The organism is Pseudomonas sp. PDM25, assembly GCF_019219045.1.
In the GTDB taxonomy this organism is placed as follows: Bacteria; Pseudomonadota; Gammaproteobacteria; order Pseudomonadales; family Pseudomonadaceae; genus Aquipseudomonas.
In genome coordinates this window covers 115343-172614 of the sequence record NZ_JAHUWL010000002.1, presented here as the reverse complement: position 1 = coordinate 172614, position 57272 = coordinate 115343, and the positions used below count along the sequence as shown (strand labels likewise).

General features: G+C 58.0%; 52 protein-coding genes, 3 tRNA genes and 1 pseudogene (2 of these 56 running past the window's edge). 22 read left to right on the top strand and 34 right to left on the bottom strand.

Features of this window, described 5'->3' with window-relative positions; genetic code table 11:
* Positions 1 to 746: the 3' portion of a carbon-nitrogen hydrolase family protein gene (locus KW848_RS03260; RefSeq protein ID WP_218535689.1), read on the top strand. It extends 385 nt beyond the left edge of the window; the window shows 746 of its 1131 coding nt (coding positions 386-1131); its start codon lies beyond the left edge, outside the window; the stop codon is at positions 744 to 746.
* Positions 747 to 749: 3 nt separating this feature from the next.
* Positions 750 to 1790 (top strand): AraC family transcriptional regulator, encoded by a 1041-nt coding sequence (locus KW848_RS03255; RefSeq protein ID WP_218535687.1) that lies wholly within the window; start codon positions 750 to 752, stop codon positions 1788 to 1790.
* Positions 1791 to 2142: 352 nt separating this feature from the next.
* Here the strand turns inward: KW848_RS03255 and KW848_RS03250 are convergent, their stop codons facing one another.
* From KW848_RS03250 to KW848_RS03205, 10 genes are all read right to left on the bottom strand, one after another.
* Entirely contained in the window at positions 2143 to 2961 is an 819-nt protein-coding gene (locus tag KW848_RS03250) for a DUF2242 domain-containing protein (RefSeq protein ID WP_218535683.1), read from the bottom strand.
* A gap of 229 nt (positions 2962 to 3190) precedes the next feature.
* Entirely contained in the window at positions 3191 to 5062 is a 1872-nt protein-coding gene (locus KW848_RS03245) for a SurA N-terminal domain-containing protein (RefSeq protein ID WP_218535681.1), read from the bottom strand.
* Positions 5063 to 5295: 233 nt separating this feature from the next.
* Positions 5296 to 5568, bottom strand: a complete 273-nt coding sequence (locus KW848_RS03240; RefSeq protein WP_002552737.1) for an HU family DNA-binding protein — start codon at positions 5566 to 5568, stop codon at positions 5296 to 5298.
* Between the two features lie 147 nt (positions 5569 to 5715).
* The gene (lon, locus tag KW848_RS03235) at positions 5716 to 8112 is read right to left on the bottom strand and encodes an endopeptidase La (protein WP_008148424.1); all 2397 of its coding nucleotides are present in this window, start codon (positions 8110 to 8112) and stop codon (positions 5716 to 5718) included.
* A 161-nt stretch (positions 8113 to 8273) separates the two neighbouring features.
* The gene (gene clpX / locus KW848_RS03230) at positions 8274 to 9557 is read right to left on the bottom strand and encodes an ATP-dependent Clp protease ATP-binding subunit ClpX (protein ID WP_007946893.1); all 1284 of its coding nucleotides are present in this window, start codon (positions 9555 to 9557) and stop codon (positions 8274 to 8276) included.
* A 111-nt stretch (positions 9558 to 9668) separates the two neighbouring features.
* On the bottom strand, positions 9669 to 10304 hold the full coding sequence (clpP, locus tag KW848_RS03225; protein ID WP_033057292.1) for an ATP-dependent Clp endopeptidase proteolytic subunit ClpP: 636 nt from the start codon (positions 10302 to 10304) through the stop codon (positions 9669 to 9671).
* A gap of 93 nt (positions 10305 to 10397) precedes the next feature.
* Positions 10398 to 11708 (bottom strand): trigger factor, encoded by a 1311-nt coding sequence (gene tig / locus KW848_RS03220; RefSeq protein WP_218535679.1) that lies wholly within the window; start codon positions 11706 to 11708, stop codon positions 10398 to 10400.
* A gap of 422 nt (positions 11709 to 12130) precedes the next feature.
* Positions 12131 to 12215 (bottom strand) — tRNA-Leu (locus tag KW848_RS03215).
* Positions 12216 to 12269: 54 nt separating this feature from the next.
* Positions 12270 to 12345: transfer RNA gene (locus KW848_RS03210), tRNA-His, on the bottom strand.
* Positions 12346 to 12385: 40 nt separating this feature from the next.
* Positions 12386 to 12462 (bottom strand) — tRNA-Arg (locus KW848_RS03205).
* Between the two features lie 279 nt (positions 12463 to 12741).
* On the opposite strand from KW848_RS03205, the gene folD reads away from it, so the two are divergent.
* The 3 genes from folD (at position 12742) to pbpG (ending at position 15739) form a co-directional block, all read left to right on the top strand.
* Positions 12742 to 13596 carry a bifunctional methylenetetrahydrofolate dehydrogenase/methenyltetrahydrofolate cyclohydrolase FolD gene (gene folD, locus KW848_RS03200; protein WP_008148421.1) on the top strand — a complete coding sequence of 285 codons (855 nt, stop codon included), beginning with the start codon at positions 12742 to 12744 and terminating at the stop codon, positions 13594 to 13596.
* A gap of 204 nt (positions 13597 to 13800) precedes the next feature.
* Positions 13801 to 14583, top strand: coding sequence for a methanethiol S-methyltransferase (gene mddA / locus KW848_RS03195; protein WP_192410466.1), 783 nt, complete (start codon positions 13801 to 13803; stop codon positions 14581 to 14583).
* A gap of 217 nt (positions 14584 to 14800) precedes the next feature.
* Positions 14801 to 15739: a D-alanyl-D-alanine endopeptidase gene (gene pbpG / locus KW848_RS03190; protein ID WP_192410465.1), complete on the top strand. Its 939-nt coding sequence runs from the start codon at positions 14801 to 14803 to the stop codon at positions 15737 to 15739.
* 54 nt (positions 15740 to 15793) lie between these two features.
* On the opposite strand, the gene KW848_RS03185 is transcribed toward pbpG, so the two are convergent.
* The 3 genes and pseudogenes from KW848_RS03185 to KW848_RS03175 all read right to left on the bottom strand — a co-directional run bounded on the left by KW848_RS03185 (position 15794) and on the right by KW848_RS03175 (position 17056).
* Complete coding sequence (locus tag KW848_RS03185; protein WP_111449085.1) at positions 15794 to 16009, bottom strand: hypothetical protein; 216 nt, start codon at positions 16007 to 16009, stop codon at positions 15794 to 15796.
* Between the two features lie 17 nt (positions 16010 to 16026).
* Complete coding sequence (locus KW848_RS03180) at positions 16027 to 16233, bottom strand: DUF6021 family protein (protein WP_008148414.1); 207 nt, start codon at positions 16231 to 16233, stop codon at positions 16027 to 16029.
* 93 nt (positions 16234 to 16326) lie between these two features.
* A pseudogene (locus tag KW848_RS03175) lies at positions 16327 to 17056 on the bottom strand (peptidase C39 family protein).
* A 167-nt stretch (positions 17057 to 17223) separates the two neighbouring features.
* Between KW848_RS03175 and KW848_RS03170 the strand changes: the two are divergent.
* Complete coding sequence (locus tag KW848_RS03170; RefSeq protein WP_218535674.1) at positions 17224 to 17391, top strand: hypothetical protein; 168 nt, start codon at positions 17224 to 17226, stop codon at positions 17389 to 17391.
* A 79-nt stretch (positions 17392 to 17470) separates the two neighbouring features.
* Here KW848_RS03170 and KW848_RS03165 read toward each other — a convergent pair whose 3' ends face one another.
* Positions 17471 to 18220, bottom strand: coding sequence for a TerC family protein (locus KW848_RS03165; RefSeq protein WP_218535672.1), 750 nt, complete (start codon positions 18218 to 18220; stop codon positions 17471 to 17473).
* A gap of 28 nt (positions 18221 to 18248) precedes the next feature.
* On the bottom strand, positions 18249 to 18491 hold the full coding sequence (locus KW848_RS03160) for a hypothetical protein (protein ID WP_218535669.1): 243 nt from the start codon (positions 18489 to 18491) through the stop codon (positions 18249 to 18251).
* A 134-nt stretch (positions 18492 to 18625) separates the two neighbouring features.
* Between KW848_RS03160 and nhaR the strand changes: the two genes are divergently transcribed.
* Entirely contained in the window at positions 18626 to 19525 is a 900-nt protein-coding gene (gene nhaR / locus KW848_RS03155; RefSeq protein ID WP_192410462.1) for a transcriptional activator NhaR, read from the top strand.
* A gap of 4 nt (positions 19526 to 19529) precedes the next feature.
* On the opposite strand, the gene KW848_RS03150 is transcribed toward nhaR, so the two are convergent.
* Positions 19530 to 20684 carry an MFS transporter gene (locus tag KW848_RS03150; RefSeq protein ID WP_218535667.1) on the bottom strand — a complete coding sequence of 385 codons (1155 nt, stop codon included), beginning with the start codon at positions 20682 to 20684 and terminating at the stop codon, positions 19530 to 19532.
* Between the two features lie 281 nt (positions 20685 to 20965).
* On the opposite strand from KW848_RS03150, the gene sstT reads away from it, so the two are divergent.
* A complete protein-coding gene (gene sstT / locus KW848_RS03145; protein WP_218535664.1) occupies positions 20966 to 22198 on the top strand; it encodes a serine/threonine transporter SstT in 1233 nt (410 codons plus the stop codon).
* Positions 22199 to 22349: 151 nt separating this feature from the next.
* On the opposite strand, the gene KW848_RS03140 is transcribed toward sstT, so the two are convergent.
* From KW848_RS03140 to KW848_RS03115, 6 genes are all read right to left on the bottom strand, one after another.
* On the bottom strand, positions 22350 to 22859 hold the full coding sequence (locus KW848_RS03140) for a DUF1993 family protein (protein ID WP_008148402.1): 510 nt from the start codon (positions 22857 to 22859) through the stop codon (positions 22350 to 22352).
* A gap of 155 nt (positions 22860 to 23014) precedes the next feature.
* Positions 23015 to 23953 carry an SdiA-regulated domain-containing protein gene (locus tag KW848_RS03135; RefSeq protein WP_111449091.1) on the bottom strand — a complete coding sequence of 313 codons (939 nt, stop codon included), beginning with the start codon at positions 23951 to 23953 and terminating at the stop codon, positions 23015 to 23017.
* Complete coding sequence (locus KW848_RS03130) at positions 23950 to 25470, bottom strand: glycosyltransferase family 39 protein (protein WP_218535661.1); 1521 nt, start codon at positions 25468 to 25470, stop codon at positions 23950 to 23952. The genes KW848_RS03135 and KW848_RS03130 overlap by 4 nt, the downstream gene beginning before the upstream one ends.
* 3 nt (positions 25471 to 25473) lie before the next feature.
* Positions 25474 to 25752 (bottom strand): lipid-A-disaccharide synthase N-terminal domain-containing protein, encoded by a 279-nt coding sequence (locus KW848_RS03125; protein WP_008148397.1) that lies wholly within the window; start codon positions 25750 to 25752, stop codon positions 25474 to 25476.
* Entirely contained in the window at positions 25749 to 26489 is a 741-nt protein-coding gene (locus KW848_RS03120; RefSeq protein WP_218535659.1) for a glycosyltransferase family 2 protein, read from the bottom strand. The genes KW848_RS03125 and KW848_RS03120 overlap by 4 nt, the downstream gene beginning before the upstream one ends.
* A 48-nt stretch (positions 26490 to 26537) precedes the next feature.
* Positions 26538 to 27515 (bottom strand): NAD-dependent epimerase, encoded by a 978-nt coding sequence (locus KW848_RS03115; protein WP_111449094.1) that lies wholly within the window; start codon positions 27513 to 27515, stop codon positions 26538 to 26540.
* A 304-nt stretch (positions 27516 to 27819) separates the two neighbouring features.
* Between KW848_RS03115 and KW848_RS03110 the strand changes: the two genes are divergently transcribed.
* Entirely contained in the window at positions 27820 to 28467 is a 648-nt protein-coding gene (locus KW848_RS03110; RefSeq protein ID WP_218535656.1) for a YceH family protein, read from the top strand.
* 44 nt (positions 28468 to 28511) lie between these two features.
* Here the strand turns inward: KW848_RS03110 and KW848_RS03105 are convergent, their stop codons facing one another.
* Complete coding sequence (locus KW848_RS03105) at positions 28512 to 29030, bottom strand: cupin domain-containing protein (RefSeq protein WP_111449096.1); 519 nt, start codon at positions 29028 to 29030, stop codon at positions 28512 to 28514.
* 24 nt (positions 29031 to 29054) lie between these two features.
* A complete protein-coding gene (locus KW848_RS03100; RefSeq protein ID WP_218535654.1) occupies positions 29055 to 29894 on the bottom strand; it encodes a shikimate 5-dehydrogenase in 840 nt (279 codons plus the stop codon).
* 245 nt (positions 29895 to 30139) lie between these two features.
* Between KW848_RS03100 and KW848_RS03095 the strand changes: the two genes are divergently transcribed.
* The 3 genes from KW848_RS03095 to KW848_RS03085 all read left to right on the top strand — a co-directional run bounded on the left by KW848_RS03095 (position 30140) and on the right by KW848_RS03085 (position 31223).
* Entirely contained in the window at positions 30140 to 30511 is a 372-nt protein-coding gene (locus KW848_RS03095; RefSeq protein ID WP_111449098.1) for a hypothetical protein, read from the top strand.
* A 234-nt stretch (positions 30512 to 30745) separates the two neighbouring features.
* Complete coding sequence (locus KW848_RS03090; protein ID WP_111449099.1) at positions 30746 to 30940, top strand: hypothetical protein; 195 nt, start codon at positions 30746 to 30748, stop codon at positions 30938 to 30940.
* Between the two features lie 100 nt (positions 30941 to 31040).
* A complete protein-coding gene (locus KW848_RS03085; RefSeq protein ID WP_111449100.1) occupies positions 31041 to 31223 on the top strand; it encodes a hypothetical protein in 183 nt (60 codons plus the stop codon).
* Here KW848_RS03085 and KW848_RS03080 read toward each other — a convergent pair.
* Positions 31220 to 32281, bottom strand: a complete 1062-nt coding sequence (locus KW848_RS03080; protein WP_218535652.1) for an AI-2E family transporter — start codon at positions 32279 to 32281, stop codon at positions 31220 to 31222. The genes KW848_RS03085 and KW848_RS03080 overlap by 4 nt on opposite strands.
* Positions 32282 to 32444: 163 nt before the next feature.
* Between KW848_RS03080 and yegQ the strand changes: the two genes are divergently transcribed.
* Positions 32445 to 33770 carry a tRNA 5-hydroxyuridine modification protein YegQ gene (gene yegQ / locus KW848_RS03075; RefSeq protein WP_218535650.1) on the top strand — a complete coding sequence of 442 codons (1326 nt, stop codon included), beginning with the start codon at positions 32445 to 32447 and terminating at the stop codon, positions 33768 to 33770.
* A 119-nt stretch (positions 33771 to 33889) separates the two neighbouring features.
* Here the strand turns inward: yegQ and KW848_RS03070 are convergent, their stop codons facing one another.
* Complete coding sequence (locus KW848_RS03070) at positions 33890 to 34753, bottom strand: LysR substrate-binding domain-containing protein (RefSeq protein ID WP_218535648.1); 864 nt, start codon at positions 34751 to 34753, stop codon at positions 33890 to 33892.
* 96 nt (positions 34754 to 34849) lie between these two features.
* On the opposite strand from KW848_RS03070, the gene KW848_RS03065 reads away from it, so the two are divergent.
* Positions 34850 to 35761, top strand: coding sequence for a DMT family transporter (locus KW848_RS03065; protein WP_218535646.1), 912 nt, complete (start codon positions 34850 to 34852; stop codon positions 35759 to 35761).
* Between the two features lie 168 nt (positions 35762 to 35929).
* Here the strand turns inward: KW848_RS03065 and KW848_RS03060 are convergent, their stop codons facing one another.
* Positions 35930 to 36643 carry a FadR/GntR family transcriptional regulator gene (locus tag KW848_RS03060; protein WP_111452408.1) on the bottom strand — a complete coding sequence of 238 codons (714 nt, stop codon included), beginning with the start codon at positions 36641 to 36643 and terminating at the stop codon, positions 35930 to 35932.
* Between the two features lie 282 nt (positions 36644 to 36925).
* On the opposite strand from KW848_RS03060, the gene KW848_RS03055 reads away from it, so the two are divergent.
* The gene (locus KW848_RS03055) at positions 36926 to 38272 is read left to right on the top strand and encodes an MFS transporter (protein WP_192410450.1); all 1347 of its coding nucleotides are present in this window, start codon (positions 36926 to 36928) and stop codon (positions 38270 to 38272) included.
* Between the two features lie 37 nt (positions 38273 to 38309).
* Positions 38310 to 39653, top strand: a complete 1344-nt coding sequence (gudD, locus tag KW848_RS03050; protein WP_111452410.1) for a glucarate dehydratase — start codon at positions 38310 to 38312, stop codon at positions 39651 to 39653.
* A gap of 66 nt (positions 39654 to 39719) precedes the next feature.
* Here the strand turns inward: gudD and KW848_RS03045 are convergent, their stop codons facing one another.
* The gene (locus KW848_RS03045) at positions 39720 to 40640 is read right to left on the bottom strand and encodes a LysR family transcriptional regulator (RefSeq protein WP_218535645.1); all 921 of its coding nucleotides are present in this window, start codon (positions 40638 to 40640) and stop codon (positions 39720 to 39722) included.
* 158 nt (positions 40641 to 40798) lie between these two features.
* Here KW848_RS03045 and ampC point away from each other — a divergent pair, with 158 nt between their 5' ends.
* Positions 40799 to 41941, top strand: coding sequence for a class C beta-lactamase (ampC, locus tag KW848_RS03040; RefSeq protein ID WP_305729588.1), 1143 nt, complete (start codon positions 40799 to 40801; stop codon positions 41939 to 41941).
* A 257-nt stretch (positions 41942 to 42198) separates the two neighbouring features.
* Here the strand turns inward: ampC and KW848_RS03035 are convergent, their stop codons facing one another.
* Together KW848_RS03035 and KW848_RS03030 are read right to left on the bottom strand one after the other, a co-directional pair.
* Positions 42199 to 42567, bottom strand: coding sequence for a DUF6124 family protein (locus KW848_RS03035; RefSeq protein ID WP_218535641.1), 369 nt, complete (start codon positions 42565 to 42567; stop codon positions 42199 to 42201).
* A gap of 255 nt (positions 42568 to 42822) precedes the next feature.
* Complete coding sequence (locus KW848_RS03030) at positions 42823 to 43389, bottom strand: DUF4174 domain-containing protein (protein WP_218535637.1); 567 nt, start codon at positions 43387 to 43389, stop codon at positions 42823 to 42825.
* Positions 43390 to 43568: 179 nt separating this feature from the next.
* On the opposite strand from KW848_RS03030, the gene KW848_RS03025 reads away from it, so the two are divergent.
* Entirely contained in the window at positions 43569 to 43937 is a 369-nt protein-coding gene (locus KW848_RS03025) for a VOC family protein (RefSeq protein ID WP_218535635.1), read from the top strand.
* A gap of 41 nt (positions 43938 to 43978) precedes the next feature.
* Here the strand turns inward: KW848_RS03025 and KW848_RS03020 are convergent, their stop codons facing one another.
* Complete coding sequence (locus tag KW848_RS03020) at positions 43979 to 44764, bottom strand: sulfite exporter TauE/SafE family protein (protein WP_218535633.1); 786 nt, start codon at positions 44762 to 44764, stop codon at positions 43979 to 43981.
* Between the two features lie 122 nt (positions 44765 to 44886).
* Positions 44887 to 45636, bottom strand: a complete 750-nt coding sequence (locus KW848_RS03015) for a hypothetical protein (RefSeq protein WP_218535631.1) — start codon at positions 45634 to 45636, stop codon at positions 44887 to 44889.
* Positions 45637 to 45889: 253 nt separating this feature from the next.
* Here KW848_RS03015 and KW848_RS03010 point away from each other — a divergent pair, with 253 nt between their 5' ends.
* From KW848_RS03010 to KW848_RS03000, 3 genes are all read left to right on the top strand, one after another.
* The gene (locus KW848_RS03010; RefSeq protein ID WP_218535629.1) at positions 45890 to 47038 is read left to right on the top strand and encodes an aldose epimerase family protein; all 1149 of its coding nucleotides are present in this window, start codon (positions 45890 to 45892) and stop codon (positions 47036 to 47038) included.
* Positions 47039 to 47150: 112 nt separating this feature from the next.
* Complete coding sequence (locus tag KW848_RS03005; protein ID WP_218535627.1) at positions 47151 to 47972, top strand: aldo/keto reductase; 822 nt, start codon at positions 47151 to 47153, stop codon at positions 47970 to 47972.
* Between the two features lie 29 nt (positions 47973 to 48001).
* Positions 48002 to 48472, top strand: coding sequence for a DUF1810 domain-containing protein (locus KW848_RS03000; RefSeq protein ID WP_192410441.1), 471 nt, complete (start codon positions 48002 to 48004; stop codon positions 48470 to 48472).
* On the opposite strand, the gene KW848_RS02995 is transcribed toward KW848_RS03000, so the two are convergent.
* Positions 48437 to 50797: a DNA polymerase II gene (locus KW848_RS02995; RefSeq protein WP_218536259.1), complete on the bottom strand. Its 2361-nt coding sequence runs from the start codon at positions 50795 to 50797 to the stop codon at positions 48437 to 48439. The genes KW848_RS03000 and KW848_RS02995 overlap by 36 nt on opposite strands.
* Before the next feature lie 232 nt (positions 50798 to 51029).
* Here KW848_RS02995 and KW848_RS02990 point away from each other — a divergent pair, with 232 nt between their 5' ends.
* Positions 51030 to 53762, top strand: coding sequence for an RHS repeat-associated core domain-containing protein (locus tag KW848_RS02990; protein ID WP_218535625.1), 2733 nt, complete (start codon positions 51030 to 51032; stop codon positions 53760 to 53762).
* 99 nt (positions 53763 to 53861) lie between these two features.
* Here KW848_RS02990 and KW848_RS02985 read toward each other — a convergent pair whose 3' ends face one another.
* Positions 53862 to 57272, bottom strand: the 3' portion of a protein-coding gene (locus KW848_RS02985; protein WP_218535623.1) for an NEL-type E3 ubiquitin ligase domain-containing protein. Its footprint extends 1518 nt past the window's final position; the window shows 3411 of its 4929 coding nt (coding positions 1519-4929); its start codon lies off the right edge, out of view; the stop codon is at positions 53862 to 53864.

Genomic DNA, 57272 nt, shown 5'->3' with positions numbered 1-57272 from the left:
GCAACCCACTGAAGTTCGTCCGCGCACTGATCAGCGCCGAGGGCGAAAAACGTCTGGACGACGCGCACCTGCGCATGAAGGCCAAAGGCATGGCCAAGGACTACCAGGCGCTGTTTGGTGGTCTGGCGAAAGAATTCCATGTGACGTTGGTGGCGGGCTCCATCGTGCTGCCCGAGCCCAGCATCATCGACGGCACCCTGAAAATCGGCCGCGGCGCGTTGTACAACAGCAGCGTGGTGTTCGGTCGCGATGGCCTGCCAATCGGCCAGCCCCAGCGCCAGATGCACCCGATTTTCGACGAACATGAAGTCATCGCCGCCAACGGCGAGCATACGCTCAACGTCGTCGATACCCCGGCCGGACGCCTGGGCGTGCTGATCGGCAGCGACAGCTGGTACCCGGACAATTACCGCAAGCTCGACGACCAGGGTGCGCAGTTCGTCGCGGTCCCGGCGTTTGTGGTCGGGCGCGGCACCTGGGACAAACCGTGGCGCGGTTACAAGGGGCTGTCGACGCCCGGCTCGGTCAGTCTCAAGGCCGGGGAGCTCAGCGAGGGTCAGGCCTGGCATCGTCTGACACTCACCGCTAAACCGCCCAGCAGCCAGGCAATCGCCGGCATGAGCGTGTTCCTGCGTGGTCAGTTCTGGGATAAGGGCAGCGCCGGTCAAAGTTTTCTCAGCAGCAACGGGCAGCAGTTCGCCGACGGCAATGCCAGTGGCGCGCGCTTGCTGAACCTCTGGTTGTAACCGATGAAACCATTGCCGATGCGCCTCGGTGATCTGTCGGTGGGCTTTGTTCATAGCCTGGCCGACGCCGTGCGCAGCCACGGTGTAGATCCTCAGCCGCTGCTCGAACAATACGGCCTCGACGCGGCTCGCCTCAGCGAAGCGGGCGCCCGGCTCTCGATCCCGCGCTACATGCGCCTGGGCCACAGCGCCATTCAACTGACTGACAACCCGGCACTTGGCTTGCGCATGGGTCAGCTCAGTCGCCTGAGCCAGGTCGGCCTGGCCGGGGTCACGGCCGCTCAAGCGCCAACGGTGCGAGAAGCCGCGCGCTGCCTGATTCGCTTCGAAGCCTTGTATGGCTCCAACTATCGCGGTCAATCGAGTTTTCACGAAGACGCCCAAGGCGCCTGGCTGCGGTTTTATTCCATCAGCCCTTACAACGCCTACAACCGCTTCGTGGTGGATTCGATCATTGCTGGCTGGTTACAGCAGTTGTCCAGCATCAGCCCTGCCCCGTTGCGGGCCGAACGTATCGAGATCGAGTTCGAAGAGCCGGATTACCGCATGGCTTATGGCGTGCTGGGCGACTGCCCGATCCAGTTCGGCAGTGAGCACAATCAACTGCGCTTGAGCCTCGCCAGCCTCGCCCAGCGCAACCCGGAACACTGCCCGAGCACCTGGCGACACTTGCTGCAACTGTGTGAGCGGGAACTGGAGCAACTGACACGCACCCGTAGCCTGCGTGAACGTATCACTCAGTTACTGGGGCCATTGCTCAATGGTGGCCGGGAACCCGACCTGGAAGAAGTGGCGGCACGCCTGAAGCTGCCAACCTGGACCTTGCGTCGCAAACTCGCCGAGGAAGGCACGCAATTTCGCGCGATCCTCAATGACACGCGTCGCGACCTGGCCATGACCTACATCCGCGATACCGAACTGGCGTTCGGAGAAATCGCCTACCTACTGGGTTTTGCCTCAGCCGAAGCCTTTCAACGGGCCTTCAAACGCTGGAGCGGCCAGACTCCCGGCGAGTTTCGCCGCAGTCATCGCCAATCCGCTTGACGCTTACAGCTCGGTAGCGTCTTCGGCCGGTTCCAGCGGGTCCAGTTCAAACGCCTGATACTCGAGCAGCTCTTCTTGATATTCGTCCATTTTGAATCCCCCACAGCTCGTTGAAAAAAACGCCTGAATAAATGACCAGCGCCCCGAGCATAAAGTGCCCACGTGAAAGAAAAATGACGCAGGCACGCCGCTCAGCAGCTACTTAATAAAACGTAGCAGGCGGTCAGGAATTTATCACAGGATTTTTTCGATACGGGCCGTAGGACAACGGCCTGGGTTGACGTGGGTCAATTTAAAAGCGCCGCTGCGGGATCGGTGTCGTCCGACCTGATCCCGCAGCGTCAGAGCACGATTACTCGCCTGATACAGGAATGGCCGAAATAGGCTCGGTGGGTGGAGGCAGGCTTGATTGGGGCGGCGGAGTGACCGTTTCCGTGGTCGATGCCGGCTCGGCGTTCCCGGCCGGAGCAATCGGAGCGGCTTCAGGCGGTGGAGCTATAGGCTCAGAGGCTGCTGGAGCACCTTCGGCAGGCGCCGGTGCAGGTTGTGCCGCAGACGGCGCCAACGGAGCCGGTGCGGCCTTGGCTTCAGGCACGCCGAGATCGGGTTTCGGCTTATCCTTGATGTGCGCGGCCTTTTTCGCTTCCGGCGGCAGGAACAACTCGACCAGGGTGAAGAAACGCTCGTAGAACTTGGGCGACGATACGGTTTCGCTGGCAACCTTGACCATCGAGTCGTCGGACGAACCGATCGGCATCGACACAGAACCCAGCACACCCACACCAACGCTGGCGGAGTTGTTGGTCTTCTTCAGCGCATAACGATCCTGCAGGGCGTTGGCGAACATGGTCGCGTGATGCCCCTCACTGCCGTCATCGGCACAGACCACACTGAAGCTGATCTCCATGTGGGTCTCGCCGGTCTGCTGGAAGCTTTTGTGTCCGCTGACCAGTTTCGGGTCGGCGCTGGTGATGATGTAGCCCTGGCTGAGCAACGCCCGACGGGCGGCTTCGCACGTCTGCGCATCAGTCACCGGGTAACTGCGCGAAAACGTTCCAGAGTCATCGAAGTTCTCATGCTCGTAGATAGGGGCTTTCTTCGACGAGCAACCGGCCGCGGCGGCCAGCACCAACGCCAGCCCTGCAACACGCATGGGAATTGATTTAAACATTGAACATCCTGAGGAAAACGGTCCGGGGCGTATTGTGCAACAGATCGATGCTTAGCGGAGTATCGATTAGTGTCTTAAAACAGTTACAAGTCTACTGACTGTCATTTACAGGAAAAAGTCGCACGGTAAATACTCAGGCGACGGGTAACCCGCGCGGCTTTCGTTTCACCCATAAAAAACCCCAGCCTTTCGGCCGGGGTCTTTGTGCAGCGCAAAACTCAGTCAGGCATCAGAAGCGTTTGATCTCAGCCTGGCTTTCCAGCAGTTTGCGGTAGGCCGCAAAGTCTTGCTGGCCAATGCGCGAAGCGAGGAAGCGACGGTATTGAGCCTTCTCTTCTTCGGTCGGCGCAGCCGCTTCGTTCACGCCGTTCAGACGCACAATCACCAGGCTACCATCGGCCAGGGTCACGTTGCTGAAAGTCGGCTTGTCCTTGGCGGCGGGCTTCGGCATGCGGAACAGCGCCTGCAGCACGGTTGGGTCAACCCCTTCCTGGCCACGAGTAGCTGCCTGGGTCACTTTCCAGCTCTGACCGTCGATCGGTTTGTCCAGCGCAGTCTTGCCATCGCGCAGGCTGGCGATCAGCTCTTCAGCCTTGGTCTTGGCGGCAGCACTGGCGTGCTCCTTGGTCAATTGCGCGCGAATACTTGCAGCGACGCTTTCCAGCGGCAGTTGCGCAGGCTTCAGGTGCTCCTTGGCGCGCAGCACGATCACGGTTTCCGGATCGAGCTCGATGGCGGTGCTGTTGGCACCCTCATCCAGCACTTCAGGGCTGAACGCAGCAGTGACCACGGCACGGTTGGCCGCAATACCTTCACCACCTTCGCGGCCGAACGGTTTGGACGTATGAACAGTGAGCTTCAGGTCCTGCGCCGGCTGAGCCAGATCGGAGGCTTCGAACGACGAGTCTTCCAGTTGCTTGGTCGCCTCGACGAAACGCTGCTCGACCTGCTGGGTTTTCAGTTCACGGGTCAGCTTGTCTTTCAGGCTGGCGAACGTCGGCACTTCAGGTGCTTCGACACCCAACAGCTTGATCAGGTGGAAACCGAAGTCAGTGCGGACCGGTGCCGAGACCTGATCCTTGGCCAACGCATACAGCGCTGTTTCGAAGGCTGGATCGTAGACGCCAGGACCGGCATAGCCGAGGTCACCGCCGTTGTTCGCCGAACCAGGATCCTGGGAGAACTCCTTGGCCAGGGCTTCGAACTTCTCGCCTTTTGCCAGACGTGCCTGGATCTCTTCGATCTTGGCCTTGGCTTGCGCCTCGGTCACCTTGTCGTTCACTTCGATCAGAATGTGCGCGGCCCGGCGTTGTTCCGACAGGTTCGCGGTTTCTTTCTGATACGCCGCTTGCAGGTCTTCATCCTTGACGCTGACCTGATCAAAGAAGGAAGCCTTCTTCAACTCCAGGTAATCGATGACCACCTGATCCGGGGTCATAAACTCCTTGGCGTGTTCGTCGTAGTAGGCTTTGACTTCATCGTCCGTCAGCTTCACAGCCGCCGGGTCAACCTTGACGTTCAGGGAGGCGAAATCGCGGGTCTGTTTTTCCAGACGGGCGAATGCCAGAACCTGTGCGTCGGTGACAAAACCACTACCTGCCAGACCCGCGCGCAGCTGACCGATCAGCATTTCCTGAGCCAGCATCTGGCGGAATTGCATGCGGCTGTAGCCGAGTTGGCGAATAACCTGGTCGAAACGCTCAGGGCTGAACTTGCCATCAACCTGGAATTCAGGCGTTTGCAGGATCACCTGGTCCAAAGCAGCTTCGGAGAAAGCGAATTTCGAGTTTTCTGCGCCTTGCAGCAGCAGCTTGCGATCGATCAGGCCTTTGAGGGCCGATTCGCGCAGCATTTTTTCGTCGAGCAAGGAAGCATCGAAATCCTTGCCCAGCTGTTGCATGAGCTGACGGCGTTGCATATCGACCGCCTGGCTCAGCTCGTTCTGGCTGATTTCTTCGCCATTAACCTTAGCCGCATCATTTTGGTGCGTCGTGGCCTTGAAGATGGCGTCGAAACCGGTCAAAGCCATCAGTGCAACGATGACCCCGATAATGGTCTTGGCAATCCAGCCTTGTGAATTGTCCCTGATATTCTGCAGCATGCGTCCCCCAGAAACGGTTGAACTTCAAAATTAGGCAACCGTGGAGCGTGGGTAGAATCCGGATAGAAGAAAGGCGCATCCGAGGATGCGCCTTCTCGTAACTGGCGGAGCGGACCGATGACTCGAACTTGCGAGCCTCGGCGTCTCGGATCGACGACTTGCCGACTGGACTACCGCTCCGCTGCCAGGTCAGGCATGACCCCGACCCGGATAGGCAAAAACCTGAATCGAACTTAGTTGACAGCTTCTTTCAGTGCTTTACCGGCTTTGAAACCTGGTTTTTTGGCTGCTGCGATTTCCAGCGTCTTACCGGTCTGTGGGTTACGACCAATGCGAGCTGGACGATCAGTGACGGAGAAGGTACCGAAACCAACCAGAACAACAGAGTCGCCAGCCTTGAGAGCGCCAGTGACGGATTCGATTACAGCGTCCAGCGCACGGCCAGCAGCAGCTTTCGGGATATCAGCGGATGCAGCGATAGCATCAATCAGTTCCGACTTGTTCACTCTAAGTCCCCTTATATCTATTTGAGTATGATTCTAAGTTTTTTGGTGAAAGCAAAAACGAGTGCTGAATGGCCTACAGACACTTAAGAGCCGCTTTATAACAAGGGCTCTAAAAAGCTGTCAACAAGCCACCCAGGCAAATGCGTACTAATGCGTGCTAATTCTTTCCTTAGAGTCAGACTCGCGTTTTTCATCCTTGGCGACTATCTCTGGAGCGACATCTGGCAAGGGCTCCGGCGCGTATTGCAGCGCAATTTGCAGGACCTCGTCAATCCATTTAACCGGTTTAATCTGCAGATCTTGCTTGATATTGTCAGGAATTTCCTTCAGATCGCGTACGTTCTCTTCAGGAATGATCACCGTCTTGATTCCGCCACGGTGAGCAGCGAGCAGTTTTTCTTTCAAACCGCCAATCGCCAGCACCTGACCACGCAGCGTAATTTCGCCAGTCATGGCGACGTCCGCGCGCACAGGGATCCCGGTCAATGCCGACACCAGAGCCGTGCACATGCCCACACCGGCGCTAGGGCCGTCCTTCGGGGTCGCCCCTTCCGGCATATGGATGTGCGTGTCGCGCTTCTCGTGGAAGTCCAGGGGAATCCCCAGGCTCTTCGCACGACTGCGAACAACGGTCAGGGCCGCAGTGATCGATTCGACCATGACGTCACCCAGGGAACCGGTCTTGATCAACTGGCCTTTACCCGGTACGACGGCGGCTTCGATGGTCAGCAATTCACCGCCCACTTGAGTCCACGCCAGCCCGGTAACCTGACCGATCTGATCCTGCGATTCAGCCAGTCCGTAGCGGAATTTGCGTACACCCAGGAAGTGTTCCAGCATCTCGGCAGTGACCTTCACCGAGAAGCGTTTTTCCATTGCATGCTCTTTGACCGCCTTGCGGCAAACCTTGGCAATCTGGCGCTCCAGCCCACGTACACCGGCTTCGCGGGTGTAGTAGCGGATGATGTCGCGGATCGCTTCGGCGTCGAATTCCAGCTCGCCTTTTTTCAAACCGTTGGCAGTAATCTGCTTTGGCGAAAGGTATTTGACGGCGATGTTGATTTTTTCGTCTTCGGTGTAACCCGGCAGACGAATCACTTCCATCCGGTCCAGCAAGGCGGGTGGAATATTCATGGAGTTCGAGGTGCAAAGGAACATCACATCGGACAGGTCGTAGTCGACTTCCAGATAGTGATCGTTGAAGTTGTGGTTCTGCTCAGGGTCGAGCACTTCCAGCAACGCCGACGCCGGATCGCCGCGCATGTCGCTGCCCATTTTGTCGATTTCATCGAGCAGGAACAGCGGGTTGCGGACGCCCACTTTTGTCATCTTTTGAATCAATCTTCCTGGCATCGAACCGATATAAGTACGGCGATGACCACGAATTTCCGCTTCATCACGCACGCCACCGAGGGCCATGCGCACGAATTTGCGGTTGGTGGCGTGAGCAATCGACTCCGCCAGAGAGGTTTTACCCACCCCAGGAGGACCGACCAGGCACAACACCGGACCACGAATTTTCTTCACGCGTTTTTGCACGGCGAGGTATTCGAGGATCCGCTCTTTGACTTCTTCCAGACCATAGTGGTCTGCATCGAGAATGTCTTCTGCGCGCGCCAGGTCCAGGCGCACTTTGCTCTGCGCCTTCCACGGCACCTGAACCAGCCAGTCAATATACGAACGCACCACGGTCGCTTCGGCAGACATTGGCGACATTTGCTTTAACTTGTTCAATTCACCCTGGGCTTTGGCCAAGGCGTCTTTCGGCAGACCGGCGGCATCGATGCGCTTTTTCAGCTCTTCAATTTCGTTGTGGCCTTCGTCGCTGTCGCCGAGCTCTTTCTGAATGGCCTTCATCTGCTCATTCAGGTAGTACTCGCGCTGGCTGCGCTCCATTTGTTTTTTGACGCGACCACGAATGCGTTTTTCGACTTGCAGCAGGTCGATCTCGGCATCCAGCAACGCCAGAACGTGCTCGACCCGGGCCGACAAATCGATGATTTCGAGGATTTCCTGCTTCTGCTCGATCTTCAGGGCCATGTGTGCGGCCATGGTGTCGACCAGGCGACCTGGTTCGTCGATGCTGTTGAGCGACGACAGGACTTCAGCCGGGACTTTCTTGCCCAACTGCACATATTGTTCGAACTGAGCCAGCAGGCTGCGTACGAACACTTCCGACTCGCGCTCTGGCGCGTCGACTTCGTCGATCAATGAGACTTCGGCACGGCAGTGGCCGTCCACTTCGCTGAAACGCTCAACGGCGCCCCGCTGCTCACCTTCGACCAAAACCTTGACCGTGCCGTCAGGCAGCTTGAGCAGCTGTAGAACGGTCGCAATGGTACCTACGCGATAAAGTGCTTCTTCACCGGGATCGTCGTCAGCAGGGTTTCTCTGAGCCAGCAGAAGGATCTGCTTGTCGCCCGTCATCGCTGCCTCGAGGGCTTCGATGGATTTCTCGCGCCCCACGAACAGCGGGATAACCATGTGCGGATAAACCACAACATCACGCAATGGCAGGAGAGGCAATTCGATGGTTGTCTTCATGATTTCGCCTCTACGGCGGCCATAAGGCCGTAAACAGATGGAAGTGAGCTTGAAACCAAGATGGGGGCTACCTTCAAAAAAAACAAGCTTAAAGAAGGTGTTAAAACGCGCAAAAAGCAAAGGGGCCCGAAGGCCCCTTCTTTATTCCAGCAGCGTGACGCCTAGGCGTCTGGCGCTGCCTTGGCAGCCGGCTCACTGTTTTCGTAGATATACAGTGGCTTGGACTTGCCTTCTATAACGCTTTCGTCGATCACTACTTTACTCACCTCGGACTGCGAGGGAATTTCATACATAGTGTCGAGCAGTACACCTTCGAGAATCGAACGCAATCCACGGGCACCGGTTTTGCGTTCCAGGGCACGTTTAGCGACCGATTTCAGAGCGTCGGCCCGGAATTCCAGGTCCACACCTTCCATCTCGAACAGCTTGGCATACTGTTTGGTCAGGGCATTTTTCGGCTCGGTGAGAATCTGCATCAGCGCAGCCTCATCAAGCTCGTCCAGCGTGGCAAGTACCGGCAGACGACCGACGAACTCCGGGATCAGACCGAACTTGACCAGATCGTCAGGCTCGACTTCACGCAGGGACTCACCGACTTTCTTGCCTTCTTCCTTGCTGCGCACTTCCGCGTTGAAACCGATACCGCCCTTGGTGGAACGGTTTTGAATAACCTTTTCCAGACCGGAGAACGCACCACCGCAGATGAACAGGATGTTACGGGTGTCGACCTGAAGGAATTCCTGCTGCGGATGCTTGCGACCACCTTGAGGCGGAACGGAAGCGACCGTGCCTTCGATCAACTTGAGCAGGGCCTGCTGCACGCCTTCACCGGAAACGTCCCGGGTGATCGACGGGTTGTCAGATTTGCGCGAGATCTTGTCGATCTCATCGATGTAGACAATGCCCATCTGGGCCTTTTCTACGTCGTAATCGCACTTCTGCAGCAGCTTCTGAATGATGTTTTCGACATCCTCACCCACGTAACCTGCCTCGGTGAGGGTGGTTGCGTCGGCGATGGTGAACGGAACGTTCAGCAAGCGGGCCAGTGTTTCGGCAAGCAGGGTTTTACCCGAGCCTGTCGGGCCGATCAGCAAGATGTTGCTCTTGCCGAGTTCGACATCGTCATTCTTTTTGTCACGCTGGTTCAGGCGCTTGTAGTGGTTGTACACCGCTACGGCCAGTACCTTTTTCGCACGCTCCTGACCAATCACGTACTGATCAAGGATGCCGCTGATTTCTTTAGGCGAAGGCAATTTATGCGCGCTGCTTTCGGCCTGGGCTTCCTGCACCTCCTCACGGATGATGTCATTGCACAGGTCGACGCACTCGTCGCAGATAAAGACCGAGGGGCCGGCAATCAATTTGCGCACTTCATGCTGGCTTTTGCCACAGAAGGAGCAATAGAGCAGCTTGCCGTTGTCCTCGCCGTTGCGGGTGTCAGTCATTCGTTCGATCCAAATCCGATAGGCTTGCAACACAAGATGAAGGCTATTGCGGGCTTTTTCAAGCCCGCTGGTGTCGGACGCGCCGACCAAGCCTATTTTGAGCTGCTTATTTTAAGCGGGGCGCTGGCTGATCACTTCATCGATCAACCCGTACTCACGCGCAGCTTCTGCACTCATGAAATTATCGCGGTTGGTATCGCGCTCGATTTCTTCAAGAGTGTGCCCGCTATGCTTGGCCATCAGCGTGTTGAGACGCTCACGAATGAAGAGGATTTCCTTGGCATGGATTTCGATGTCCGAAGCCTGGCCCTGGAAACCGCCCAGTGGCTGGTGAATCATCACACGCGAGTTCGGCAAGCAGTAACGCTTGCCAGCAGCACCGGCCGTCAACAGGAACGCACCCATGCTGCACGCTTGACCGATACAGGTAGTCGACACGTTTGGCTTGATGAACTGCATGGTGTCATAAATCGACATGCCCGCCGTCACCGAACCGCCCGGGGAGTTGATATAGAGATGGATGTCCTTGTCCGGGTTTTCCGCTTCAAGGAACAGCAGTTGCGCACAGATCAGGTTGGCCATGTAGTCCTCTACCGGACCAACCAGAAAGATCACTCGTTCCTTGAGAAGGCGCGAGTAGATGTCATAGGCGCGCTCGCCACGAGCAGATTGCTCGACAACCATCGGGACCAGGCCGCCTGCGGCCTGGATATCAGAGTTCTGCTGAATATACGAATTACGGAACATGCTCTGCAGTCACTCCCAAATAGTTATGTCTTGAATACGCATAAGCCAGCACGAAGGCTGGCTTATGGTGTGTACTTCTTACCGCAAAAACGATCAGTCGGCTTGTGGAGCTTCTACCGGCTTGACTGCTTCTTCGTAAGAGACCGATTTGTCGGTCACGCTAGCTTTCTGCAGAACAGTATCCACAACTTGTTCTTCCAGCACAACCGAACGAACTTCGTTCAGTTGCTGGTCGTTCTTGTAGTACCAAGACACAACCTGCTCAGGCTCCTGGTAAGCCGAAGCCATTTCCTGAATCATTTCACGAACGCGGGCTTCGTCAGGCTTGAGGTCGAATTGCTTGACCACTTCAGCCACGATCAGACCCAGCACAACACGGCGCTTGGCTTGCTCTTCGAACAGCTCGGCCGGCAGTTGCTCAGGCTTGATGTTGCCACCGAACTGCTGAACAGCCTGCACGCGCAGACGGTCAACTTCGTTGGACAGCAGAGCCTTAGGCACTTCGATCGGGTTGGTGGCCAGCAGACCGTCCATTACCTGATTCTTGACCTTGGATTTGATCGCCTGACGCAGTTCACGCTCCATGTTCTTGCGAACTTCGGCGCGGAAGCCTTCCAGACCCGTTTCCTTGATGCCGAATTGAGCGAAGAATTCTTCGGTAAGTTCTGGCAGTTTTGGCTCGGAAACAGTGTTCACGGTTACGGTGAACTCAGCGGCTTTGCCTGCCAGGTCGAGGTTCTGATAGTCCTCTGGGAAGGTCAGGTTCAGAACGCGCTCTTCGCCAGCTTTAGCGCCAACCAGACCGTCTTCAAAACCAGGGATCATGCGGCCGGAACCAAGAACCAGCTGAGTACCTTTGGCGGAACCGCCAGCGAACACTTCACCGTCGACCTTGCCAACGAAATCGATGTTCAGCTGGTCTTCGTTTTGAGCAGCGCGATCGGCTACTTCAAAACGGGTGTTCTGCTTGCGCAGCACTTCCAGCATTTTGTCCAGATCAGCATCAGCCACGTCAGCGCTCAGGCGCTCAACCGCGATACCTTCGAAACCGGCAACGGTGAACTCAGGGAACACTTCGAAAATCGCGACGTATTCCAGGTCTTTGCCGGCTTCCAGCGATTTCGGCTCGATCGAAGGAGCGCCAGCCGGGTTCAGCTTCTGCTCAACGACAGCTTCGTAGAAAGAGGACTGGATCACGTCGCCGACCGCTTCCTGACGTGCATCAGCACCAAAACGGCGCTTGATTTCACTCATTGGCACTTTGCCTGGACGGAAGCCAGCAATCTTGGCCTTTTGGGCAGTCTGCTGCAGACGCTTGTTGACCTGAGTCTCGATGCGCTCAGCCGGCACGGTGATGCTCATGCGGCGCTCAAGAGCAGAAGTATTTTCAACAGAAACTTGCATGGATATTCCTCGTTGCACAGACGTTAGCCGGCCGTTTCCGACCCCAGAATCAAGGGCATGCATTCTAGTGGGTCAAACTCAAGAAGTCACCCTACTGAAAACGGGTAAAAAAGCAGCAGGCAATTTATAGGCGGGGACAAACGGTTGTGCCTCGCCCTGTTAGCAAATACAGCCAATCATGCCAGGGCTCTGCACCAATCCTTCTATATATAGAAGGCATCGGCAATCCATCCCTGACAGTCGACCCCACAAGGGGACCAACGGGCGAATCAGCATCATCGAGAAACATAAATCCGACGATCCGAGCCACCCTCTCGACCCAGAACCTGCGGCCGCTTTGAAAATCCAGACTTCTAAAACAAAAACGGCGCAGCCCTTTTCAGGTGCTGCGCCGTTTTCTGCTATTAAATAGCTGTTTGTAATGGTGCGGACGGAGAGACTCGAACTCTCACACCTTGCGGCGCTGGAACCTAAATCCAGTGTGTCTACCAATTCCACCACATCCGCATCAAGCTTTTAAAGCAAAGGCGCCAGACTGTTAATCTGGCGCCTTTCTAAATATGGGGTGGACGAAGGGGATCGAACCCTCGACAACGGGAGTCACAATCCCGTGCTCTACCAACTGAGCTACGCCCACCATATTGCCATGTTGCGTTACTTGTGCCAAAGCTGCCTAATGGCGCACCCGGCAGGACTCGAACCTGCGACCATCCGCTTAGAAGGCGGATGCTCTATCCAGCTGAGCTACGGGCGCCTTGTTAATCTGTATTCTTGGACGATTACAAACTAAGTGCTTTCAGTCTCACCGAATTAAACATCAACTCTGCTCGACCTTCTTAACCAGTGCTAGGCTGTGCCCGACAAGTGCGACGAATGTTATAGGTGACCCTGAAGGTCGTCAACTCTTTTTTAAAAAAAATTCATTTAATTAAAGGGGTTAGGGGAATTTGCAGACCAAGCGCCTTTGCCCTCACCTCATGACATGCGAGAATGCGTTCTCTTTTTTTCCCCTCTCGATGGTTAATCACGCGCAATGACTGCACAACTAATCGACGGCAAATCGATCGCCGCCAGCCTGCGCCAGCAGATCGCCAAACGCGTCAACGAGCGTCGCCAGCAAGGTCTGCGCACGCCCGGCCTCGCGGTGATCCTGGTCGGCAGCGATCCCGCCTCTCAGGTTTATGTCTCGCACAAGCGTAAAGACTGTGAAGAGGTCGGCTTCATTTCCCAAGCCTACGACCTGCCTTCCGAAACCACTCAAGAAGCACTGACCGATCTGATCGATCGCCTGAACGACGACCCGGCAATTGACGGCGTTCTGCTTCAGCTTCCTTTACCTGAACACCTGGACGCCTCCAAATTGCTGGAGCGCATTCGTCCAGACAAGGACGTCGACGGTTTCCACCCTTATAACGTCGGTCGCCTCGCCCAGCGTATTCCGCTGCTGCGCCCGTGCACCCCTAAAGGCATCATGACGTTGCTGGAAAGCACCGGTGTCGATCTCTACGGGATGGACGCAGTGGTTGTCGGGGCCTCCAACATTGTTGGCCGCCCGATGGCAATGGAATTGCTGCTGGCCGGCTGCACCGTGACCGTCACCCACCGCTTCACCAAGGATCTGGCAGGCCACGTCGGTCGCGCCGATCTGGTTGTCGTCGCTGCCGGCAAGCCGGGCCTCGTCAAAGGCGAGTGGATCAAGGAAGGCGCGATCGTGATCGACGTTGGCATCAATCGCCAGGAAGACGGCAAACTGGTCGGTGACGTGATCTACGACACCGCCCTGCCCCGCGCCGGCTGGATCACCCCAGTCCCGGGTGGCGTTGGCCCGATGACTCGCGCTTGCCTGCTAGAAAATACATTGTACGCAGCAGAGACACTGCACAGCTGATTCCACCGGCAATCGAACACACAGGAAACCCCGCCATTGGCGGGGTTTCCTGTTTTCAGACGCAGCTCAAGTAATGCCCTCTTAAAGACTGCAGGTCAGAGAAGCAGCGAACAGCCCATACCGTCCTAGACTGATACTCGAAACATCCTCATAAACCGTAGACGCGAATCGGGAAGTACGCGCAAAGCCTGGAAGGCATCACGCATGAAACCTCCTAACCTGACTGGACATCCTTTTTTCGTTTTCTCTGGAAAACTGGCCGGCTTGCTTTACAGCCTCTGCTGCTACCTGTTTTTCCTGCTGACCGTTCTCTATCTGATCGGATTTCTCGCAGGTATCGGAGTCCCCAAAGATATCAATTCAGGACCCGGCATCACATGGCCTCTGGCGGTGCTGGTTGATGCCATTCTGATCACGTTGTTCGCCGTACAACACAGTGGCATGGCGCGAAAAAACTTCAAGCGATGGTGGATGAGGTTCATCCCCGCCACGCTCGAGCGCGCTACCTACGTACTTTCCAGTTGCCTGGTGCTCACCTTGTTGTTTGTGCTTTGGCAGCCTATCGCAACGCCCATCTGGAACGCCGAATCGCCGTGGGGCAAAGGGCTGCTCATCTCACTGTTCTGGCTAGGGTGGGGCATCGCGCTATTGGCAACCTTCCTGATCAGCCACTTTGAGCTATTCGGTGTGAAGCAAGCGCTTGATGCCTGGCGCAAGCGGATCCCCGAAAAGCCCACCTTCAAATCGCCATGGCTCTACAAACTTGTCCGCCATCCCTTGTACGCAGGCTTCCTGATTGCATTCTGGGCGACGCCCGAAATGACCGCCGGGCATCTTCTGTTTGCGATACTCAGTACCAGTTACATCCTGATCGGCGCGCATCTGGAAGAAAAAGACCTGGTCGATTCACTTGGAGAGGTATACCAGCGCTATCAGCAGGAGGTCGGAATGCTTGTGCCCAAGCGGAATCAGACCAAAGGGCGCTGAACACAAAACCCACCCACAATCTCTCAGGCACCCACATTGCCTGAGACTAAACCTGGCATAAGTATCTCCCTCCCACACCTTCACCTCATTTTTTTCATATAAAGCACTCGCCATACAGGCAGCTAGCGCTTTCGTAGCTCATACTCCTAAAATGCGTCGTTTTTAAAGAAACAACCCGTTACAAAACGGCTTATCCACACCTAACGAGTCTGCCAGCGTGAAAATCCGTCTTTCCATCCTGAGCCTATTTTTTGCATTTACAGGGACTTTCACCACGCCAATAGCCAACGCTGCCGACACCACTTCGGCACCGCGAGATACGTCATCACTGAAGATCGCCTCCGGCAGCGCATTGCTGATGGATCTGCAGACCAATAAAGTCATCTATGCCAGCAATCCTGACGTGGTGGTGCCAATCGCGTCCGTCAGCAAACTGATGACCGGCCTGGTCGTGGTTGAAGCCAGACAGAACATGGACGAATTCATCAACATCAACATCAGTGACACCCCGGAAATGAAAGGTGTGTTTTCCCGGGTCAAACTCAACAGCGAAATGCCGCGCAGGGAAATGCTGCTGATTGCCCTGATGTCCTCGGAAAACCGCGCTGCCGCGAGCCTGGCCCATCATTATCCGGGTGGCTACGTCGCGTTCATTGCCGCAATGAATGCCAAAGCGAAAGCACTGGGCATGACCAGCACGCACTTTGTCGAACCCACCGGCCTCTCCCCTCGCAACGTGTCCACGGCCCGCGACCTGAGCAAACTGCTGATCGCTGCGCACAAGTACCCACTGTTGACTGAGCTGAGTACGACCAAGGAAAAAACCGTCTCGTTCCGCAAACCCAACTACAGCCTGGGTTTCCGTAACACCGACCATTTGGTCAACAAGCCGAACTGGGACATCAAGCTGACGAAAACCGGCTTCACCAACGAGGCAGGTCACTGCCTGGTCCTGGTCACCAGCATGGGCAATCGCCCGGTTGCGCTGGTGATCCTCGACGCCTTTGGCAAGTACACGCATTTTGCCGATGCCAGCCGTATTCGCAGCTGGGTTGAAACCGGCAGGGGCACGAACGTGCCGTCTGTAGCCTTGCAGTACAAGTCCGACAAGAATCTCAAGCATCGTCAGAGTGGCGTGGTTGAAGCGTCAAAATAAGTAAACGACAAGCAAAAGAAAGCCCCGATTATTCGGGGCTTTTTTCGTCCGGCGTCAGTCATTGGGCAGCGGCATCTGGTCGTCATCCGGAATGCCGTCCCCGGCACTCGGATCTCTCGTGCGGTGGGGATGTTCCGTTGGCACTACCATCGGACGCGCCAAGGGATCCCTTAACGGATCGTTCGGGTCCATCACAGGGTCAACGCTCTCTTGTGGCGTGGTTGGAACGCTGTCCGGACGTTTGTCGTCAAAACTCGAATCGGTAGACATACGCACCTCACTCAGGCTCAGGGTTTCAGATTGGCAAGTGGATCGTAAGGCTTCGCGGGAGCCTTGGTATTGTCGCCCGGCTTCACATCCCTGGGCGCCTTGGCAGGTCCGATGGGGTCGACCTGAGGATCGGCGAGGTCTGGCGAATCGGGATCGAAGCCCAATTCATCACCCGAAGAATGCTCAGACGAATGTGGGCCGACAGGGGTAGTGGAATGTGCCATGGGCGCCTCCTTTGAGTCCGGCCCGGAAAAACCAAGCCCTTCTCCATTAGAGGTCGGCAAAGTGCAAGGGTGCCCGATAAATGACGAACGGACTTATTGCGCGTTCAGCGCTTTCTTCGCCGTGGCGGCTGCCTGCTCCTGACCTGCCTGGGCAAGGTCGCTCGCGGCCTTGAGCCATCGCTGTTGATCGACATTGGCCGGCAGTTGATTCGGCTTCTGAATCAGCACGGCCCAGCCACCGGCATCCTTGAGCGCCGATTCAAACGAACCGAAGCCCATCAACTCCCGATGATTCATGCCCGAGCGCAGCAGCACGGTCTGCTTCTGGCGGTTGTACCCGGCAAGAATGGCGTAACGCGGTTCAGCCCAGAACGCCGAGCCTTCCGTGAAACGCACCATCACCGGGTAACCGGCCGCAACCTGGGTCAACAGGGCAGGCAGATTGTTGTCGAGGGGATAGACGACCATGCCGTACTCGCGAGCGAGGTTTTGCATGTTCTGCTGCAACTGGGCTTCGGCACCCGGCAAATGCAACGGTTTTTCGAGCAAGCCTGGCGTAATCACAATGCCTTGCTGGGACAACATGCTGGCCAGCACTTGCGGCCCACTCTGATTCGCCACGCCACGGTAGAACGTACCACTGAGCTCGACTCGCTCCGGCAGGCGCTTGATTTCAGGTGCCACACTCCCCGCGCAGCCAGCCAGACCTGCTACGCAGCCAACGACAAGCACTAAAGATCGAACTCGAGAAAATACCCGCACCATTATTACTCTCTTGATTTGGACGCCAGGTATTCGCGCTCCCGGCTTGGCCGTCGATCATAGGACGCCGCGCGGCAACGGTATAGCCTTAACCGGCAGATGACGGGATTCGATAGAGCGAACTGATTGGTGACAGCCCACCTTTGGTCAATAGCCTGAAACACAGCAGCGACTAGACTGTCATTTGCAAAGAGTGTGTGCCCGCAGCAGGGCGAAGAGGAGGCACTGATGAGCCTGACAATGACCATTGTGATGTTGATTTCTGGCTGGCTGGCCGTTGCCGCCGCCATGTTATGGGGCGTCCTGCGCATTACCCGCCGGCACCATCATCCGGCTCAGTCGACGCCAGTGGCGAAACCCGATAAAACCGCAGAACAGCACGTTACCGCGCACTGACCGACACCCCTTGGGTCTCCAGACAAAAACGGCCGCCTGGGCTCTTTCGAGCGCAGGCGGCCGTTTCGTTTAGCGCCAGTTAAGCTTCGGCGGCTATTCGCTTCTGTTTCGCCCGTCGCGACATCATGTTCAAACCCTCGATCGTCGCCGAGAACGCCATGGCCGCATACACGTAGCCTTTCGGTACATGGGCGCCGAAGCCTTCGGCGATCAGCGTCATGCCGATCATGATCAGGAAGCCCAGCGCCAGCATCACCACCGTCGGGTTGTCGTTGATGAACTTGGCAAGGGGATCAGCCGCCAGCAACATCACCAGTACCGACACCACCACCGCGACGATCATGATCGGCAAATGCTCGGTCATGCCGACAGCGGTAATGATGCTGTCGATAGAGAACACCATGTCCAGCAGCAGGATCTGACCGATCGCGGCGGCAAAGCCCAGGGTCACGGTCGAGGTGGCCGACGTTGGATCTTCCGGCGCCGGGTCCATGCTGTGATGGATCTCGGTGGTGGCCTTCCACAACAGGAACAGGCCGCCGGCGATCAGGATCATGTCCTTCCAGGAGAACGTCTGGCCGAAGATATCGATCACAGGCTCAGTCAACTGGACGATGAACGCGATGGTGCTCAGCAGCGCCAGTCGCAGGATCAGCGCCATGCCGATACCAATGCGCCGCGCCTTCTGCCGGTGCTGCTCAGGCAGTTTGTTGGTCAGGATCGAAATGAAGATCAGGTTATCGATGCCGAGCACGATTTCCATGACGATCAACGTCGCCAGGGCGACCCAGGCGGTGGGGCTTGCAGCAAGTTCTAAAAGGTATTCCATGGGTCAGTCCTGACTCGTTTAAGACGGTTTAGATTTCCTGGGACGAAGATTCGGTTTTATCCGTTTCCTTGGCCGGTTGTTCTTTCTTGCTGATCAGCCCGCCAGTGGCATCACTGATTGCCTGTTCTGCGGCTTTGTGGGTGTCGTCGATCGCTTGTTTGGCGGTTTCGGCAGCCTTGTCCATCAGTTGCTGAGCGCTTTTTTCGGCCTGGTCACAACCGGCCAATACCAGTAAAGACGTGATCAGCAGTGCCGTGGTTTTAAGCTTCATGATGCTTTCCTCGATAGAACAGACAGGGCGAAAAGGCCACCCGTCGATAGCGGGGCATTCTAGGGAGGCAAACACTTCAGTAAAATTCGTATTTTTAGCGGTTATACTTCGGTTTTAACGAACCGTAGGTCGCCATGCTCAACTATCGACAGCTGCATTACTTCTGGGTGGTGGCCAAGACCGGCAGCATTGTGCGCGCCTGCGAGCAGCTGAACCTGACGCCGCAGACCATCAGCGGGCAGATTTCCCTGCTCGAACAAACCTATGGCATCGAGCTGTTTCGCCGAGTTGGCCGGCAGCTGGAACTCACCGAAGCCGGCCGTCAGACCCTGCCCTACGCCGAGCAAATGTTTCAGCTGGGCGGCGAACTGGAGCTGATGCTGCGGGCACAGCCCAACGAACAGCAGATTCTGTTTCGGGTTGGCGTGGCCGATGTGGTGCCCAAATCCATCGTCTATCGCCTGATCGCGCCGACCATGGAATTGAGCGAGCCGCTGCGCATCACCTGTCGCGAAGACAAACTTGAACGCCTGCTCGCCGACCTAGCGATCCAGCGGCTCGACCTGGTGATCTCCGACAGCCCGATGCCCTCGCACCTGGACATCAAGGGCTACAGCCAGAAACTCGGGGAATGCGGGATCAGCTTCTTCGCCACGGCTGAACTGGCGGCCCAATACGGTCAGGATTTCCCCCGCAGCCTGCACGGCGCACCGCTGCTGATTCCAGGGCCGGAGACCGTGGTGCGCAGTCGCTTGCAGCGCTGGTTTGCCGAGCAGCAGATCCAGCCGCGCATCGTCGGCGAGTTCGACGACAGCGCCTTGATGCAGGCTTTCGGCCAATCCGGCAGCGGGATATTCATCGGCCCGAGCGTGATTGCCGATGAAGTGATACGCCAATACGGCGTGGAATTGATTGGCCAGACCGACGCGGTGACCGAGTCGTTCTACGCCATTTCGGTGGAACGCAAGGTCAAGCACCCCGGCATTGTCGCCATTACCGAAGGTGCCCGACGCGAGCTGTTCACCGGGATGTGAGGTGTCAGGCGCAGACTTCGCGGGGCTTGAAGGTCATCAGCGCGATGGCCAGGAGGATCGAGGCGAGGATAAAAGCAGCCGCCGCGAAACCAAGACCTTGCAGGCCAACACCGTCGATGACCCTGCCGCCGATCATCGCGCCCAGGCCGATCCCGAGGTTAGCCCCGGCAATGTTCAGCGATGCCGCGAACGCCGGCGCTTCGGGTGCAGCCTTCATCAATCGCACGTGGCTGACCAGGAACAACGCTGCCTGAGTCACGCCCCAGATCCCCATCGCCGCTGCCAGACCCAGCGGCGAATGAATGTTCGGCACCAGCGCCACCAGGCCAGCGATCATGAACGCGCAGAACATCATCGAAGCCATCAACGGATGACGATCCACCGCGCGGCCGCCCAGCGAGTTGCCGATCAAGCCGACCGCGCCGAAGCCCATCAGGCACCAGCCGACCACCGTGCCGTTGAAACCGGCCAGGCGCTCAAGAATGTCCGCCAGGTAGGTGTAGGCGGTGAACATGCCGCTGAACACCAGGATCGACAGCAGCACATGCCCCACCATTAGCGGGCTGCGCAGGATCCTGAACTGCGAGCGGAAACTGACTTGATGCTGATGCAAATTGGTTTTCGGCAGGTAGATAAACAGCAGCAACGCCTTGGCAAACGCGATCACCGCGAGAATGCCGAAGGCACTGCGCCAGCCGAACGCATCGGAGATCAATGTGCCCACCGGAATGCCGAACACGGTGGCGCAGACAATTCCGAAACCGATCTTGGCGATGGCGCGACCGGCGTAGTCCGGGCCGACGATGTCCACCGCGGTTTCACTGGCCAGCGCCCAGAACACCGGCAGCCCCAACGCGGGGATCAACCGGGCGACGGACATCACCCAGATATTCGGCGCAAACGCCGCAAGGGTGTTGGCCAGACCGAACATGATCAGCACCGAGATGAACAATTTGCGGCGCTCAAACCTTGCGAAATAGGCGGTCAGGAACGGCCCGAATGCGGCAACCGTGAAGGCGAACAAAGTCACCAGCAAACCCGCCTGGGGGATGCTGACTTCAAGGTCTCGGGCGATCGCCGGCAACAGGCCGACGATGATGAATTCCGTGGTCAGCACCGTGAAACCGGCAGCGGACAACAGAAGGATGGGCAACAGCATGCAGAACTCCAGAAAACGACGACACCAGCGATAGCCCGAAGGCCCACTGGCATGACTTGAAAATGAGGATGGCGAATCTTAACAGAGTGTTTCCGATCAGGGTTGCACGAACCTGCCGATCTCGTTGACCCCGCGGGCGGCAGATCGTCACAGGTCTGAAGGATGAAGACTACGCTGTGATAAAGTCCGCGCCCTGCGATACGTACACCCTGTTCATCGGCCATTGATTGGCATTGATGTCGCGATACCCCCGCACCTAATAAAATCAGAGATGCCGTTTTATGACCGCTTCATCCCCTTCGCTATGGTTACGCCTGCAACGCTTGAGCCTGGTTACACAAATCATCATCGGCCTGATCGCCGGGATTGCCCTGGCCCTGTTCGCGCCGGAGGTGGCGAAGTCCACCGCATTCATCGGCAAAGTCTTCGTATCGGCGCTTAAAGCTGTCGCGCCGATTTTGGTGTTCGTGCTGGTCATGGCCTCGATTGCCAACCACAAGCACGGCCAGGAAACCCACATCCGGCCGATTCTGTTCCTGTATCTGCTGGGAACGTTTGCGGCGGCGGTGGTGGCCGTTGTCGCCAGTACGCTGTTCCCGTCGAGCCTGGTGTTGGCCACTCACGACGTTGCTGTCACCGCGCCAGGCGGTATCAGTGAAGTGTTGCAAAGTCTGCTGTTGAGCGTGGTCGACAACCCGGTCAGCGCACTGATGAATGCCAACTTCATCGGCATTCTGGCGTGGGCGATTGGCATGGGCGTTGCCATTCGCCATGCCGGTGACACCACTCGCGAAGTGCTCGGCGACTTGTCCAACGGCGTGACCCTGATCGTGCGTTTGGTGATTCGTTTTGCGCCGCTGGGCATTTTCGGCCTGGTGGCTTCGACCCTCGCCACCTCCGGTTTCGGCGCCTTGATCGGCTATGTGCATCTGCTGGCGGTGCTGCTGGGCTGCATGCTGTTTGTGGCGCTGGTGATGAACCCGGTCATCGTGTTCTGGAAGCTGCGTCGCAACCCGTATCCATTGGTGATCACGTGCTTGCGCGAAAGCGGCATCACTGCGTTTTTTACGCGCAGCTCGGCGGCGAACATTCCGGTCAATCTCGAATTGAGCAAGCGCCTGGGCCTGCACGAAGACACCTACTCGGTCTCGATCCCGCTGGGCGCGACCATCAACATGGCGGGCGCGGCGATCACCATTACCGTGCTGACCCTGGCGGCCGTGCATACGCTGGGCATCGCCGTGGACATTCCGACCGCCATCCTGCTGAGCATCGTCGCGGCGATCTGTGCCTGTGGCGCTTCGGGCGTGGCGGGCGGTTCGTTGCTGTTGATTCCACTGGCGTGCAGCCTGTTTGGCATCCCCAGTGAAATCGCCATGCAGGTGGTTGCCGTCGGGTTCATCATCGGCGTGCTGCAGGACTCGGCGGAAACCGCGCTGAACTCCTCCACAGACGTACTGTTCACCGCGGCGGCGTGCCTGGGTGAAGACGAGAAAGCCCAACGGTTGGCGTAACAATGTACTTGTAGGAGCACGGCTTGCCGGCGATGGCGTACTTGAGATCGCCATCGCCGGCAAGGGCTAGGCGCCCCCCAGCTCCTCCAGAGAGCCAACAAAAAGCCCGCCAAGGCGCGAACCTTGGCGGGCTTTTGTGTATCCGGGAGGTTTAGAACGCGCCCATGTAATCGCGCTTGCCCACTTCCACACCGTTGTGACGCAGCAGTGCGTAGGTGGTGGTGACGTGGAAGAAGAATTGCGGCAGACCGTAGCTCAACAGGTAAGCCTGGCCGGTAAAGCGCTTCTCTTTCGGCGTGCCCTGACGGGTGATGATTTCGATGCCTTCCTTGCCGTCGATCTGTTCCGGTTTGATCTCGCCGATGAAGGCCAGCACTTTGGCGATCAGCGCTTGCAGCTCGGCGAAGGTGGTTTCGGTGTCGTCGTACTTTGGCAGTTCAACTTCGGCCAGACGCGCGGAAACGCCCTTGGCGAAATCAACGGCGATCTGCACCTGACGGACCAGCGGGAACATGTCCGGGTACAGACGGGCTTGCAGGAAAGCATTCGGGTCGATGTTCTTGGCAGTGGCGTGGGCTTCGGCCTTGTTCAAAACGTCGCTCAGGGCGTTGAGCATTTGCTTGAAAACCGGAACGGAAGCGGCGTACAGAGAAATAGTCATGGCAGTCTCGTGTTGTGACAGGAGGGAAACGTGGGGCGATTATAGCCATGCACGGTCCCCTGCGGCGGCTCTTTTATCCGCAAGGGGAAACGTAGCGCAAGCTCTGAACGAGCTGCGCAAGTTAGCCCCCCGCCGGCATGAAAACCTCAAATTGATCAGTGTTTTTCTGCACTCGCCGACAGACCGGCCTTCGTTTGGGTGAACCGGTAAAACAGGTTGGGCTCGCTCACAATGTAAAGCTCGCCTTTATTGTCCATGGTCATGCCTTCGGCTTGCGGAAGCGTACGCTTGAGGTCACCCGCCAAGGCGCGCAGGGAGAGAATACTGACGAAGTTACCCTGCTGGTCCAGTTCGGTCAGGTTGCTGGACTCTTCGCTTAGCAACAGTAAGTGGCCGGTCCGAGGATCGTAGTAACCCTCGGAAAGGTCTTTGCTGAAAACGCCGCGGTCGACCCAGGACGTCAAGTCCTTGATACGGATCTGCATTCGGTTGCCAATGGAGCCGAGCATGCCGGTGATTGAGTACAGTTGCCGCGGATCACGCTCCTTGATGGCGAAGATGCGGTCATTGGCCGGGTCATAGGTCACACCTTCAAACCCCTTGTTATGCGCGCTGAGGTTGATCTCAATAGCGAGTGATTCGGTTTGATCCGCACGGATGGGTCCAGCGGTCTCCGGCAGGGTAAAAATGTGCAACCGCTGCTGCCGTTCATCAACGATGACCACCCGCCCTTTACCCATGTAAGCGATGCCTTCGGTGTCCTCGAAACCGATCAATGGGTAGCGTTCGATCAAATCGCCATCACGGGTCAGCGCCAGAATTTCCATAGGCACACCATTGGTGATACCCAGAATGCGGTCGTGATCAGGGTCATAGGCGAGACCGGACATATCAGTGATGCCCGGAATCGGTTTGCCTTCGACCGCGACCTTGTAGTCTGGCAGCCAGATATTTTTGTCTGGCGCCTGATTGCCATACCAGCTGTTATGCCAGTGCGCGTACAACTGCCCGGGCCAGCCAAAATGAACGAAAACCCCACCAACGCCGACCAGCGCGGCGATCAGAACAATTCCAGCCTTCCTTGCCTTGCTCATACTTTTTCTCGATCCCAGGTAAATCGATAGACATTCACGGGTTGTCGCGGATGGCATTGGCCGTTATCGGCATCGGCGCCGACGATCGACCATTGCGCTCGGGAGGTTTCGCCCAACTCACGCGCGGCCTGAGGATTGAAACACTGGCTCAACAGTTCGTCGGGGACCAAGGCATACGCCTTAGGGTGTTCGCGCAACCACAGTGCCGCCTGCTCGACTGTGGAGCCGACCATCCCGAAGTGCACGATCGGTTGTCGCGCGAACAGCCAATGGCCCTCGCGCCAATTGACCAACACCAGGTCGGCGCCGTGGGTCATGGTCGCCGCTTGCGCCATGATCGCTTCGTGAGGGTTGGGACCGTCCTTGATCGGTTCGATGAAACCGCGGGCAATCCAAAGCGCAAACCAGGTCACGACCAGCGCCTGGAATACCCGCCGACCGCGCGGACGCTGACTGAACCAGCGTTTGAGTAACCAGGGAATCAGCGGTGCAGCCACCAGCACCAGCCCGGGCAGCGCCGGGTAGATGTACAACTTGCGCTTGCCGCTGCTGATACAGAAAAACAGCACCACCAGCACGACCCAGCCCAGCAGCACCAGCACTCGGCCGTCGTGCTTGCGCAGTTGCCGGCGCCAGGCGGGCACCAGCCACGGCAATGCCAGCACCAGCGGCAGCCAATATTGCGGGATCACGTGAACGAAGAAATACCAGAACGGCTCGCGATGGTCCCAGGCGGCGGCATAGCGTCCCGCGGTCTGGCGCAGCAGAATCTCTCGCGCATAGGCGATCTCTTCAGCAGTGCCATTGAGCGCGATGGACAAGGCCAAAGGCAGTAACCAGATCGCGATGGCGCCCAGCATGACCAACAGTCCCAGCAGCCACTTGCGCGCCTCGCCCGGCATGGCCACCACACCGGGCCAACCTTTGCGCACCGCGTAGGCATACGGAATCAGCATCAGGGCCGGGACGAAGCCAACCCCTTTGGTGATCACACCAATGCCCATGGCGGCGCAGCCCAGGTAGAACCAGCGCCAGGCGGGCCCGAGCAACAGGTGCCGCGCCAGACCGTACATACCCACGGAGGTGAACAGAATCAAAAAGCTGTCGATCTGACCGGTCTGCAGGATGCTGTAGGTCTGATAGGTCGCCAGGTACAAGAGCGCCGCCATCCGGCCCGCACGTTGATGCCATAACCGGCGGCCAAGGTCATAAACCACGGCGGTGACCGTCACGGCCGATAGAAGACCCGGCAGGTACAGGGCGATGGAGGGTTTCCCGGTGAGCCAGGCGAAGAACGCCACCGTCCACATGAAAATCGGCGGTTTGTCGCCATAGATCTCTGCCGCACGGTGCGGAATCAGCCACGAGCCGTGCTGCAGCATCTCGAGCGCAACACCAAGGAATCGCTCCTCGTCGACATTCTGCGGCTGACGCAGTCCTAGTCCGGCACCGATCAAAACCAGGGCGAGTACCATCAAACCCAGGCATTCGACCCGGGGTGATAACGTTCTGCGCATGACTCAGTCCTTTAAGTGTTTGCTGCGAGCAATCAACTGCAAATTGCGCAGATAAACGATCGAGCCAAAGGCTTGACCGGCAATGAATACCGGGTCCTCCCGGTAAATGGCATAAGCGAGCAGCAGGGCGCTACCGACGATGCTCAGGTACCAGAAACTCACTGGAATCACGCTGCGTTTCTTGTATTCGCTGTAAAGCCACTGCAAGACGAAGCGACCGGTAAAGGCTATCTGGCCGGCGAAGCCGACCACCAGCCACAGGGTTTCACGGGAGAGATTCATCCTTCGATTTCCTGCGCAGTGGCGTTCAGGCGCGTGCGCCGGATCAGCCACCAGACGCCGATCAGGTCGAGAATGCCCACCAGGGCACGGTCCAGGTTGCCGTATTTGGAGACCCCGGCTGTGCGGTGACGGTGGTTGACCGGGTGAGTGATCATTCGGCCGTTATGGCGCTGGATCAGTGCAGGAATGTACCGATGCATATGATCGAAGTACGGCAGGCGCAGAAACGCCGCCCGCTCGATCAACTTCAATCCACACCCGGTGTCCGGTGTCTGGTCCTTGAGCATGCGGCTGCGCAATCCATTGGCAAACCGTGAGGCCCAGCGCTTGCTCGCGTTGTCGCGGCGGTTGACCCGGTGCCCGGCCACCAACTGAAGGCCGGCCAGCCCTTGTTCACCGCGCACCAGCGCTAACATCCCGGGGATGTCCGCAGGATCGTTCTGGCCATCGCCATCGAGCGTGGCCAGCCACTGCCCCTTGGCAGCCAGCGCTGCATGGTAAAGCGAGGTGCTTTGCCCAAGCGAACGCTCATGACGCAGGATCCGCAGCGTGTTCAGGCCATTATTTTTGATCTGCCGCAGTTCGTGCAAGGTGGCATCGGTACTGCCATCGTCCACGACGATGATTTCGTACGCCTCGTCGGCCAAGGCTGTGCGCACTTCTTCAATCAACGGCTTCAGGTTGTTTGCTTCATTTTTTGCAGGAATCAGTACAGATACAAAAATTTCATGACTCATAGGGTCCCCCCTTTAATCCTTGGTTTCTTATTATCAAGGGCGAACATTTCATCTCTGATAAAAGTGGCGATACCACTTCACAAATTCCGCTACACCCGCTTCCACCGTCACCTGAGGGTGGAAGTCGACCCATTGGGTCAATGCCGATACGTCAGCCCAAGTCTTGACCACATCGCCAGGCTGCAGTGGTAGAAAGTTGCGTTGCGCTTTGATCCCCAGCGTCGACTCCAGACAATCGACGAACTCCAGCAGTGCTACCGGCATGCCACGCCCGATATTGAAAATCCGGTTAACGCCGTCGCCCTCCCCGTCCGGGATCGGCGGCCGAAGGCGCAAACGGGCGACACTTTCGACAATGTCGTCGATGTAAGTGAAGTCGCGCGCCATCTGGCCGTGATTATAGATATCAATCGGCAAACCGTTGAGGATCGCTTCGGTGAACTTGAACAGCGCCATGTCGGGGCGCCCCCAAGGTCCGTAAACGGTAAAAAAGCGTAGGCCGCTGGCCCTCAGGCCATACAAATGACAGTAGCTGTGAGCCATCAACTCATTAGCACGTTTGCTGGCCGCGTACAGTGAAATGGGATGATCGACAGCGTCTTCAATACTGAACGGCATTTTGCTGTTGGTACCGTACACCGAGCTGCTTGATGCATAGATCAGGTGCTCGGGACGATAGTGACGGCAAGCTTCCAGCACATTCAGAAAACCCACCAGGTTCGATTGCGCGTAGACGTCCGGGTTGTCCAGCGAATAGCGAACACCCGCCTGGGCCGCCAGGTGCACAACCTCGGTAAAACGATGTTCGTTGAACAACGCCATCAGTGCTGGTTTGTCGACGATATCCAGGGTCTGAAAACGAAAGCCAGGCAAGGATGCAAGGTCGTTAAGCCGTGCACGCTTGAGTTCAACACTGTAATAGTCGTTGAGGTTGTCGATGCCGATGACTTCAAGGCCTTCCCGGCACAAACGCTTAACAGTGTGATACCCGATGAAGCCGGCGGCGCCAGTGACCAGAACAGTCATTGGGAGTTCGCGCCGATCAGCGCATTGTTCTTGGCCAATACCCACGTCAGCTTCATGCTTTGCTCCATAGTCCAGTCAATAAGGCTTGTATCGTCGATGGGAGAACTACCAGATGCCCGCAATCAGGCCCGCCAGCTCTCGGCATGCATACGTTGCTCGCTGGATTGTAAAAATAGCGTTAATTATTCATTTAGGTTTTGTGACGATAGCAAGAACGCGTGACGAATTCAGTTGCCATTGACACACGTCAATCTACAGTGCATGCCAGCAGGAGAAAAATTGACCCCGGGAAGGACGCAGAACCATGAGTACTGAGCAAGAGACGACGTTCGACGAGCCGCAGCTTAACAGCACGGAAATCCGGATACTGGGCTCGTTGATCGAGAAACAGGCCACCAGCCCGGAAACCTATCCGCTGACGCTCAATGCGCTGGTGATTGCCTGCAACCAGAAAACCAGCCGCGAGCCGGTGATGAACCTGACCCAGGGTCAGGTCGGCCAAAGTCTGCGCGCCCTCGAAGGTCGCGGCTTTACCAAACTGGTAATGGGCAGTCGTGCGGATCGCTGGGAACACAAAGTCGACAAGGCACTGGAACTGGTGCCCGCTCAAGTGATTTTGACGGGGCTGTTATTCCTTCGCGGCCCACAAACGGTCAATGAACTGCTGACCCGCAGCGGCCGCATGCATGACTTTGAAGATGCCGAACAGGTGGTGCATCAACTGGAACGGCTGATTGCTCGCGATCTGGCACTGCTTATTCCGCGCCAGGCCGGTCAGCGGGAAGACCGCTACATGCACGCCTTGGGCGACCCGGCGGACATCGAAGTGATCCTGGCGGCAAGGCAGAACCCGGCCGAACGTGGCGCGGGTGGCGGCGTATCGGTTGAACGGATCGAAGAGCTTGAGGCGCGAATTGCGGCGCTGGAAGAGCGACTGGCCCGCCTCGAATAAACAACACGGTCTATGTAGCAGCTGTCGAGCCTGCGAGGCTGTGGTTATTCGCCGTCCCAATAATCCACGCCGTCGGCCGGCCGGGCGATGGCGACGAAGCCCGAGGCATTGCCCTCGGCATCGACCTTGAAGTCGTCCATCACCGCATACTTGCCGGAATCCGGGTACTCGCAAATCTCGGGTGATTGTTGGGTGCTGACTGCCAGGTAGCGCAGCTCAGCGTTGCTGGTGTTGATGATCTGGTGCGCGGCTTCAGGGCCGCCCGGAGGGCAGGCAATGACATCACCGGCGCGAACGGGAAAGCGCTCGGCGCCCAAGCGAATCTCCCCTTCCCCGGCCACGATGTAAAACATTTCCTCATTGACCCGATGACTGTGAAACGGGCTGCCACGCATCCCCGGTTCCAGCGCGTACAGGCGATAACCCAGCTTCTGCGCGCCAAGTTGCTGGCCGATGCGCGCCTGCCGTTGCCGATAGCGGTCGGCGGTGTCTCCCGTCGGGGCAAACGCTTCGGGCAGCGGCTCAAGTTCGGCCTGATCCAGATTAAGAATGGCAGGATGCATGAGTCACCTCAGTCACGGTTTCGCTTATTGGGCAGCAGGAGAGCCATGGCCACTGCGGGCAAATTCCACGGCGTTGTGAAACTGCTCATCGGTCGGCCGCACGCCGGTGTACAGCACGAACTGCTCCAGCGCCTGGATCGCGATCACTTCCAGCCCGGTGATCACTCGCTTGCCTTCAGCACGAGCGCGCACAATCAACGGTGTTTCCGAGGGGACTGCCACGACATCGAAGACAGTCTGGGCAGCAGCGATGGTTTCAGCATCGAACGCCAACTGATCGGCCTCAGGGCCGTTCATGCCAATCGGTGTGACGTTGATCAACATCTGCGGCCGCTCCGAGCCCAGCTCCGCTTGCCATCGATAGCCCAGCGATTCGGCCAACGCCCGTCCGGCACGCTCGTTGCGGGCAACAATCAGGCCATTTTTGTAGCCGCCATCACGCAAGGCACTCGCCACCGCCTTGGCCATGCCGCCGCTGCCGCGCAGGGCAAAGGTCAATTCCTTCGGCACCTGGTGGGTGTCAAGCAACTGGGCGATCGCGATGTAGTCGGTGTTGTAAGCCTTGAGATGGCCATTAGTGTTAACAATGGTGTTGATCGATTGAATGGCCGCAGCGGAGGGGTCCAGTTCATCGACCAGCGCAATGCACGCCTCCTTGAACGGCATCGACACGCCGCAACCTCGAATCCCCAAGGCGCGAATGCCGCCAACGGCGCCGGGCAAATCCTGACTGCTGAAGGCCTTGTAGTAAAAATTCAGGTTCAGTTGCTCATACAGATGATTGTGAAACCGCAGGCCGAAGTTCCCGGGACGTGCGGAAAGCGACATGCACAGCTGGGTGTCTCTGTCGGGGTTCATCTGCATGAAAAATCTCCTTCAATAGCACTTTCGGATGGACGGGATTAGCCAATCCATCGGGTCTGATCGATCATAACGGTGTGTCTGCACGTGGCCTCACTGAACCGTAAAGAAGCGAGTACAGACCTTACACAAAATTTACCCAATGGCTGTGCTGATTTTGGAAAAAAAGCTGTCTTAGAAGTATCCCCGCGACAATCCTTGGGTCTATTGCAGACACAAGCGCCGGGGCGAAGAACCGAGGAACTATCATGATCCGTAAAATCCCCACAGTAGCCTTGCTGATCGGTGCGCTTGCTATCGCAGGGCAGGCAGAAGCTGGCGGCGGTCACGGCGGTCACGGTTGGGAAGGACCGGCGGTATTTGGTGCGATCGTGGGCTCGGCCATCGTCGGTTCAGCCCTCATCAACAGCAATCGCCCGGTCTATGTACAGCAACCGGTTTACGTTCAGCCACAACCGGTTTACTACGGCCCGCCACCGGTTTATTACCAGCCGGCACCGGTCTACGTGCAGCAACCGGTCTATTACGGCCCACCGCCAGTTTATTACGGCCCACCACGTGGTTATTACGGTCCACCGCGCGGCTACTACGGCCCTCCCCACGGTTATGGCCGTTGGTAACGGAATCATCAGGCCTCGCCTCAATAGCGGGGCCTTTTTTGTGACCGTCCGTCGGCAGAGGTCTGGATAAATCTCGCCAAGGTCGCTGTCGGGACAGTCTTTGCGGCACAAGTTGGCAAGATTGACTCGCCATCCTTTCCCCGCTTTGGGGAAAACGGTCATATTTATGTCATGTCGGGTCCGCACTCTTGGATCTGTCCGTTAACACAGGTTGATAAAAACAAGGACGACGTTATGCCCACGCAAAACCCGCACCGAGTTGTCGGCTTGTGCACTTCCAGCAAGGTGTACAACGCATTGACCGAACTCAAGCACCTGGAAGGCCATCGCAGCGCCAAGTTTCTTTCGCTGCTGGCAGAAAACCTGGTGCGAAAAGGCCTGCTCAACGAGCAGGAAGTGGTTCATATGCTGGACTTGGTGGTCGACTGAACCGATGACTCATTGGCATCAATGACGACTATCGAAAGCGTTGATTGTCCGTTCAAGCGTCCGTTCCGTAAGGTGGCTCCATCGATTGATGGAGGTACTTATGTCCCAGGTTCAGATCATGTCCGTTATCGGCAGTGCCGTTCCCGCACCGCTCAGAGAGCTAGGATTGCTCGCCTGTTGGTATCTGGTGCAGGACGGCGAACCGATCAGCGGTCCGCTCACCTCGCTGCCAGCCGCCCAGGCACTGTCGCAACGCATCGGCCGAGGCCAACTCAGCGCTTAAGGCAGCTGCACCCGCGGCTTGGTTTCGATGAAAATTGCCCAACTCGACATGAACAGCGCAGCGATCAGCGGCCCGATCACAAAGCCATTGAGGCCGAAGATCGCCAGACCGCCAAGGGTCGAGATCAGGATCAGGTAGTCCGGCATCTTGGTATCCTTGCCCACCAGGATCGGTCGCAGCACGTTATCCACCAGGCCGATCACAAAAATCCCGAACAGCACCAGCACCACGCCCTGCCAGATCGCTCCGGTGAACAGGAAAAACGCCGCCACCGGCGCCCAGACAATCCCCGCCCCCACCGCTGGCAACAGCGACAGAAACGCCATCAGCACCGCCCAGAGCAACGCGCTCGGAATATCCAGAAACCAGAAAATCAAACCGCCCAATGCGCCCTGCGTGATCGCCACCAGCAGGTTGCCCTTCACTGTCGCTCGAACCACACGATTGAACTTGAGTTGCAAACGGCGTTTCTGGTGCTCCTGCAGCGGCACGGCGGCGCGCACTTTGCGGGCCAGTTCGGCGCCGTCCCGCAGAAAGAAGAACAACAGGTAGAGCATGATGAAAAAGCTCACCACGAAATCGAACGTACCCTGACCAAAACTGAAGGCTTTGTTGGCAATGAACTCATTGCCTGTCACCGCACTTTTGATGATTTTCTCCCGCAGCCCGTCCAGTTCGCCTACCCCGGCCCGATCGAGCAAGTGCTGGAAGTACGGCGGCAGGCTGTGTTTGAAATGCGTCACGTACCCGGCAATGTCCAGTTCGCCACTTTCGATGCGGTGGTAGACCGAGGCCCCTTCTTGAATCAGCAAGATACTGAGGACAATCACCGGCAGAATCGCGATCAACAGACAGATGCTCAGGGTGAGCAGCGACGTCAGATTGCGTTCCCAGCCGAACTTCAGTTGCAGTCGTCGGTGCAGGGGCGCGAAGAGGATGCCGAGGATCACCGCCCAGAACACCGCGCCGTAAAACGGCAGCAAAATCCAAATGAAGGCAGCGGTGACCAGCCCCAGCAAGATCACCAGTGATTTGTTTTGTACTGTCTCTTCGTTCATGTCCGATCCATGTCAGTCCGCAAGGACACAATGTTGCGTCCTGATGCTTAGTCCGCCACGGTTCGCGCGAGTGCCATCCGTTTGTTCATCAAGCATAGATCCAGATCAATGAACCTCGCGGGCAAGCCGCTTACTCTCGGCGGCTTTTGTGACCGACTCTGCCATGACTCTCCTGCCTCCAGAACTGCTCGCCCCCGCCGGCACCCTGAAAAACATGCGATATGCCTTCGCCTACGGCGCCGATGCGGTGTACGCCGGTCAACCGCGCTACAGCCTGCGGGTGCGCAACAACGAATTCGATCACGCCAATCTGGCCCTCGGCATTCACGAGGCCCAGGCCCAAGGCAAGCGCTTCTACGTGGTGGTGAACATCGCCCCGCACAACGCCAAGCTAAAAACCTTCCTCAAAGACCTGGCGCCGGTCATTGCCATGGCGCCGGACGCGCTGATCATGTCCGACCCGGGGTTGATCATGCTGGTGCGCCGGCATTATCCGCAGATGCCGATTCACCTGTCGGTACAGGCCAACACGGTGAACTGGGCCAGTGTCGAGTTCTGGCAGCAACAAGGTTTGAGCCGGATCATCCTGTCGCGGGAGCTGTCCCTGGAAGAAATCGCCGAAATCCGCGAACAAGTCCCGGCGATGGAGCTGGAGGTGTTCGTCCACGGCGCCTTGTGCATGGCCTATTCCGGTCGCTGCCTGTTGTCGGGTTACATGAACAAGCGCGATGCCAATCAGGGCAGTTGCACCAACGCCTGTCGCTGGAAATATTCGGCGCAAGAGGCCACTGAAAACCAGCTCGGCGAAATCGTGCAGACCTTCCAGCCCGAACCGACCCTGGGCATCGGCGCCCCGACCGATCAGGTGTTCCTGTTGCAGGAAGCCAATCGGCCCGATGAACTGATGCCGGCCTTCGAAGACGAACACGGCACTTACATCATGAACGCCAAGGATTTGCGCGCGGTGCAGCATGTCGAGCGCCTGACGCAGATGGGCGTGCACTCACTGAAAATCGAGGGCCGGACCAAATCCCATTTTTATTGCGCACGCACCACTCAGGTTTACCGTCGGGCGATCGACGACGCGATGGCCGGTCGCGAGTTCGACCGCAGTCTGATGCTGGACCTGGAATCACTCGCCCAGCGCGGCTACACCGAAGGTTTTCTGCGACGGCACGTGCATGACGAATACCAGAACTACCAGCACGGCAGTTCGGTGTCGGAGCGGCAGCAGTTTGTCGGCGAGCTGACCGGCGCGCGGCGTGACCGGATGGCGGAGGTCAAGGTGAAGAATCGATTTGGTTTGGGCGACCACATGGAACTGATGACGCCCAAGGGCAACTTCCAATTCGACTTGCATCAACTGCAAAACGTCAGGGGCGAGCCTATCGAAGTGGCGCCGGGGGATGGGCATACGGTGTACCTGCCGATTCCGGATGCGGTGGATTTGCAGTTTGGGTTGTTGATGCGGGATGTCAGCGTCACATGATCATCAAGAACGCCCCCCACTGTGGGAGCGAGCCTGCTCGCGATGACGGAATCACAGCCAACATTATTGTTGAATGTTAAACCACTATCGCGAACAGGCTCGCTCCCACAGGTAAGCCGTTACGTGAACTCCTCGCGCAACATCCCCACAAACGCCTCTCGCGCCGGGTGAACCCCGGCGTTTTCATGCCAGTAAAACAGATTGTCGATCGCCATCAGTTCGGGGAACTCATACCCTGCGCAACCCGCCCCTTTGGCGTACTGATCAAACACGCCTTTTGGCACCAGCGCGACACCCGCCCCGGCACTGACACAGCCGACAATCGCCCCGTAACTGGCCAGGCTGACAATCGGCAACGCCTGCCCCTGCCGCAGCAACCAATGTTCCAGCGCCGCCCGGTAGGGACAGCCCTGAGGCCACATGAACACGGTCTTGTCCTGCAAATCCGCGATGTCACGCACCGGCCCCAGGGACGTCGAGGCGATCAACAACAGCTCCTCGCGGTACATCGGCGTGCGCTTGAGGTGTGAGCGCTCGACATCCACGGCGACGATCGCGCCGTCGAGCCGGTGATTGAGCGTGTCGTCGAGCAATTGGCTCCAGGTGCCGGTGGTCAGCTCCAGTGCCACCGCCGGGAAACGCTTGTGGAATTTCGCCAGCAACCGCGGCAATCGACCGGTCGCCGACGACTCGATGGCGCCAATGCGCAACGGCCCGGACGGCTCGGCCGAAGGGTCCACCGCGCGCTTGGCTTCCGCCGTCAGGGCGAGAATTTTCGAGGCATAAGCCAGAAAGGTCTGCCCCGCCGGGCTGATTCGCAGCCCTCGGCCCTCGCGTAGAAACAGCGCGACACCCAGCTCCGTTTCCAGGGACTTGATCCGTGCCGTGATGTTCGACGGCACGCAATGCAATAGCTCGGCTGCCCGAGCGATACTGCCGACCTCGGCGACGGTCTTGAACATGCGTATCTGTGCCAGCTCCATACATCACCAAAAGTGAAGAGTTGACGTACTATAAGTCAGTTGTGGAGAACATTCAGGCTTCTGATACTGGGTGCATCCGCCTACAGGTGCCCGATCATGAAGCCACTCACGCCCTCCCCCGGCTCCCCCGCCAAAATCTTCCTGGCCATGGCATTTGTCGTCAGCTGCTGGGGTTACTCACCGACCGGCATTCACATCGGTTTGCAGGCCTATGATCCTGGTCATCTAGCCCTGCTGCGGTTTCTGCTGGCATCGGCCTTCATGGCGGTGGTCGCAGTGTTCCGAGGCATTAGCCTGCCGAAAACTCGTGACCTGCCGTTGCTGTTCGCGCTCGGATTTTTTGCCGTGAGCCTGCACCATGTCGCGTTGAATTTCGGCCAGCAAAGTATCAGCGCCGGCGCCTCGAGTGTGTTGGCGCAATCAACGCCGTTGTTCAGCACGTTGCTGGCGCGTTTCGTGTTCAAGGACCGGGTGAGCGTGTGGCGTTGGGGCTGCGTTTTTCTGGGATTGATCGGCGTGGTGATGGTGGTGGCCGGTGATCACGGATTGGGGAGCATCGACGCCCATGGATGGCTGATTGTGTTGGCGGCGGTGTCATGGAGTTTTTACTTTGCCTTGCAGAAGCATCACTCGCGGCGCTACGACGGGCTGACGTTGGTGTGTTACACGGTTTGGTTCGGGACGCTGCTGCTGTTGGTTTATCTCCCGGGACTGGTGAGCCAGGTCATCACCGCTCCAGTTGAAGTACAGCTTGCGGTCATCGGGCTGGGCATTTTCCCAAGTGCCCTTGCGTATCTCGCCTGGGCCTATGTGCTGACTCATGTGGATTTGAGCCGCGCGACGATGACGCTGTATCTGATTCCACCGACCGCCATGGCAATTGCCTCTTTTGCACTGGGCGAGCGGCCGACGTTGATGATCGTTGCGGGCGCACTGGTGGTGCTGGTCAGCGTGTTGGCGTTGAATCTGGAGCGCAGGATTGTGTCGATTCGAGTAGTCGGCGTCTGATGCGGCATTTTTGCGATACCTGCGACGCCTTCGCAGGCAAGCCAGCTCCCACAGGGTTTGTGGCGATCGCATCATTTTCATCCGACTCGAAACCTGTGGGAGCGGGCTTTCCCGCGATAAAAAAACCAGGCGCACTGGCCGGGTTCTGTTCGAGTAGACAAATGGCGGTCAGCCATCGGCCGAAAACCGGTCGCGACTGTTGGTCAGGTGCAGCCACATGGCCGCCCGAGCCGCATCCGGGTCCTGGCGTTTGATCGCATTGAGAATCGCCTCGTGCTCAAGGTTGGCCAGTTGCCCGAGCTTGCTCAAGTCCACTGCGCCGCGCTCGGCGGCATTGACGCGGGTGCGTGGGATCATGGCGCTGCCCAGGTGCTGCATGATTTCGGTGAAGCACACGTTGCCGGTGGCTTCGGCGATCAGCAAGTGGAAGCGCTTGTCGGCTTCGACGCAGCTGTCGTTGTTGGCCAGCAGGCTTTGATAGTCGTCCAGCGCTTCGCGCATCTGCACCAATTGATGCTCGGTGCGACGGGTTGCCGCCAGTGCGGCAGCCTGGGTTTCCAGGCCCATGCGCAACTCCAGAATACTGCGCACCCCCAGCGCGGTATCGACGTTCAACCGCAGTCCCTGCTCCGGTGCTCGCTCGATGACAAAGGTGCCGATGCCGTGCCGGGTCTCCACCAACCCGGACGCCTGCAACTTCGAGATCGCCTCGCGCACCACCGTGCGACTGACCCCGTGCTCCTGAACAATCGTGTTCTCGGACGGCAGCTTGTCACCTGGCAGCATCTGCCCGAGCAAGATGCTCTGGGTCAGTTTGGCGACCAGGTCATGGGCCAGGTTGTGGGTGCGCTTGCGGGCAGGCGCGTCGAGGTCTTCTTGCATGGCGATCATCCGAGAGCAGGGCTACTGGAATCGTAGCACTGCGCCCGACGGGAATCTCGGGAAAAAGCCGACCAACTTGTATGACAACACTCAACAAATCGGGCATTCAAGACCGAAACCAAGCTCATGCATTACTGAAAAAAGAATAACAAATCTTATATAAAGCGCCATTTTGTTGGACGACAGGGCTTGCAGGAGGAAAAAACGTAGTTGTATGATGTCTATCAACATCGCAACACCCCGCCACACCCCGCATAAAAATAATCAGTGGGAGATAACGCAGTGAATACATCCATATCCGGGATGAACGATGGCGCCGATTCGGTCCTGAAGTCCGCCATCTCGAAAGTGAAACGCCATGTTCTGCCGCTGTTCGTGATCATGTTCATCGTCAACTACATCGACCGCGTGAACATCGGCTTCGTCCGCGCCCACATGGAACATGACCTGGGCATCGGCGCTGCCGCCTACGGCCTCGGCGCCGGTCTGTTCTTCATCGGTTACGCGCTGTTTGAAGTCCCCTCCAATATCCTCCTGCAAAAAGTCGGCGCACGAATCTGGCTGACCCGCATCATGCTGACCTGGGGCGTGGTCGCCGCTTGCATGGCCTTCATCCAGAACGAAACCCACTTCTACATCCTGCGATTTCTGCTCGGCGTGGCCGAAGCCGGTTTCTTCCCCGGAGTGATTTACTACTTCACCCGCTGGTTGCCTGGCGTTGAACGCGGCAAGGCGATTGCCATCTTCCTCAGCGGTTCGGCGATTGCTTCGCTGATCTCCGGCCCGCTGTCCGGGTTACTGCTGCAAATCAGCGGTTTGGGCATGCACGGCTGGCAATGGATGTACTTCATTGAAGGGATGTTCTCGGTCGGGCTGTGCGTGTTCGTCTGGTTCTGGCTGGACTCCAAACCCCACGACGCCAAATGGCTGAGCCGCGCCGAACAAGACGCGCTGGTCAAAGCCATCGACGACGAACAACTGGCCCGCGAAGCCGCGACACCAATCAAACCGTCGCTGGGCAAGCTGCTCAAGGATCGCCAGATCATCCTGTTCTGCCTGATCTACTTCTTCATCCAATTGACCATCTATGCCGCGACCTTCTGGCTGCCGAGCATCATCAAAAAGATGGGCGACCTGAGCGACATTCAGGTCGGGCTGTTCAACTCGATTCCATGGTTGCTGTCGATCGTCGGCATGTACGCCTTCGCTTCGCTGTCGGCCAAATGGAAGCATCAACAAGCCTGGGTCGCTGCGGCCCTGCTGATCGCAGCAGCCGGGATGTTCATGTCCACCACCGGCGGGCCGATCTTCGCCTTCGTTGCAATCTGCTTTGCTGCGCTGGGCTTCAAATCGGCGTCATCGCTGTTCTGGCCGATTCCTCAGGCTTATCTGGACGCACGGATCGCGGCAGGCGTCATCGCACTGATCAACTCGGTGGGCAACCTCGGCGGCTTCGTCGCGCCGACCACGTTCGGCCTGCTGGAAGAACGCACCGGCTCGATTCAGGGCGGGCTGTACGGCCTGGCCGCGACCTCGATCATTGCCGCAATCATCGTCTTCGCCGCACGCAACAAACCGAAATCCGCACCAGCCGTTGCACTGGACAAACCAGCGCCCAACCACGCCTGAACACTCATGTAAGAGCACTGTTTTGAAGGACATGACAATGAACCCACAAGAAACCGCCAAAGCCCCGGTCATCACCAGCATGCAGGTTGTTCCGGTGGCCGGCCACGATGGCATGTTGCTCAACCTGAGCGGCGCCCACGGGCCGTTTTTCACCCGCAACATCGTGATCCTCAAGGACAACGCCGGCCACACCGGCGTCGGTGAAGTACCGGGCGGCGAGCGCATTCGCCAGACCCTCGAAGACGCTCGCTCATTAGTGGTCGGCAGTCCGATCGGTACGTATCAGAAGATCCTCAATCAAGTGCGCCAGACCTTCGCCGATCGTGATGCTGGCGGTCGCGGGTTACAGACGTTCGATTTGCGCATCACCATCCACGCCGTCACCGGCCTTGAAGCTGCGCTGCTTGATCTCTTGGGCCAGCACCTGGACGTGCCGGTCGCAGCCTTGCTCGGCGAAGGTCAGCAGCGCGACGAAGTGAAGATGCTGGGTTACCTGTTTTATGTCGGTGATCGCAATGAAACCGACCTGGCCTACCGCAGCGAACCGGACGCCGACAACGACTGGTTCCGCGTACGTCACGAAAAAGCCATGACCGCCGACGCCGTGGTCCGTCTGGCCGAAGCCGCCCACGCCCGCTACGGTTTCAAGGACTTCAAACTCAAGGGCGGCGTGCTCAGTGGCGATCAAGAAATCGAAGCCGTCACCGCCCTGGCCGAACGCTTCCCCGATGCGCGCATCACCCTTGATCCGAATGGCGCGTGGTCACTCAAGGAAGCCATTCGCCTGTGCCGGGATCAGCATCACGTACTGGCTTACGCCGAAGACCCGTGCGGCGCGGAAAACGGTTATTCGGGACGTGAAGTCATGGCTGAATTCCGTCGCGCCACGGGCCTGAAAACCGCCACCAACATGATCGCCACCGACTGGCGGGAAATGGGCCACGCGATCCAGTTGCAATCAGTGGACATTCCGCTGGCCGACCCGCACTTCTGGACCATGCAGGGCTCAGTCCGCGTGGCGCAGATGTGCCATGAGTGGGGCCTGACCTGGGGTTCGCACTCCAACAACCACTTCGATATTTCCCTGGCCATGTTCACCCACGTCGCGGCCGCCGCGCCAGGTGACATCACCGCCATCGACACCCACTGGATCTGGCAGGACGGCCAGCGCCTGACCAAAGCACCGCTGCAAATCGTTGATGGCTGCGTGCAGGTGCCGAAGAAACCCGGGTTGGGCGTCGAACTGGACATGGATCAACTGGCCAAGGCTCATGAGTTGTACAAAGGCATGGGACTGGGCGCCCGGGATGACAGCGTGGCGATGCAGTTTCTGATTCCGGGCTGGAAGTTCGATAACAAGCGGCCGTGTCTGGTGCGCTAGGTCTATCGAAAAACCTCAATCCCTGTGGGAGCGGGCTTGCTCGCGAAGACGTCGTCACATCCACCATCAATGTGACGGATAGACCGCTTTCGCGAGCGAACTCGCTCCCACAGGTTCTTGCGCTGCTTGCAGCAACCATTGCTTGAACGCCATCATCGCCGACGTTTCAGGGCGCGACTGCAAACGGGTCAGCCAGTAACTGCCGGTGGTGATCCCGATGGCGAACGGTTGCTCGATTGCACCCGCCGTCAGTAGTCGGGCGAACATCAGCGGCGGCGCCAATGCAACGCCCGCCCCTTGCAGCGCCGCTTCCATCATTGCCAGCGACGAGTCGAAGACGATGCTTCGGGGCGGCGCTGCGTGGGTCGAGAGGCCGGTGGCCTGAAACCATTCGGGCCACTCGTCCGTGCGATAAGAACGCAACAGCGTTTGCTGCAACAGGTCTATCGGTGTTTTCAGTTGCCGGGCAATTTCGGGAACGCACAATACCGATAACGGCGCCTCGATCAACCTGACGGCCTCAATCCCATGCCAGGCTCCCGCGCCAAACCGTATCGCGTAATCCAACCCTTCAGCCGCCACATCCACGCGATTGTTGTTGGTCGACAGGCGCAAATCTATGAACGGATGTTTCGCCTGGAAGTCCGTCAACCGTGGCAACAACCAGCCTACCGCGAACGTCCCCACCGCGCCGACCGTCAATACCTCGCGAAAATGTCCGCCCTCGAATCGCTCAAGGGTGCGTGCAATACGGTCGAAAGACTCGCGCAACACCGGCAGCAGGGTTTCGCCCTCACTGGTCAGCATCAGCCCGCGGGGCAAGCGCTTGAACAGGGTCACGCGAAGTTGCGATTCAAGGCTCTTGACCTGATGGCTCACCGCCGCCTGTGTGACACACAACTCAACGGCCGCCCGGGTGAAACTCAAATGCCGGGCGGAGGCCTCGAAGGCGCGCAATGCATTGAGCGGTAATTGAGGCCGGATCATGCTCACTCCCAAATTTTTCTAATGGCTCGTTCGAAATATCATCGGTTGTCGAACCTCGGCAGACTGCATAGATTGGCTCGCCCATCAGCAACCCGGATTGAAAAGCCGCTCGGAGTGTAGCGGTTAACACCCTTGAACTCATGGAAAGTGAATCAATCATGCACAACAAACTCGCGCTCTACAGCGCTTTCGCACTTGCCCTCAGCGCCGGTCATTGCGTTGCTGATGACCGCATTGAAGCCATCGTGAAGGCCGCCATCGAACCGGTGATGCAGCAACAGCAGATCCCCGGTGTCGCGGTTGCGATTACCGTCAACGGCCAGCCTCATTACTTTAACTACGGCGTGGCCTCGAAGGAAAACGGCAAAGCCGTCACCGAAGACACCCTGTTCGAAATCGGCTCGGTGAGCAAAACCTTCACCGCGACCCTCGCCGCCTACGCTCAGGCCACCGGCAAACTGTCCCTGTCGGACAAGGCCAGCAGCGTGCTGCCGGAGCTGCGTGGCAGCGCGTTCGATAACATCAGCGTGCTGCAACTGGGCACCTACAGCGCCGGTGGCCTGCCGCTGCAATTCCCCGACGATGCCGATGCACCGGACAAAATGCTCGGCTACTTCAAGCAGTGGAAACCGACTTATGCCGCCGGCACCCATCGGCTGTATTCGAACCCGAGCCTGGGGTTGTTCGGTTACCTCGCCGCCCAAAGCATGGGCGCGCCGTTTGATGACGTGATGGAAAAAACCCTGCTGCCGAAACTCGGGCTGAAACACACCTACCTCACAGTGCCGCAGGCTCAAATGGGGCTTTACGCTCAGGGTTACAACAAGGAAGACAAACCTGTACGGGTTGGGCCGGGGGCACTGGATTCGGAGGCTTATGGGGTGAAAACCAGCGCGGCGGATCTGATTCGGTATGTTGAGGCGAACATGAAACCGTCGGGGCTTGAAACGCCGATGCAGCGGGCAATCGCCATCACTCACACCGGGTATTACAAGGTCGGCGAGATGACTCAGGGGCTGGGTTGGGAGTTCTACCATTACCCGGTCACCCTCGATAAATTACTGGCGGGTAACTCGACGCAGATGGCGATGGAGGCTCACGAAGTCCAGTGGCTGACCCCACCGCAACCTCAACCGGAAAGCATACTGATCAACAAAACCGGTTCAACGGGCGGCTTCGGGGCTTACGTGGCGTACGTGCCGTCGAAAGACATCGGCATCGTGATCCTGGCCAACAAAAACTACCCGAACCCGGAGCGGATCAAGATTGCTCATACGATATTGAGTGCTCTGAGCAAGTAGCCAATTGTGGCGAGGGGATTTAGCGAAACGTCGCACCGCCCCGTTGGGCTGCGAAGCGGCCCCTTTTTTTCAGCCACACCGCGTCCAATTGATTACGACGGCTTCGCCGCCGAACGGGGCGGTGCGACGTTTCGCTAAATCCCCTCGCCACAATCTCCTCACCACACCTCGCAGGCTCGACAGCTGCTACAGATCACTAGCGGGCAAACAAAATGGGCGACCCCTTGGAGGTCGCCCATCGTCGTTACTGCACCAGCTCAATGCAGAGTCGGCGGCTGAGCATCAGGTGCATCGCTTCTCCGATCAAGATTTTCCCGTGCCTGATTCACCAACAACCCGGTGACCGCCGCCAATTGCTGAATCGACAGCAGCACTGTGCGGCTAGAGCCTTCCAGTGTCCCGGCAAAACTCGCAATCAAGACATTCAGGGAGGCAAGGTTTTCGCAGGCCTGATTTAGCAGGGTCAGTGTGTCGACACCAGGAGCAACAGTGAAAATCTGCTGGGTCGTGGCGGTAGGCCTGGGGCTTCGGGTGACTGCGCCTTTCGCGGTTTCACATGGCTTCGCAGGATCGAGATGTTCGGCGTCGGTCAGGGTTTGCGGTTGATGCTTGCTGAACTTTTTCACAGACGAGGCTCCTTTTTGTGCCATTGGTGTTTTCGTCCCTGGATCCCTCAGTGTCGCGGATTCCCACGTCCGACCGCATTTTTGCGGTGGCTGACGAAGGCTAGCGGTGCTCTCTGACAGAAACCAGTTCATAAAGACCGACAGAACTTGCAGGAAACTTCCGAGACCAATAGAAGCCGATACATCTCCCCCCGAAACACCCCATTTTTTTTAACCGCTGGCGCAGGCTGCGCCAGCGGCTACAAAAGTCTGCGTTTAATCATCCGGCATTTCAGGCGGCTTGGCAGGCTTCGCCGGTTTGCCCGGTTTGCCCGGTTTTGCGCCTTTGGCACCGTTGGCACCGTTGGCCGGTGCGACTTCAGTGACCGGCGGCGGTGTCGGTGCCGTGGCTTCTTGCTCTGTCGCCGGCAATTGGTCGACGGCGGCGAAAATCTCCTTCAGCTCAATCGCTCCCGATTGTTCAAGTTTCTTTTCCCCGTCCTTGCCCACCAGGATGACTTTGCTCTTCGCGCCGGCACCCAACTTGAGCGAACGGATCAATGCCGCCGTGTCTTGTGGCCCCAGGTCTTTGCCTTCGCGCTGGCCCATCAAATTGAGCACGGTGTACAGGACCATGTTTCGCTCGGTGAACCCCTTGCGATTGGTCGGTTCATCCAGCGACTTTTTCAGGCTCACCCACGTGGGATCGACCGTGCTCGGAGCGATGACAATCAACGGCCGGGCCCTGCCCTTGTCCATATCCAGTGGTGAGCCGTCATCGGCAGCGAGCAAGGGGCCGGCAAAAACCAGCAGGGTAGTCAGGGTCAATGACCTGATGAGCATGCGCATCTCCTTTTGATATCCACGCTCTAATGATTGCGCATCGCTGCGTTCGTTCCGGGTGACGCACGCAATTATGTCTCGCCTTGCCCCAAGCTTAGGTCAGGGCGGTCATTGCGCAACAGGCTGAGCTAATCTCATGGCTCAACAACCAAGCCCTGATCCGCCGTGAGGACCTGTGCATGAGCGCTCAGTTGAACCACACCATCGTCTGGTGTCGCGACAAGCAGGCATCAGCCAACTATCTGGCAGACATCCTCGGCCTGCCCAGCCCCGAACCCTTCGGCCCGATGCTGATCGTCAAGTTCGACAATGGCGTGTCGCTGGACTTCTACGACAATGACCCGCCGATTGCCTCCCAGCACTACGCGTTTTTGATGGGTGACGACGATTTCGATGCGGCCTTCGCCCGCCTGCAAGCCCGGCAGCAACCCTGGTGGGCCGACCCCGGCAAACAACGACCGAACGAGATCAACGATTACGGCGGTGGCCGGCGAATTTACTTCGATGACCCGGACGGGCATCTGCTGGAGATTCTGACTCGGCCCTGAGCGCGCCTGCCAAGCGGGTTTGTTCTGAAAGCACTACCCGATTAAAAGGCCAGTTTGTACCCGATCAGCACCAGCATCGTGGCCAGGCAAGGCCGCAGCACTTCATCGGAGATGCGGCCAGTCAGGTGACTGCCCAGGTAAATCCCCGGCAACGAACCGATCAGCAAAAAACCCAGCACGTGCCAATCCATGTTGCCCATGCTCGCGTGGCCGAGGCCGGCCACCAGGGTCAGTGGTACGGCGTGCGCGATTTCCGTGCCCACCAGGCGGCGGGTCGGCAACAGCGGATAGAGAATGAACAACGCGACGGTGCCCAGGGCGCCAGCGCCGATGGACGTCAGGGCAACCATGGCGCCCAGGACCAGGCCAGTGATCACGGTCAGCGCATTCAAGCGCTTGCCGCTGGGGTTGTAATGACCGCCCGCACGTTTGTGGGCGAAATCGAGCAGGCGTTTCTTGAAGAAAATCGCCAGCGCCGTGGCAAACAGAACAAAGCCCAAGGCCTGTTTGATGACCGCGTTCATCGCCTCGGGCGACGTTTGCAAGGTGCTCAGGAACCACAACGTCAGCGCCACCGCCGGCACACTGCCGAGGGTCAGCCAACCGGTAATCGCCCAGTCGATGTTCTTGTTCTTTCGATGAACCAGCACGCCACTGGATTTGGTAATCGCCGCGTACAGCAAATCCGTCCCCACTGCGGTGGCCGGATTGACACCGAACCACAACAGAATGGGGGTCATCAAGGAGCCGCCACCAACACCAGTCATCCCGACAATAAAGCCGACTACCAGACCTGCCACGACTAAACCGAAATTACCGAATTCCATTAACACGCCCACAAAAAACGCATGAAAAATCTGGATCGCAGCATAGCGATTTTTCTTATAACCAGTTATATCGATGCGAACTATCGTTATACCTAAAGTCCACACACACTCCCACAAGGGGTTCACTGTACTGGCAGGAAATTGAGGAACAGCAAACTCTGCGCGTAATTCAAACCGATCCGACGGTAGCGCTCGTCCAGCATCTGCGTCAGCAGGTCCAGCCGCGCGACGATCTTGCCGAACTCCACGGCAAAACTCAGGTTGCTGCCCTCCTCCGAGATTTCATTGGAGAACAGCAATGGCTCGCCGTTCTTGTTTTGCCGCTGGCTGAGTATCCAGGTGGCTTTCTCGATGTTGCGGGCAGCGTTGCTGACGAACGTCGGATTGATCACGTCCGTCATGTAGAACTCGAGCCGATTGCCGTGGGCGGTAACGAGCATGCTGCCGATGGCATAGATGAACGCACCGACCCGGTCGCCGAGAAACTCCGGGCTCATGGCATAACTCAGCGCGGCCAGGTCTTTTTTGCCCCCCAGAGTCGGCAACGGCTGTTGCTGTTCGATGGCCATGCGCACTTGCTTGCCAGCGGTGCGGGCGTCGAGGAAGCCGGATTTTTTCAGCTCGTCCGGGTTGCGCAAGTAGAGCTTGCTCATCAGCAGGTAGAGGCTGTCGAGGTTGTCGCGCATCGCCAGGGTCGCTATACGGTCGACGCTGGTCTGGAGAAATTCCTGGGGTTTGCCTTCGCGGAACTGACTGACGATGTCGTTGCCCTGCTGCTGGCTGCACCCGGAGGCGGCGAGCATCGACAAGCAGGCCAACAGCAGGCAACGGCGGCGGATTGGCGCGGTGGTGCGGGGTAAAACTCGAGCCATGGGTTATTGAACTTGGGCATGGGCCGGCGGTGGGGATTCGCCGCAGGCTGGCCCAGGATAGGAGCCGTGAATCCCTGAAAAGTGCAGTGCCGGCGGTCCGTAAACGCTGCCAACCGTCAAGAGGATCACCACATTAGTCATACTTTATAATTGCAACAGCTCGTACATAAGCTATAAAACCTTCCTTGATCGCATTTAAATTCGATTATTAGTATGACTAGTTAGCCAAAAACAACAAAAAGGAAGGTCAACCATGCTTCAATCCCGACACCCGCTCTGCGCCCTTGGACTGTCCCTGATGATCGCCCCCCTCTGCGCCCAGGCCGCCGGCCTGTCCAGCGAACACAAGGCCTTCGGCAAAACCAATGACGGCACGCCCGTCGAGCAATACATCTTGCGCAACAGCCATGGCCTGACCGCCACGGTCATTACCTACGGCGGCATTTTGCAGTCGCTGAAAGTGCCGGACAAAAACGGCAAGTTCGACGATGTGGTGCTCGGTTTCGATAACGTGCAGGGCTATCAGAGCGGCACGGCGTATTTCGGTGCGACCATCGGGCGCTTCGGCAATCGCCTGGCCAACGGTGCTTTCGAACTGGACGGCAAGCGCTATCAGGTACCGCTCAACGACAGTTCCAATTCGCTGCACGGCGGCCCTCAGGGTTTTGACAAACACGTCTGGAAAGCCCAGCCGAGCAACGGCAAGGATGCGGTCGGCGTGACCCTGACTTACCTGTCGGCGGACGGTGAAATGGGCTTCCCCGGCAACCTGAAAACCGAGGTCACCTACAGCCTCAATGAGCAAAACGAGTTGCGCATCGACTACCAGGCTTCCACCGATAAAGCCACGGTGTTGAACCTGACCAATCACAGCTATTTCAACCTCGCCGGCGCGGGCAACGGTGATGTGCTGAAACAGCTCGCCACCCTGCATGCCAGCCATTACACGCCGGTTACCGGCAAGCTGATCCCGACCGGCGAACTGGCCCCGGTGGCCGGCACACCGATGGACTTCACCCAACCGACCGCCATTGGCAAGCACATCAAAGCCGATCACCCACAGTTGAAATTTGCCGAACCGAAACAGGGTGGCTTCGATTTCAACTGGGTGCTGAACGCCATGGGTGATGTGGGTCAACTCGCCGCCGAGGTCAGCGATCCGCAATCCGGTCGTCGCTTGCAGCTCTACACCACCGAGCCCGGTGTGCAGTTCTACACCAGCAACTTCCTCGACGGTTCGGTCAAGGGCAAGGCTGGCAAGGTCTATCCGCACTGGGGCGCGTTCACGCTGGAGACCCAGCACTATCCGGACTCGCCGAATCAGCCGACCTTTCCGTCCACGCGCCTGGACCCGGGCAAGACCTATGCCCAGAGCACCGTCCTGAAGTTTTCTACCCAGTAAGGCCCAACACGATCATGTAGCAGCTGCCACAGCTGCTACAGGTCGATGGAACCACCGGGGGATTCTGTTGCCAACCGATGAGTACTCATCGATTCAAAATAAGGAGATTTGAATGCGGACCCTCGAACTGGCCGGCGTCAACGTACCGGTCATCGGTCAAGGCACCTGGCGCATGGGCGAAGACCGTTCCCGGCACCCCCAGGAAGTGGCGGCTTTGCGCCTGGGTATCGAACTAGGCATGACCCTCATCGACACCGCTGAAATGTACGGCGAGGGCGGCGCTGAGGAAGTGGTCGGTGAAGCCATCGCCGGCAGGCGTGATGAAGTGTTTCTGGTCAGCAAGGTGTACCCGCACAACGCCAGCCGCAAAGGCATCCCCCAGGCGTGCGAACGCAGTCTGCGGCGGCTGGATACCGATTACATCGATCTCTACCTGCTGCACTGGCGCGGCCAGTATCCCCTCGAAGAAACGGTCGAAGCCTTCGAACGCCTGCGCAAAGAAGGCAAGATCGGTCGCTGGGGCGTCTCCAATTTTGACGTCGACGACCTGGAAGAACTGGCATCACCGGCCTGTGCCACCAATCAGGTGCTCTACAACCTGGAAGAACGCGGCATCGAGTTCGATCTGCTGCCCTGGAGCCGCCAGCATCGAATGCCGGTCATGGCCTACTGTCCGATCGGTCAGGGCGGGCCTATGCTGAACCATACAACGCTCAAGCAAATAGCCGCCCGTCACCGTGTGACGCCGGCCCAGGTAGCGCTGGCATGGATGCTTCGTAACGAAGGCGTGATCGCCATCCCCAAGGCGGTCCGACCCGAACACGTACAACTCAACGCGCAAGCGGCGCAATTGCAACTGGAGGCTGGGGATCTGGAGGCGCTGGACCAGGCGTTTCGCGCGCCACAACGCAAACAGCGGTTGGCCATGGTCTGAGCCATCGCAGTCTGTCAGAGGGCTTCGGCATGAGAAGCACTGATCAGGACGATTACTTTAATCTGCAACGCTTTATCCAGGCACAGGACCCGGTGTTCAAACGGGTCCAGGCCGAGCTGAATGCCGGCCACAAGCGCAGTCACTGGATGTGGTTCATCTTTCCGCAATTCTCAGGGTTGGGCGGCAGCGAGATGTCCCGCCACTTTGCCATTCGTTCCAAAGAGGAAGCTGAGGCGTACCTCAATCATCCGCTGCTGGGTTCACGGTTGCGCACCTGCACGCAAATGGTGCTGAACATCGAAAAAAGCTCGGTGGCCGGCATATTCGGCCATCCCGACGATCTCAAGTTTCACTCTTCCATGACGCTGTTCGCCCAGGTTGCCGGCGCTAACAGCGACTTTCATCGAGCACTTGACCAGTATTTCCACGGCATCCTGGATGACTGGACGTTGTTGCTGCTGGACTCAAAACAGGCCCAGTTGCCCACCAATCAACGTTGAAAAGTCGTCGTCCACGAAGGGCAGAATGGCGTCCGCCACCGGTTGCAGTTGCCGGGTGACGTAGTGGTCGTAATCGATGGGTGCGCTGCGGATTTCCAGCGGCTCGGGCCCGGCGACGGTGATCACGTAACTGATCCAGCCACCGTTCTGGTATTGCCGCGGACGGCCCTGCTGGTCGTTGTACTCATCGGCAATCCTTGCGGCCCGCACATGGGGCGGCACGTTGCGCTGATAGTCATCGAGGGTGCGACGCAGGCGCTTGCGGTAGATCAGGCGATCGTCGAACTCCCCCGCCAATGTCTTGCGCACGTAGTCGCGCACATACTCCTGATAGGGCTTGCGATTGAAGATGCGCAGGTACAGCTCCTGCTGGAATTGCCGGGCCAGCGGCGACCAGTCGGTGCGCACGGTTTCCAGGCCTTTGTAGACCATTACGTCGGTGCCATCGGCGCGGGTCACAAGCCCCGCATAGCGCTTCTTGCTGCCCTCCTCGGCGCCGCGAATGGTCGGCATCAGAAAGCGCTTGTAGTGGGTTTCGAACTGCAACTCCAACGCACTTTCCAGACCGTATTCCTGCTGCACATGCTCGCGCCACCACTGGTTGACGTGATCCACCAGCGCGCGGCCGATCTGTGCGGCTTCTTGTTGACCATGGGCGCGGCGCAGCCAGACGAAAGTCGAGTCGGTGTCGCCGTAAATCACCGTGTGGCCCTGGGCTTCGATCAGCTGTCGCGTGCGCAGCATGATCTCGTGACCGCGCAGGGTGATGGACGACGCCAGGCGTGTATCGAAGAAGCGGCAACCGCTGGAACCGAGCACGCCGTAAAAGGCGTTCATGATGATCTTCAGGGCCTGGGACAACGGCGCGTTGTGTTCGCGCTTGGCGGTTTCGCGCCCTTCGGCGACCCGGGCGACGATGGCGGGCAGGCAATGCCGGGTTCTGGAAAAACGCGCACCGCGAAAGCCTGGCACCGACTCGCTGTCATCCGGGTGTTTAAGGCCCTCGATCAAGCCCACCGGGTCGATGAGAAAGGTTCGGATGATCGACGGATAGAGGCTTTTGTAGTCGAGCACCAGCACCGATTCGTACAGGCCCGGTTGCGAGTCCATGACAAACCCGCCGGGGCTGGCTTGCGCAGGCTTGTTCCCAAGGTTCGGCGCGACGAACCCCTGGCGGTGCATCAGCGGCATGTACAGGTGTGTGAACGCCGCCACTGAGCCGCCGCTGCGATCCGCCGGCAACCCGGTGACGCTGGCCCGTTCCAGCAAAAAGGTCAGCAGCTCGGTCTTGGCGAAAATCCGCGTCACCAGCTCGCAGTCCTTGAGGTTGTACTTGGCCAGGGCCGGTTTGTCCTCGGCGAACATGCGGTTGATTTCGTCCATGCGCTGGTACGGATTGTCGATCGACTTGCCCTCGCCGAGCAGGGTTTGCGCGACGTTTTCCAGGCTGAACGAGGGGAAACTCCAGGTCGCCGAGCGCAAGGATTCGATGCCGTCGATGATCAGCCGGCCGGCGGCCGAGGCGAAGTAATGGGTGCGGCTACCGTGTTCACGCCACTGCATTTCTTCGCCACCACGCCCCAGTTTCAGCGGCACCGCCAGGCGCCGGGCGTGTTCGTGGAGCACGCGCAGGTCGAATTGCACGACGTTCCAGCCGATGATCGCGTCGGGGTCATGGCGGGCGAACCATTCGTTGAGCTTTTTCAGCAGCAGGGTTCGGGAATCGCAGTATTCGAGCTGGAAATCCACTTCACTGTCGTCGCCATTGGGCGGGCCAAGCATGTAGACCTGGCGCTCGCCGCAGCCTTCCAGGGCGATGGAGTACAGCTCGCCTTGTGCGGTGGTTTCGATGTCCAGGGAGACCAGCCTGAGGCTCGGGCGATAGTCGGGGTCGGGTTTCATCTGCGCATCGAGCAGCAGGCCCTCGGCGTTCGGCGTGCCACTGAACCGGACCGGCGCGGTGATGAAACGCTCCATCATGTAGCGATCCGGCGGGCGCACATCGGCTTCGAACATGTCGACGCCGGCCTTGCGCAGCGCGGTTTCCAGACGCATCAGTTGACCGTGCTGCTGGCAATACAGACCGAGTACCGGGCGGTGCTCGAAATCCAGCAACGCCAACGGCCGCAGCTCGACGTTCTTTTCGCCGCGCAGCAACGCTTCAGCCTGCTCGCGCTGGGCGGCGGGGATGAACGCCACCGACGGTTGATGAGGCAGGCGGATCCGCTGGGGACCGGTGTCGGTCGCCAGCCAGAACTCGACTTCCGTACCGGCCGGGGTATCGCGCCAATGCCGGGTCAGGACGAAGCCCCGCTGTAAATCCACCACTGCAACCTCAAGATTTGATTCAAGGCGCAATTCTACGCGTCATTGCGCGATTACGTGGATGAACGCTGGATTGAGATCAAATCGAAATAAATTTTCGGCGTTATAAACATATTCGGCCTAAACGACCTGTCAGAAATGACAGGTCACGCATTGGGGCTGCATTGATAGAATCAATCCATTACAAACCCTTTCGCAAATTCCGGTGCACAGCATCGCAGGAGATTGATCGATGAGTCTCGCCGTGCATCGAAACACTCCCTTGCTTGAAGTTTATGACGGTCGTGGCCTGTCGATCCGTCAGGTTGCTTATCTGCGCAAGGTCGCTGGCACATCGGTGGAAACGCTCATCACCCGACAGCAATATGACGTCGCGGGCAGGCTCATTGCTCAGTGGGATCCACGTTTGTTCGACCACGCCCCAAAACCTAATCTGGCGACTGTTCATGGGCTGTCCGGCCAGCCCATCAAAGTCGACAGCGTCGATAGCGGGTGGCGCCTGAGCCTGGCCGGGCTGGGCGGTGAAATCCTTCAGCGCTGGGATGAGCGCGGCAATCGGTGGCGAACCACTTACGATGATCTACTGCGCGCGCTGACAGTCGATGAAAATACCCAGCAGGTAGAGGTCTTTACCTATGCGCGGGGCGATGCAGACCCGGGATACAACCTACGGGGTCAGTTGCGCAAGAAGGCCGATCCTGCGGGCTTGATCGAGTTCAGCCGCTTCAGCCTGCATGGCCTGCCTTTTGAAGAAACCCGCACGTTCCCGGGGGGTGAGGTCTACACCACGGCATGGTCCTACGGTGCAAGCGGTCAGCCTCTCAGCCAGACAGACGCGCGTGGCCATCAGCAACGTTCTCGCTACGACATTGCCGGGCAGCTCAAGCAAGTGACGCTGCAAATCGATGCCGACGGTCCGGTCCTGGACATCCTCAAAGATGCTCAGTACAACGCCGCCGGCCAGATCAGCGAACAACTCGCAGGCAACGGCGTGGTCAGCACTTGGACCTACGACCCGGCGGACGGTCGGCTGAAGAATTTGAAGGCCGGCGTGCCCGGCCAAGCCCCGCGGCAGCACCTTGAGTATGTCTATGATCCGATCGGCAACGTGCTACGCATTGACGATCACACGTTCCAGACGGTGTTCTTCGCCAACCAGCGCATCGATGGCCACCGCGCGTTCACCTATGACTCGCTCTACCGGCTGACCAACGCGACCGGTCATGACGCCACCCCGCCGTCGGATCTGCCGGGCCGGCCATTGCCGAGTGATCCCCGCAATCACCTCAACTACAAACAGGAATACGAGTACGACGCGGGTGGCAATCTGATCAAGTTGATCCATGGCCGTGCGGTGGGTGGCTACACCCACCAGATGTTCATCGACCCGTCGAGCAACCGCGGCGTGCGCTGGAAGAAAGGAGACCCGGCACCCGATTTTTCTGCATTGTTTGATTTGCATGGCAATCTCCAGGCTTTGCACCCGGGACAGGACTTGCACTGGAACAGCCGTGATCAGTTGGCGTCCGTGAGACTGGTCAAACGCGACGATGCGCCCAACGATGAAGAAACCTATCGCTATAGCCATGGCGCACGGGTCTACAAACGCCACGAAACCCATGCATCAGGGACCACCCATTTTCATCAGGTGATCTACCTGCCGGGGCTGGAGATTCGCACCCGCGATAATGGCGAAGAGCTGCATGTCATCACCGTATCGGGTGGGCGTGGCAGCGTACGGTGTCTGCATTGGTTCTGTGGCCAACCCGACGAGATCGAGGCCGATCAGCTGCGCTACAGCCTTGACGACCACCTGAACTCCAGCCTCATCGAACTCGACCAACAGGCCCGACTGATCAGCCACGAAGGGTATTACCCGTTTGGTGGCACGGCTTGGCTCACGGCGGACTCGGCATTGGAGGTCAGCTATAAAACCATCCGTTATTCGGGCAAGGAAATGGATGTCAGTGGGCTCTACTACTATGGGCTGCGTTATTACGCACCGTGGTTGCAACGCTGGGTGAGTGCCGATCCGGCGGGGGATGTGGATGGGCTGAATTTGTACGCGTTTGTGGGAAATAACCCTCTTAGCTTTGTCGATATACTCGGACTTGTCAGATCCAATGATTCACTTAACACCAGGGTAAGTAACAGAACCACCGCTCTCATTGCCGGCCCTTTAACACACCCATTGCCGCAATTCAAAGGTACCGCAAAAAAAATAGCGGAAAGGACAACTGAGCACTACACAAAACACCCGGACGCCAGATTTACGAGTGCGTACAGAGGCAAGGTAGCAGTGGCCCATGCCGGCGTGGAAATTATAGGCCCACCGCCTGACGACACTATTTCCATGACCGACTTTTACAATATCCCCATACCGTCCGAACTGACACTTGAGCGTGATGGAGTCATGTTGCATAGCGGCCCCATTAGCCACCTGAATAGAGAAGAGCATCCTGCGGCCGATGGTATTTTCAAGTTCGGCGATCTTAATCTATATACCGATCACATTCAGTCGAGCTATATCAATCGCCTTAACGACAACACGCTTCCAGTAAAGCTCTATAAGGGGGGTGTAGAACAAGCAGGAGGTTTGAAGGGCATACAGTATGAGCAACCGGTACTTAATCCGCTGATAAAGACGCGTATACAGGGCCATATTGAAGCAAGCGGGCGTTACTTGCCTAAATCAGCAGGGCTCCCAGGCGCTCACGCAGAAGTGATGGCAGGAAGCCTCGCACTCAACATTCAACAATCTACTGGAGATGCTGATCCATCGCAGATTGATGTGGTAACGCAAATATTGACAGGTGCAAAAGCGGCGGTTGCTTTTCCTGCGTGCTTCAATTGTGCCAACATCTTGCTTGAGTCGTATGACAATACTCCTGTGTTCAACGTATTGACGGGGAGAAAGCCGATGACTCATTCCCAATGGAACAGTGCCGTTCTGGATTACCGTTAGGGAAGCCGGATGCAATCAATACCTGCAATAGTGATCAGCCTGTCAGAAGCCCCATGGCTGGTCACTTTTGCCGCAAAGGCACTCAGATCAATAAATTGCTCACAACCGCTCCCGAGTCAATCTGCGGAGCAAGCCCTTGCGCGCATCCGCCAATTCAATGATGTCGCGCTCATAGTCCCTCTGCGAAACCGAGCCCGCCAATTGCTCAGCGAGCAACGCCTCGGACTTTGCGTTGTACACCGCCGAATTCTGCGCAAACTCTTGCGGATAACGACTTTTCAGGTACTTGCGCCAAAACCCCTGCTCGATAATCCGGTTCACCAAACCGTCTCCGGCCTCCAGCGCCAGGACCGATTGATACGCCTGGTCTATCTGCTCCTCACCGACCTCGGCCATCTCCCGGAACAACATGTCCCGTGATTGCCAAGGCAATTCAAGTCGGTCGGCCAGACCGGTCTGAAACGCCAGATAGACTTCCACTTCATCGATGGTCCCGGTGATTTCGCCGTCCTCATCGATCGTCTGAAAAGTTTCCCCCGCCTGCAACCGGCTCTGGACAGTTGCGCGGGCGATTTCATTGACTTGATCCAGTCGAGACTTGCCCTTGGCCAACGTGATCAGGCTGGCTTCGATCTGCGCAGGACTGCCTGCCCGATAAGCTTCGTGGACCAGCACCTTGCTGCCCATTTCATTAAAAATCTGCGCGCCGGCATCTGCGCAAGAGTCCGGGTTGACGGCCATGCGAAACAGTTCTTCACGCAGCGGCGTGTTCTCGGCGACGGCGTCGAGCATTCGCCACACTCTTTGCGTCAGCCCCGGCCGGTAGGAATCGTCGACGTAGTCGGCTGATTCGCTGAGCTGTTCCAGCACTTCGAAAAAACCTTGTGCGTTCGGTTCCCGCTCAAGTTCATCCCAGGTCGTTTGCCTGCTCACTCGCTGTTCTGCCGCAACACCTTCAAGCCAGTACTCACTGGTTTCCTCCCCTTTGGGCGGGTAGCTGCGGGTCGGGTCATAACCTACCGAACGCATATAATCCTGAAACAGCTGACGGTTTTGGTCAGTGAGTTGATCGCGACTCAAGCGGGTTCGGGCGATCAGTCGGGCCTCATCAGACCCCAGTGCGACGTCAGGGATGTGTTCGATAGGGTTACCTTGCAAATCCAGCTCAAAGGCGCGCGGCCGCGATAACGCAAATAGACCGGGGGGCCAATCGGCGCTACCGGTATTGTGCAAATCCAGGCGGTCAAGGTCAGGCATCCGGCTAACATCCGGAAGTAGCGCCAGCGTCGGGTTGTCGCCTAATCCAAGCGTTTGCAGTCGAGTCAGGCCACCCAGGTCAGCTGCACTATTCACCGTCAGCGTCAGCTGGTTATTAGAAAGGTTCAGACGCTCGAGCGCCGGCAGGTTCTCGCGCAAACGAGGTGGGGAGACCAAAGCGTTTTCACTCAAATCCAGCGCTCTGAGACTGGGAAAGTAACCCAGAAAATCGGTGATATCGGTATTCAATGCGGCATGCCGAAACTGTATCGCGCTGACGTGACGAAAATCTGCGGTCAACACTGGCAAATACTCGAGAAAATCGCTCGTCCAGTGAAAGTCCAGATCCAGGGTGTAGCCTTGCGCCAACGACTCTTCAGCAGCCTGCCAACATTGCTTGAGAGCCTTGGCAAAGCGTCCTTTGTGGTAGCGCTGATCCATCGGCAGAAATTCACCTCTTTCAATCGCCACCCAGCTATCCAGTGCCTTGCTCAGCGCTTCGAACTCCAACTCACGCTGCCGGATCGAGGCCAGTGCCTGGGCTTGGGAATCAAACGACTGCATGAATGCAGTAAAGGTGTCCGCCGTCGTGCCCGGATAGAGCGTTTTGAAACGCTCCCCGGGGCTGGGCGCCTCGTCCTGCCCGGCCGCTATCGGTTCATAACCTTGCATGCCTCCCCGCAAACGCATGACGCCGGGGTCATAGACCGGCTTGCGAACAGGGTGCTGCAAAAGCACCTTGCGAAATTCGTCCTGTGCTAAAGGAGCCTTCTGAAGGCTCGCCTTCAATCGGGCACCCTGGCCGACTTCGTAGCCCAGCGCCTTGCGACTGGAATCAGGCAACGCCTGCAAAATTGACGTGTAAAACTCGTCGGTGCCATGCAGGGAATTGCCTTCGGCGTCATATGGCTGGAAACCGCCCACATCGCTCAACACCAGGACTTTGCGAACGGATGATTCGACAGGTCCGACACTATCGAGCAACGGTCCGTCAAACGTAACACTCCGGATCTCGATACGAAGATCCGGCGACCAGCCCCTCCACTGTTCCAGGCTGTGCAATGCCAACCGTGCAGTATCGACACTTTCACTCGACTCCAGATAGAGCCCCTCGTAGCTGCGCAAGAGCCGTAGCTCAAGCGTCGCAGCACGGGCGGCCTGTCGCAGACGCAGCGGCAGTTGCCGACTTTCGTGCATTCGCAGCCGTTCGGTAGGGGTTGCGTTGATCAATAGTTCATCCACGACCGATCGCGGCAAATGCGCAAAGTCGTTACGCATCAACTGAACAGACGGACTGGCACTCGTATCGCCAGCGCGCTCGAAGAATCTGTATCGGGCATCGACCAGTGTGACTGTTCTGGCCTTGGCCAGCCCGGCTATCACCGTGCGCAGCCTGGCTGCTCGCACATCAAGGGCAATAGGACCGAGACCCGCTTCTTCATCAAGCAAGGTTTTGATTTGCGGCTCGTCCAGTCCACCCAACAGCGTTCTCGCCAAGTTGTTGTGACCGGCTTGCGTCTCTCTGATTTGCAACAACGGATCAGTGGCCGACTCCGGTAAATAGTGCCAAAGGACCTTACCGTCACTGTCCAGCAACTCGACCGCGCGTAACTCCGGCCATTTTCCATAAAGCGTCAGCAGTTCCAGCTGGGTCTTCAGGTCAGCCTTGCCAAACACCAGGGGATCATCGCTGCTCATCTGCTCGATGAATGTCTGAACCTCTTGGTCAGCCTTGAAGCGTTTGATGGTTTCGACCAGCAACGCTGGCGGCTGCTCGTGCTCGACATGCAGCTTGCGCAACACGTCGTCTTCGACGCCGCTGACAATACGAATCTGCTCCAGGGTCTGATCGGTAAATGACTCGACGCTGTGCCCCAGACGTCGCATGAGCGTGACACCCTGCCACGTCTCGGGGCGTTCGGCCTCATGGGTCCAGGCGCCAACGCCGTTATGGGCAAGCCTGGGTGAATAAGCATCGGCTCGGGTGGGATGCTGAATACGGTATTGATCCAGTCCAGGTTCCTGCCTGATTGCAAAGTGCTTGTTATCAAGCGGGAGTACCTCACGTCCCTCATACCGATAAATCCCCTTGCCGTCAGGTCGGGCATTCTCCCCCAGGGGCACCGGCAGCTTGTAAACCTCAAGGTCCGGTTGCCATAAACGCGATTGACCATTGCTGATCTCAACGACTTTCATGCGTTCGACAAATGGCGAAGGCTTGAATGGCAACAGCTCTCCCGCCAATTTGCCGCC

Coding starts and splice junctions, on each gene's coding strand:
- KW848_RS03005 (WP_218535627.1), top strand. CDS start 47,151: ATGCGGACCCTCGAACTGGCCGGCGTCAACGTACCGGTCATCGGTCAA.
- KW848_RS03020 (WP_218535633.1), bottom strand. CDS start 44,764: ATGGAATTCGGTAATTTCGGTTTAGTCGTGGCAGGTCTGGTAGTCGGC.
- KW848_RS03010 (WP_218535629.1), top strand. CDS start 45,890: ATGCTTCAATCCCGACACCCGCTCTGCGCCCTTGGACTGTCCCTGATG.
- KW848_RS03095 (WP_111449098.1), top strand. CDS start 30,140: ATGATCCGTAAAATCCCCACAGTAGCCTTGCTGATCGGTGCGCTTGCT.
- KW848_RS03045 (WP_218535645.1), bottom strand. CDS start 40,640: ATGATCCGGCCTCAATTACCGCTCAATGCATTGCGCGCCTTCGAGGCC.
- KW848_RS03085 (WP_111449100.1), top strand. CDS start 31,041: ATGTCCCAGGTTCAGATCATGTCCGTTATCGGCAGTGCCGTTCCCGCA.
- KW848_RS03170 (WP_218535674.1), top strand. CDS start 17,224: ATGAGCCTGACAATGACCATTGTGATGTTGATTTCTGGCTGGCTGGCC.
- yegQ (WP_218535650.1), top strand. CDS start 32,445: ATGACTCTCCTGCCTCCAGAACTGCTCGCCCCCGCCGGCACCCTGAAA.
- ampC (WP_305729588.1), top strand. CDS start 40,799: ATGCACAACAAACTCGCGCTCTACAGCGCTTTCGCACTTGCCCTCAGC.
- KW848_RS03105 (WP_111449096.1), bottom strand. CDS start 29,030: ATGCATCCTGCCATTCTTAATCTGGATCAGGCCGAACTTGAGCCGCTG.
- KW848_RS03065 (WP_218535646.1), top strand. CDS start 34,850: ATGAAGCCACTCACGCCCTCCCCCGGCTCCCCCGCCAAAATCTTCCTG.
- mddA (WP_192410466.1), top strand. CDS start 13,801: ATGAAACCTCCTAACCTGACTGGACATCCTTTTTTCGTTTTCTCTGGA.
- KW848_RS03000 (WP_192410441.1), top strand. CDS start 48,002: ATGAGAAGCACTGATCAGGACGATTACTTTAATCTGCAACGCTTTATC.
- clpX (WP_007946893.1), bottom strand. CDS start 9,557: ATGACTGACACCCGCAACGGCGAGGACAACGGCAAGCTGCTCTATTGC.
- KW848_RS03025 (WP_218535635.1), top strand. CDS start 43,569: ATGAGCGCTCAGTTGAACCACACCATCGTCTGGTGTCGCGACAAGCAG.
- KW848_RS03070 (WP_218535648.1), bottom strand. CDS start 34,753: ATGGAGCTGGCACAGATACGCATGTTCAAGACCGTCGCCGAGGTCGGC.
- gudD (WP_111452410.1), top strand. CDS start 38,310: ATGAACCCACAAGAAACCGCCAAAGCCCCGGTCATCACCAGCATGCAG.
- lon (WP_008148424.1), bottom strand. CDS start 8,112: ATGAAGACAACCATCGAATTGCCTCTCCTGCCATTGCGTGATGTTGTG.
- KW848_RS03115 (WP_111449094.1), bottom strand. CDS start 27,515: ATGACTGTTCTGGTCACTGGCGCCGCCGGCTTCATCGGGTATCACACT.
- clpP (WP_033057292.1), bottom strand. CDS start 10,304: ATGTTCCGTAATTCGTATATTCAGCAGAACTCTGATATCCAGGCCGCA.
- KW848_RS03150 (WP_218535667.1), bottom strand. CDS start 20,684: ATGCTGTTGCCCATCCTTCTGTTGTCCGCTGCCGGTTTCACGGTGCTG.
- sstT (WP_218535664.1), top strand. CDS start 20,966: ATGACCGCTTCATCCCCTTCGCTATGGTTACGCCTGCAACGCTTGAGC.
- KW848_RS03255 (WP_218535687.1), top strand. CDS start 750: ATGAAACCATTGCCGATGCGCCTCGGTGATCTGTCGGTGGGCTTTGTT.
- KW848_RS03125 (WP_008148397.1), bottom strand. CDS start 25,752: ATGAATCTCTCCCGTGAAACCCTGTGGCTGGTGGTCGGCTTCGCCGGC.
- KW848_RS02990 (WP_218535625.1), top strand. CDS start 51,030: ATGAGTCTCGCCGTGCATCGAAACACTCCCTTGCTTGAAGTTTATGAC.
- KW848_RS03250 (WP_218535683.1), bottom strand. CDS start 2,961: ATGTTTAAATCAATTCCCATGCGTGTTGCAGGGCTGGCGTTGGTGCTG.
- KW848_RS03160 (WP_218535669.1), bottom strand. CDS start 18,491: ATGAAGCTTAAAACCACGGCACTGCTGATCACGTCTTTACTGGTATTG.
- KW848_RS03030 (WP_218535637.1), bottom strand. CDS start 43,389: ATGCTCATCAGGTCATTGACCCTGACTACCCTGCTGGTTTTTGCCGGC.
- KW848_RS03140 (WP_008148402.1), bottom strand. CDS start 22,859: ATGACTATTTCTCTGTACGCCGCTTCCGTTCCGGTTTTCAAGCAAATG.
- KW848_RS03130 (WP_218535661.1), bottom strand. CDS start 25,470: ATGCGCAGAACGTTATCACCCCGGGTCGAATGCCTGGGTTTGATGGTA.
- folD (WP_008148421.1), top strand. CDS start 12,742: ATGACTGCACAACTAATCGACGGCAAATCGATCGCCGCCAGCCTGCGC.
- KW848_RS03100 (WP_218535654.1), bottom strand. CDS start 29,894: ATGCAGATGAACCCCGACAGAGACACCCAGCTGTGCATGTCGCTTTCC.
- KW848_RS03165 (WP_218535672.1), bottom strand. CDS start 18,220: ATGGAATACCTTTTAGAACTTGCTGCAAGCCCCACCGCCTGGGTCGCC.
- KW848_RS03080 (WP_218535652.1), bottom strand. CDS start 32,281: ATGAACGAAGAGACAGTACAAAACAAATCACTGGTGATCTTGCTGGGG.
- KW848_RS03090 (WP_111449099.1), top strand. CDS start 30,746: ATGCCCACGCAAAACCCGCACCGAGTTGTCGGCTTGTGCACTTCCAGC.
- KW848_RS03180 (WP_008148414.1), bottom strand. CDS start 16,233: ATGGCACATTCCACTACCCCTGTCGGCCCACATTCGTCTGAGCATTCT.
- KW848_RS03110 (WP_218535656.1), top strand. CDS start 27,820: ATGAGTACTGAGCAAGAGACGACGTTCGACGAGCCGCAGCTTAACAGC.
- KW848_RS03185 (WP_111449085.1), bottom strand. CDS start 16,009: ATGTCTACCGATTCGAGTTTTGACGACAAACGTCCGGACAGCGTTCCA.
- KW848_RS03245 (WP_218535681.1), bottom strand. CDS start 5,062: ATGCTGCAGAATATCAGGGACAATTCACAAGGCTGGATTGCCAAGACC.
- KW848_RS03060 (WP_111452408.1), bottom strand. CDS start 36,643: ATGCAAGAAGACCTCGACGCGCCTGCCCGCAAGCGCACCCACAACCTG.
- nhaR (WP_192410462.1), top strand. CDS start 18,626: ATGCTCAACTATCGACAGCTGCATTACTTCTGGGTGGTGGCCAAGACC.
- tig (WP_218535679.1), bottom strand. CDS start 11,708: ATGCAAGTTTCTGTTGAAAATACTTCTGCTCTTGAGCGCCGCATGAGC.
- KW848_RS03120 (WP_218535659.1), bottom strand. CDS start 26,489: ATGAGTCATGAAATTTTTGTATCTGTACTGATTCCTGCAAAAAATGAA.
- KW848_RS03015 (WP_218535631.1), bottom strand. CDS start 45,636: ATGGCTCGAGTTTTACCCCGCACCACCGCGCCAATCCGCCGCCGTTGC.
- KW848_RS03135 (WP_111449091.1), bottom strand. CDS start 23,953: ATGAGCAAGGCAAGGAAGGCTGGAATTGTTCTGATCGCCGCGCTGGTC.